At 63.9% G+C, this 54,220-nt stretch carries 62 protein-coding genes (1 of these 62 running past the window's edge); 22 read left to right on the forward strand and 40 right to left on the reverse strand.

Annotated features, from left to right (window positions below):
• Positions 1–39, reverse strand: the 5' end (the start) of a protein-coding gene (urtB, locus tag IT775_RS14775) for an urea ABC transporter permease subunit UrtB (RefSeq protein ID WP_212701887.1). Its footprint begins 1,917 nt before the window's first position; the window shows 39 of its 1,956 coding nt (coding positions 1–39); it begins with the start codon at positions 37–39; its stop codon lies off the left edge, out of view.
• Between the two features lie 66 nt (positions 40–105).
• Positions 106–1,383 carry an urea ABC transporter substrate-binding protein gene (gene urtA, locus IT775_RS14780; protein ID WP_212701888.1) on the reverse strand — a complete coding sequence of 426 codons (1,278 nt, stop codon included), beginning with the start codon at positions 1,381–1,383 and terminating at the stop codon, positions 106–108.
• Positions 1,384–1,887: 504 nt separating this feature from the next.
• On the opposite strand from urtA, the gene IT775_RS14785 reads away from it, so the two are divergent.
• The 4 genes from IT775_RS14785 to ureC are packed head-to-tail and all read left to right on the forward strand — an operon-like array spanning position 1,888 to position 4,957.
• Positions 1,888–2,628, forward strand: a complete 741-nt coding sequence (locus tag IT775_RS14785; protein WP_246525614.1) for an urease accessory protein UreD — start codon at positions 1,888–1,890, stop codon at positions 2,626–2,628.
• Position 2,629: 1 nt separating this feature from the next.
• Positions 2,630–2,932, forward strand: a complete 303-nt coding sequence (locus IT775_RS14790) for an urease subunit gamma (RefSeq protein WP_212701890.1) — start codon at positions 2,630–2,632, stop codon at positions 2,930–2,932.
• A gap of 10 nt (positions 2,933–2,942) precedes the next feature.
• A complete protein-coding gene (locus tag IT775_RS14795; RefSeq protein ID WP_212701891.1) occupies positions 2,943–3,248 on the forward strand; it encodes an urease subunit beta in 306 nt (101 codons plus the stop codon).
• On the forward strand, positions 3,248–4,957 hold the full coding sequence (ureC, locus tag IT775_RS14800) for an urease subunit alpha (protein ID WP_212701892.1): 1,710 nt from the start codon (positions 3,248–3,250) through the stop codon (positions 4,955–4,957). Before IT775_RS14795 ends, ureC begins: the two co-directional genes overlap by 1 nt.
• A 154-nt stretch (positions 4,958–5,111) precedes the next feature.
• Here ureC and IT775_RS14805 read toward each other — a convergent pair whose 3' ends face one another.
• Entirely contained in the window at positions 5,112–5,435 is a 324-nt protein-coding gene (locus tag IT775_RS14805) for a hypothetical protein (protein WP_212701893.1), read from the reverse strand.
• 109 nt (positions 5,436–5,544) lie between these two features.
• On the opposite strand from IT775_RS14805, the gene ureE reads away from it, so the two are divergent.
• Genes ureE through ureG form a run of 3 tightly spaced genes read left to right on the forward strand, consistent with a single transcriptional unit; the run spans position 5,545 to position 7,320 of the window.
• Positions 5,545–6,069, forward strand: coding sequence for an urease accessory protein UreE (gene ureE, locus IT775_RS14810; RefSeq protein ID WP_212701894.1), 525 nt, complete (start codon positions 5,545–5,547; stop codon positions 6,067–6,069).
• Positions 6,059–6,703 carry an urease accessory protein UreF gene (locus tag IT775_RS14815; protein WP_212701895.1) on the forward strand — a complete coding sequence of 215 codons (645 nt, stop codon included), beginning with the start codon at positions 6,059–6,061 and terminating at the stop codon, positions 6,701–6,703. The genes ureE and IT775_RS14815 overlap by 11 nt, the downstream gene beginning before the upstream one ends.
• On the forward strand, positions 6,700–7,320 hold the full coding sequence (ureG, locus tag IT775_RS14820; protein ID WP_212701896.1) for an urease accessory protein UreG: 621 nt from the start codon (positions 6,700–6,702) through the stop codon (positions 7,318–7,320). Before IT775_RS14815 ends, ureG begins: the two co-directional genes overlap by 4 nt.
• Before the next feature lie 12 nt (positions 7,321–7,332).
• Here ureG and IT775_RS14825 read toward each other — a convergent pair whose 3' ends face one another.
• Positions 7,333–8,469, reverse strand: a complete 1,137-nt coding sequence (locus IT775_RS14825) for an acyl-CoA dehydrogenase family protein (RefSeq protein ID WP_212701897.1) — start codon at positions 8,467–8,469, stop codon at positions 7,333–7,335.
• Positions 8,470–8,709: 240 nt separating this feature from the next.
• Here IT775_RS14825 and IT775_RS14830 point away from each other — a divergent pair, with 240 nt between their 5' ends.
• On the forward strand, positions 8,710–9,123 hold the full coding sequence (locus IT775_RS14830; protein ID WP_246525616.1) for a c-type cytochrome: 414 nt from the start codon (positions 8,710–8,712) through the stop codon (positions 9,121–9,123).
• A gap of 170 nt (positions 9,124–9,293) precedes the next feature.
• On the opposite strand, the gene IT775_RS14835 is transcribed toward IT775_RS14830, so the two are convergent.
• The 4 genes from IT775_RS14835 to IT775_RS14850 all read right to left on the reverse strand — a co-directional run bounded on the left by IT775_RS14835 (position 9,294) and on the right by IT775_RS14850 (position 13,058).
• Positions 9,294–10,103: a class I SAM-dependent methyltransferase gene (locus tag IT775_RS14835; protein ID WP_212701899.1), complete on the reverse strand. Its 810-nt coding sequence runs from the start codon at positions 10,101–10,103 to the stop codon at positions 9,294–9,296.
• Positions 10,104–10,303: 200 nt separating this feature from the next.
• Entirely contained in the window at positions 10,304–11,209 is a 906-nt protein-coding gene (locus tag IT775_RS14840) for a LysR family transcriptional regulator (protein WP_212701900.1), read from the reverse strand.
• Positions 11,210–11,386: 177 nt separating this feature from the next.
• On the reverse strand, positions 11,387–12,295 hold the full coding sequence (locus tag IT775_RS14845) for an AEC family transporter (RefSeq protein WP_212701901.1): 909 nt from the start codon (positions 12,293–12,295) through the stop codon (positions 11,387–11,389).
• A 67-nt stretch (positions 12,296–12,362) separates the two neighbouring features.
• Positions 12,363–13,058 carry an ArsR/SmtB family transcription factor gene (locus IT775_RS14850; RefSeq protein WP_212701902.1) on the reverse strand — a complete coding sequence of 232 codons (696 nt, stop codon included), beginning with the start codon at positions 13,056–13,058 and terminating at the stop codon, positions 12,363–12,365.
• 74 nt (positions 13,059–13,132) lie between these two features.
• On the opposite strand from IT775_RS14850, the gene IT775_RS14855 reads away from it, so the two are divergent.
• Together IT775_RS14855 and IT775_RS14860 are read left to right on the forward strand one after the other, a co-directional pair.
• On the forward strand, positions 13,133–13,456 hold the full coding sequence (locus tag IT775_RS14855; RefSeq protein WP_212701903.1) for an NIPSNAP family protein: 324 nt from the start codon (positions 13,133–13,135) through the stop codon (positions 13,454–13,456).
• Positions 13,453–13,800 (forward strand): antibiotic biosynthesis monooxygenase family protein, encoded by a 348-nt coding sequence (locus IT775_RS14860; RefSeq protein WP_212701904.1) that lies wholly within the window; start codon positions 13,453–13,455, stop codon positions 13,798–13,800. Before IT775_RS14855 ends, IT775_RS14860 begins: the two co-directional genes overlap by 4 nt.
• Positions 13,801–13,904: 104 nt before the next feature.
• Here IT775_RS14860 and IT775_RS14865 read toward each other — a convergent pair whose 3' ends face one another.
• From IT775_RS14865 to IT775_RS14895, 7 genes are all read right to left on the reverse strand, one after another.
• Positions 13,905–15,929, reverse strand: a complete 2,025-nt coding sequence (locus IT775_RS14865) for an NADPH-dependent 2,4-dienoyl-CoA reductase (RefSeq protein ID WP_212701905.1) — start codon at positions 15,927–15,929, stop codon at positions 13,905–13,907.
• A 292-nt stretch (positions 15,930–16,221) separates the two neighbouring features.
• Entirely contained in the window at positions 16,222–16,524 is a 303-nt protein-coding gene (locus tag IT775_RS14870) for a monooxygenase (RefSeq protein ID WP_212701906.1), read from the reverse strand.
• Between the two features lie 26 nt (positions 16,525–16,550).
• Positions 16,551–17,285, reverse strand: coding sequence for an arsenical resistance protein ArsH (gene arsH, locus IT775_RS14875; protein WP_444814658.1), 735 nt, complete (start codon positions 17,283–17,285; stop codon positions 16,551–16,553).
• Entirely contained in the window at positions 17,260–17,682 is a 423-nt protein-coding gene (arsC, locus tag IT775_RS14880; protein ID WP_212701907.1) for an arsenate reductase (glutaredoxin), read from the reverse strand. The genes arsH and arsC overlap by 26 nt, the downstream gene beginning before the upstream one ends.
• Positions 17,679–18,368: an aquaporin gene (locus IT775_RS14885; RefSeq protein WP_212701908.1), complete on the reverse strand. Its 690-nt coding sequence runs from the start codon at positions 18,366–18,368 to the stop codon at positions 17,679–17,681. Before IT775_RS14885 ends, arsC begins: the two co-directional genes overlap by 4 nt.
• A complete protein-coding gene (locus IT775_RS14890) occupies positions 18,365–18,871 on the reverse strand; it encodes an arsenate reductase ArsC (protein ID WP_212701909.1) in 507 nt (168 codons plus the stop codon). Before IT775_RS14890 ends, IT775_RS14885 begins: the two co-directional genes overlap by 4 nt.
• Positions 18,872–18,880: 9 nt before the next feature.
• Positions 18,881–19,213: an ArsR/SmtB family transcription factor gene (locus IT775_RS14895; RefSeq protein WP_212701910.1), complete on the reverse strand. Its 333-nt coding sequence runs from the start codon at positions 19,211–19,213 to the stop codon at positions 18,881–18,883.
• A 139-nt stretch (positions 19,214–19,352) separates the two neighbouring features.
• On the opposite strand from IT775_RS14895, the gene IT775_RS14900 reads away from it, so the two are divergent.
• Positions 19,353–20,348: a hypothetical protein gene (locus IT775_RS14900; protein ID WP_212701911.1), complete on the forward strand. Its 996-nt coding sequence runs from the start codon at positions 19,353–19,355 to the stop codon at positions 20,346–20,348.
• A 45-nt stretch (positions 20,349–20,393) separates the two neighbouring features.
• Here the strand turns inward: IT775_RS14900 and IT775_RS14905 are convergent, their stop codons facing one another.
• Genes IT775_RS14905 through IT775_RS14915 form a run of 3 tightly spaced genes read right to left on the reverse strand, consistent with a single transcriptional unit; the run spans position 20,394 to position 22,460 of the window.
• Positions 20,394–20,771, reverse strand: coding sequence for a hypothetical protein (locus IT775_RS14905; RefSeq protein WP_212701912.1), 378 nt, complete (start codon positions 20,769–20,771; stop codon positions 20,394–20,396).
• A gap of 11 nt (positions 20,772–20,782) precedes the next feature.
• Positions 20,783–21,550, reverse strand: coding sequence for a DUF6478 family protein (locus IT775_RS14910; protein ID WP_425519555.1), 768 nt, complete (start codon positions 21,548–21,550; stop codon positions 20,783–20,785).
• A gap of 58 nt (positions 21,551–21,608) precedes the next feature.
• Positions 21,609–22,460, reverse strand: coding sequence for a hypothetical protein (locus tag IT775_RS14915; protein WP_212701914.1), 852 nt, complete (start codon positions 22,458–22,460; stop codon positions 21,609–21,611).
• 198 nt (positions 22,461–22,658) lie between these two features.
• Between IT775_RS14915 and IT775_RS14920 the strand changes: the two genes are divergently transcribed.
• The 5 genes from IT775_RS14920 to IT775_RS14940 all read left to right on the forward strand — a co-directional run bounded on the left by IT775_RS14920 (position 22,659) and on the right by IT775_RS14940 (position 27,473).
• Positions 22,659–23,552, forward strand: a complete 894-nt coding sequence (locus IT775_RS14920) for a CPBP family intramembrane glutamic endopeptidase (RefSeq protein WP_212701915.1) — start codon at positions 22,659–22,661, stop codon at positions 23,550–23,552.
• An 8-nt stretch (positions 23,553–23,560) separates the two neighbouring features.
• The gene (locus tag IT775_RS14925; protein ID WP_212701916.1) at positions 23,561–24,460 is read left to right on the forward strand and encodes a CPBP family intramembrane glutamic endopeptidase; all 900 of its coding nucleotides are present in this window, start codon (positions 23,561–23,563) and stop codon (positions 24,458–24,460) included.
• A gap of 65 nt (positions 24,461–24,525) precedes the next feature.
• Positions 24,526–25,461 carry an acetyl-CoA carboxylase, carboxyltransferase subunit beta gene (gene accD, locus IT775_RS14930; protein ID WP_212701917.1) on the forward strand — a complete coding sequence of 312 codons (936 nt, stop codon included), beginning with the start codon at positions 24,526–24,528 and terminating at the stop codon, positions 25,459–25,461.
• A complete protein-coding gene (locus IT775_RS14935; protein ID WP_212701918.1) occupies positions 25,458–26,729 on the forward strand; it encodes a bifunctional folylpolyglutamate synthase/dihydrofolate synthase in 1,272 nt (423 codons plus the stop codon). The genes accD and IT775_RS14935 overlap by 4 nt, the downstream gene beginning before the upstream one ends.
• A 357-nt stretch (positions 26,730–27,086) precedes the next feature.
• Positions 27,087–27,473, forward strand: coding sequence for a DUF302 domain-containing protein (locus tag IT775_RS14940; RefSeq protein WP_212701919.1), 387 nt, complete (start codon positions 27,087–27,089; stop codon positions 27,471–27,473).
• Positions 27,474–27,504: 31 nt separating this feature from the next.
• Here IT775_RS14940 and zapE read toward each other — a convergent pair whose 3' ends face one another.
• Positions 27,505–28,560: a cell division protein ZapE gene (zapE, locus tag IT775_RS14945; RefSeq protein ID WP_212701920.1), complete on the reverse strand. Its 1,056-nt coding sequence runs from the start codon at positions 28,558–28,560 to the stop codon at positions 27,505–27,507.
• A 148-nt stretch (positions 28,561–28,708) separates the two neighbouring features.
• Here zapE and IT775_RS14950 point away from each other — a divergent pair, with 148 nt between their 5' ends.
• Positions 28,709–29,947, forward strand: coding sequence for an MFS transporter (locus IT775_RS14950; RefSeq protein ID WP_212701921.1), 1,239 nt, complete (start codon positions 28,709–28,711; stop codon positions 29,945–29,947).
• Positions 29,948–30,147: 200 nt separating this feature from the next.
• On the opposite strand, the gene IT775_RS14955 is transcribed toward IT775_RS14950, so the two are convergent.
• The 7 genes from IT775_RS14955 to mbfA all read right to left on the reverse strand — a co-directional run bounded on the left by IT775_RS14955 (position 30,148) and on the right by mbfA (position 36,151).
• On the reverse strand, positions 30,148–31,068 hold the full coding sequence (locus tag IT775_RS14955; protein WP_343231149.1) for an alpha/beta fold hydrolase: 921 nt from the start codon (positions 31,066–31,068) through the stop codon (positions 30,148–30,150).
• Positions 31,065–31,982 (reverse strand): ornithine cyclodeaminase family protein, encoded by a 918-nt coding sequence (locus IT775_RS14960; protein ID WP_212701922.1) that lies wholly within the window; start codon positions 31,980–31,982, stop codon positions 31,065–31,067. Before IT775_RS14960 ends, IT775_RS14955 begins: the two co-directional genes overlap by 4 nt.
• Positions 31,979–32,596 (reverse strand): HAD family hydrolase, encoded by a 618-nt coding sequence (locus IT775_RS14965; RefSeq protein WP_212701923.1) that lies wholly within the window; start codon positions 32,594–32,596, stop codon positions 31,979–31,981. Before IT775_RS14965 ends, IT775_RS14960 begins: the two co-directional genes overlap by 4 nt.
• Positions 32,596–33,051, reverse strand: a complete 456-nt coding sequence (locus IT775_RS14970; RefSeq protein WP_212701924.1) for a YaiI/YqxD family protein — start codon at positions 33,049–33,051, stop codon at positions 32,596–32,598. Before IT775_RS14970 ends, IT775_RS14965 begins: the two co-directional genes overlap by 1 nt.
• The gene (gene fghA / locus IT775_RS14975) at positions 33,048–33,878 is read right to left on the reverse strand and encodes an S-formylglutathione hydrolase (RefSeq protein ID WP_212701925.1); all 831 of its coding nucleotides are present in this window, start codon (positions 33,876–33,878) and stop codon (positions 33,048–33,050) included. The genes IT775_RS14970 and fghA overlap by 4 nt, the downstream gene beginning before the upstream one ends.
• A gap of 64 nt (positions 33,879–33,942) precedes the next feature.
• The gene (locus tag IT775_RS14980) at positions 33,943–34,866 is read right to left on the reverse strand and encodes an AEC family transporter (RefSeq protein ID WP_212701926.1); all 924 of its coding nucleotides are present in this window, start codon (positions 34,864–34,866) and stop codon (positions 33,943–33,945) included.
• Positions 34,867–35,176: 310 nt separating this feature from the next.
• The gene (gene mbfA, locus IT775_RS14985; protein WP_212701927.1) at positions 35,177–36,151 is read right to left on the reverse strand and encodes an iron exporter MbfA; all 975 of its coding nucleotides are present in this window, start codon (positions 36,149–36,151) and stop codon (positions 35,177–35,179) included.
• A 115-nt stretch (positions 36,152–36,266) separates the two neighbouring features.
• Here mbfA and IT775_RS14990 point away from each other — a divergent pair, with 115 nt between their 5' ends.
• Positions 36,267–36,887 carry a TetR/AcrR family transcriptional regulator gene (locus tag IT775_RS14990; protein WP_212701928.1) on the forward strand — a complete coding sequence of 207 codons (621 nt, stop codon included), beginning with the start codon at positions 36,267–36,269 and terminating at the stop codon, positions 36,885–36,887.
• Positions 36,888–36,893: 6 nt separating this feature from the next.
• Here the strand turns inward: IT775_RS14990 and IT775_RS14995 are convergent, their stop codons facing one another.
• From IT775_RS14995 to paaI, 6 genes are all read right to left on the reverse strand, one after another.
• The gene (locus tag IT775_RS14995) at positions 36,894–37,640 is read right to left on the reverse strand and encodes an NYN domain-containing protein (RefSeq protein ID WP_212701929.1); all 747 of its coding nucleotides are present in this window, start codon (positions 37,638–37,640) and stop codon (positions 36,894–36,896) included.
• 91 nt (positions 37,641–37,731) lie between these two features.
• Complete coding sequence (locus IT775_RS15000; protein WP_212701930.1) at positions 37,732–38,844, reverse strand: S-(hydroxymethyl)glutathione dehydrogenase/class III alcohol dehydrogenase; 1,113 nt, start codon at positions 38,842–38,844, stop codon at positions 37,732–37,734.
• A 117-nt stretch (positions 38,845–38,961) separates the two neighbouring features.
• A complete protein-coding gene (locus IT775_RS15005; protein ID WP_212701931.1) occupies positions 38,962–39,396 on the reverse strand; it encodes a c-type cytochrome in 435 nt (144 codons plus the stop codon).
• 100 nt (positions 39,397–39,496) lie between these two features.
• A complete protein-coding gene (locus IT775_RS15010) occupies positions 39,497–40,072 on the reverse strand; it encodes a TetR/AcrR family transcriptional regulator (RefSeq protein ID WP_212701932.1) in 576 nt (191 codons plus the stop codon).
• Positions 40,073–41,383, reverse strand: coding sequence for a phenylacetate--CoA ligase PaaK (gene paaK / locus IT775_RS15015; protein ID WP_212701933.1), 1,311 nt, complete (start codon positions 41,381–41,383; stop codon positions 40,073–40,075).
• 48 nt (positions 41,384–41,431) lie between these two features.
• Complete coding sequence (gene paaI / locus IT775_RS15020; protein ID WP_212701934.1) at positions 41,432–41,860, reverse strand: hydroxyphenylacetyl-CoA thioesterase PaaI; 429 nt, start codon at positions 41,858–41,860, stop codon at positions 41,432–41,434.
• A gap of 110 nt (positions 41,861–41,970) precedes the next feature.
• On the opposite strand from paaI, the gene paaZ reads away from it, so the two are divergent.
• Positions 41,971–43,992: a phenylacetic acid degradation bifunctional protein PaaZ gene (gene paaZ, locus IT775_RS15025; RefSeq protein WP_212701935.1), complete on the forward strand. Its 2,022-nt coding sequence runs from the start codon at positions 41,971–41,973 to the stop codon at positions 43,990–43,992.
• 91 nt (positions 43,993–44,083) lie between these two features.
• Entirely contained in the window at positions 44,084–44,428 is a 345-nt protein-coding gene (locus IT775_RS15030) for a DUF2794 domain-containing protein (RefSeq protein ID WP_212701936.1), read from the forward strand.
• A gap of 46 nt (positions 44,429–44,474) precedes the next feature.
• On the opposite strand, the gene IT775_RS15035 is transcribed toward IT775_RS15030, so the two are convergent.
• The 3 genes from IT775_RS15035 to IT775_RS15045 all read right to left on the reverse strand — a co-directional run bounded on the left by IT775_RS15035 (position 44,475) and on the right by IT775_RS15045 (position 47,179).
• Positions 44,475–45,326: a C40 family peptidase gene (locus tag IT775_RS15035; protein ID WP_212701937.1), complete on the reverse strand. Its 852-nt coding sequence runs from the start codon at positions 45,324–45,326 to the stop codon at positions 44,475–44,477.
• A 3-nt stretch (positions 45,327–45,329) separates the two neighbouring features.
• Positions 45,330–46,715 (reverse strand): leucyl aminopeptidase family protein, encoded by a 1,386-nt coding sequence (locus IT775_RS15040; protein WP_212701938.1) that lies wholly within the window; start codon positions 46,713–46,715, stop codon positions 45,330–45,332.
• Positions 46,716–46,780: 65 nt separating this feature from the next.
• Positions 46,781–47,179 (reverse strand): hypothetical protein, encoded by a 399-nt coding sequence (locus tag IT775_RS15045; protein WP_246525619.1) that lies wholly within the window; start codon positions 47,177–47,179, stop codon positions 46,781–46,783.
• 135 nt (positions 47,180–47,314) lie between these two features.
• Between IT775_RS15045 and IT775_RS15050 the strand changes: the two genes are divergently transcribed.
• Positions 47,315–47,965 carry a carbonic anhydrase gene (locus IT775_RS15050; RefSeq protein ID WP_212701939.1) on the forward strand — a complete coding sequence of 217 codons (651 nt, stop codon included), beginning with the start codon at positions 47,315–47,317 and terminating at the stop codon, positions 47,963–47,965.
• A gap of 73 nt (positions 47,966–48,038) precedes the next feature.
• Here the strand turns inward: IT775_RS15050 and IT775_RS15055 are convergent, their stop codons facing one another.
• The 4 genes from IT775_RS15055 to IT775_RS15070 all read right to left on the reverse strand — a co-directional run bounded on the left by IT775_RS15055 (position 48,039) and on the right by IT775_RS15070 (position 52,877).
• On the reverse strand, positions 48,039–49,670 hold the full coding sequence (locus tag IT775_RS15055) for a DUF4139 domain-containing protein (protein WP_212701940.1): 1,632 nt from the start codon (positions 49,668–49,670) through the stop codon (positions 48,039–48,041).
• A 106-nt stretch (positions 49,671–49,776) separates the two neighbouring features.
• Complete coding sequence (locus IT775_RS15060; protein WP_212701941.1) at positions 49,777–50,799, reverse strand: aspartate-semialdehyde dehydrogenase; 1,023 nt, start codon at positions 50,797–50,799, stop codon at positions 49,777–49,779.
• Between the two features lie 72 nt (positions 50,800–50,871).
• Positions 50,872–52,050, reverse strand: a complete 1,179-nt coding sequence (locus IT775_RS15065) for an MFS transporter (protein WP_212701942.1) — start codon at positions 52,048–52,050, stop codon at positions 50,872–50,874.
• An 86-nt stretch (positions 52,051–52,136) separates the two neighbouring features.
• Positions 52,137–52,877: an SDR family oxidoreductase gene (locus IT775_RS15070; RefSeq protein ID WP_212701944.1), complete on the reverse strand. Its 741-nt coding sequence runs from the start codon at positions 52,875–52,877 to the stop codon at positions 52,137–52,139.
• A gap of 330 nt (positions 52,878–53,207) precedes the next feature.
• On the opposite strand from IT775_RS15070, the gene IT775_RS15075 reads away from it, so the two are divergent.
• A complete protein-coding gene (locus IT775_RS15075; RefSeq protein WP_212701946.1) occupies positions 53,208–53,765 on the forward strand; it encodes a PAS and helix-turn-helix domain-containing protein in 558 nt (185 codons plus the stop codon).
• A gap of 107 nt (positions 53,766–53,872) precedes the next feature.
• On the opposite strand, the gene IT775_RS15080 is transcribed toward IT775_RS15075, so the two are convergent.
• Positions 53,873–54,220: ribulose-phosphate 3-epimerase (locus tag IT775_RS15080; RefSeq protein ID WP_425519558.1), on the reverse strand; the 348-nt coding region annotated here is incomplete at its 5' end.

Genomic DNA, 54,220 nt, shown 5'->3' on the forward strand with positions numbered 1-54,220 from the left:
CAGGATCACTGCGCCGAGAAGGATCAGAAATGGCCGCATGAAGGAAAACCCGGGAAAGTCTGGAATTGGGGTGAGCGGGCGCAAAGCGCCCGCTCCGCACATCGATCAGTAGTTCGACTTGATCTGCACGCAGCTTTCGGTCTCGGTATTGTACATACCGCAGCCCAGGTCCTTCCAATCCGATTTCAGCACCGCCGATTCCGGCAGGAAGTCGGTCCAGGCGTCGCCCGGCACTTCCTCGGTCTGGCTGATGATGTCGAACTGGCCGTCGGCCTGGATTTCGCCGATCAGCACCGGCTTGGCCAAATGGTGGTTGGGCAGCATGACCGAGGTGCCGCCGGTCAGGTTCGGGTATTCCTGGCCGATCATCGCGCTGGAAACGGCGTCAACATCGGTGGTGCCAGCCGCTTCGACCGCGTTCACCCACATATTGAAGCCGATGAAATGCGCCTCCATCGGGTCATTGGTGACGCGTTCGTCGCCCATCTTGGCCTTCCAGGCGGCGACGAATTCGTCGTTCAGGTCGGATTCTGCCGACTGGAAGTAATTCCACGCCGCCAGGTGGCCGACCAGGTTGGTGGTATCCAGACCTGACAGTTCCTCTTCACCGACGGAAAAGGCCACGACCGGGATGTCATCGGCCGAAATACCGGCCGCCGCCAGTTCCTTGTAGAAGCCGATATTGGCGTCGCCGTTAATGGTGGAAATCACGCCGACCTTCTTGCCGTCGGCACCCAAAGCCACCACGTCAGCCACGATTTTCGACCAATCCGAATGTCCGAACGGGGTGTAGTTGACGAAGATGTCTTCCTCGGCGATGCCCTTCCCCTTCAGGTAGCTTTCGAGGATGTTGTTCGTGGTGCGCGGATAGACATAGTCGGTGCCCAACAGCGCGAATTTCTCGACCCCCAGTTCGTCCAGGAAATAGTCGGTGGCCGGGATCGCCTGCTGGTTCGGCGCGGCGCCGGTGTAGAACACGTTCTTGGAGCTTTCTTCGCCCTCGTACTGCACAGGGTAGAACAGCAGCCCGTTCAGTTCCTCGACCACCGGCAGCACCGATTTACGGCTGACGGATGTCCAGCAACCGAACATCACGTCGACGTCCTGCACGGTCAGCAACTCGCGCGCCTTTTCGGCGAACAGCGGCCAGTCCGAGGCCGGGTCGACGACGACCGCTTCGAGCTGCTTGCCCAGAACGCCGCCCTTCGCGTTCTGTTCGTCGATCAGCATCAGCATCGTGTCTTTCAGCGTGGTTTCGGAAATCGCCATTGTGCCGGACAGCGAATGCAGCACACCGACCTTGATCGTGTCTTCGGCGGCATAGGCCGGCAGCGACATGGTCAGCGCCATCGCTCCCGCGAGTGTGGATTTCAGAATGGTCATGGTAATCCTCCAGGCGGGGCATTCGTCATTGGCAGGCCTTGAACGGCATCGCCGCACGTCCTACGTCGTCCCCCGCAACATCTGTTTTGTTGCATCCAGTGTGGCGGCCGTTCGATTTCCACATCCATTCGGTCGCCACACGCCCTTCGCGGCATTGTCCCCGAGGGCAGTATCAGGAGAGGTCGGAAGCGCGTCGTCGCGCAATTGCTGCAGCGCAGCTAATCCCGACACCCGTATCGACTGACCAATTACTAGGCGACAACAGGCGCAAACGCTCGCAAATTGGGCGACACCTCCGCCAAAGACCGCTCTCAGCCCGATTACTATGCGATCCGCTTCCCCGCTGCTTCGCATTGTGCAACCGAATCCCTCGACCAGGCGCAAATGCCGGAGGGGATCATCACTATCGCGGGCAAAATATCATCAGACCTGCATGTTTCGCAGCAGCCTCGCGCTAAAGGCGAGGCGCTAATCATTGCCAAGCCGCGCGGTGACCGGTCCACATTGGCCGATTTCCGCACCTCGGGCTGCATGAAGATGCTGTTTCCCCGCAGCCCCACGCCGGACCTAACCGCGATCATGCTGAACACAGCCGGCGGGATCACCGGCGGCGATCGCATCGCCCTGACTGCCAGGGCCCGGGAAGGCAGCCACCTGCGGCTGTCCACCCAGGCCGCCGAACGGATTTACCGAGCCCAGCCCGGCGAGACCGGAAAGGTCGTCACGCGGCTGAGCGTGCAAGATGGCGCGCGGATCGACTGGTTGCCGCAGGAAACCATCCTGTTCGACCGCGCCGCGCTGGACCGGCAATTGCGGGTCGACCTGACCGGATCGGCGCGCTTCCTGATGGTGGAACCGCTGATCCTGGGCCGCGCCGCGATGGGCGAAACAGTTCGCAACGCCCGGCTGACCGACCGGGTCCGGGTGGTCCGCGACGACATCCCCGTCTTCGCCGACACGATGCGCCTGTCGGGCGACCTGTTGGAGCACATGGCCCGCGCCGCCACCGGCGGCGGTGCAGGCGCGATGGCCTCGGTCCTGCTGGCGACGTCGGAATCCGAGGCCGAAACCCTGCTGGCCCCGGTCCGCGCGCTGCTGCCCGATACCGCCGGGGCTTCGGTGATCCGTCCCGGCCTTCTTTACCTGCGCCTGCTCGCGCCCGATGGGTTCGAACTGCGCAAGACCCTGATCCCCGTTCTGCAGCGGCTGAACGGGGCCAACCTTCCCCGAACCTGGATGATCTGACATGAACCTCACGCCCAGAGAAAAAGACAAACTGCTGGTCGCGATGGCGGCCGAAGTGGCGCGCAAGCGGCTGGCGCGCGGCGTCAAGCTGAACCACCCCGAAGCGATCGCGCTGATCACCGACGCGGTGGTCGAAGGCGCCCGCGACGGCCGCTCGGTGGCCGACCTGATGCAGGCGGGTGCGCAGGTGATCACCCGCGACCAATGCATGGACGGCATCGCCGAAATGATCCCCGAAGTGCAGGTCGAAGCGACCTTCCCGGACGGCACCAAGCTGGTGACCGTGCACGACCCGATCCGCTGAGGAGACTGACATGATCCCCGGAGAGCTTTTCCCCGCCGAAGGCGAACTGACCCTGAACTCGGGCCGCGAAAGCGTCACCCTGATGGTGGCCAATACCGGCGACCGCCCGGTACAGGTCGGGTCGCATTACCATTTCTTCGAAACCAATCCGGCGCTCGACTTCGACCGCGAAGCGGCGCGCGGCATGCGGCTGGACATCGCGGCGGGAACCGCGGTGCGGTTCGAACCGGGCCAGCGCCGCGAAGTGACGCTCATCCCGATCTCGGGGGCGCGCAAAGTTTACGGTTTCAATCAGAAAATCATGGGAGACCTCTGATGCCCGCTAAAATCTCCCGCTCCGACTATGCCGCCATGTATGGCCCCACCACCGGCGACCGGCTGCGCCTGGCCGATACCGACCTGATCATCGAGGTGGAAAAAGATTACACCGCCTATGGCGAAGAGGTGAAATTCGGCGGCGGCAAGGTGATCCGCGACGGCATGGGCCAATCCCAGGTCACCCGCGCCTGCGGTGCGGTGGATACCGTGATCACCAACGCGCTGATCGTCGATCACAACGGCATCTACAAGGCCGATGTCGGGTTGAAGGGCGGCCGCATCCACAAGATCGGCAAAGCCGGCAACCCCGACACCCAGCCCGGCGTCGACATCATCGTCGGTCCCGGCACCGAGGTGATAGCGGGCGAAGGCAAGATCCTGACCGCCGGCGGCTTCGACAGCCATATCCATTTCATCTGCCCGCAGCAGATCGACGACGCGCTGCATTCTGGGCTTACCACCATGCTCGGCGGCGGCACCGGTCCGGCGCATGGTACGCTGGCCACCACCTGCACCTCGGGGCCGTGGCATATCGGCCGCATGCTGCAGGCCGCCGATGCCTTCCCGATGAACCTGGCCTTTGCCGGCAAGGGCAACGCGTCGCTTCCGGCGGCACTTGAGGAACAGGTCAAGGGCGGCGCCTGCGCGCTGAAACTGCACGAAGACTGGGGCACCACCCCTGCGGCGATCGATTGCTGCCTGTCGGTAGCCGACGCGATGGACGTGCAGGTGATGATCCATACCGATACGCTGAACGAATCCGGTTTCGTGGAACACACCGTGGCGGCGATGAAGGGCCGCACCATCCACGCCTTCCACACCGAAGGCGCGGGCGGCGGCCATGCCCCCGACATCATCAAGATATGCGGCGAAGACCATGTGCTGCCCTCGTCCACCAATCCGACCCGGCCGTTCACCGTCAACACGATCGACGAACATCTCGATATGCTGATGGTCTGCCACCACCTGGACAAATCGATCCCCGAAGACGTGGCCTTCGCCGAAAGCCGCATCCGGCGTGAAACCATCGCGGCCGAGGACATCCTGCATGACATGGGCGCCTTTTCGATCATCGCGTCGGACAGCCAGGCGATGGGCCGGGTGGGCGAGGTTCTGATCCGCACCTGGCAGACCGCCGACAAGATGAAGAAACAGCGCGGGCGGCTGCCCGAGGAGGTCGGCGACAACGACAATTTCCGCGTCCGCCGCTATATCGCCAAATACACCATCAACCCGGCCATCGCGCATGGCATTGCCCACGAAATTGGATCGATCGAGGAAGGCAAGCGCGCCGATCTGGTGCTGTGGAACCCGGCCTTTTTCGGGGTGAAACCGGAAATGGTGCTGATGTCGGGCACCATCGTGATGGCACAGATGGGCGATCCCAACGCATCGATCCCGACGCCGCAACCGGTCTATTCCCGCCCGATGTTCGGCGCCTTTGGCCGGTCAGTGGAAAATTCCGCCGTCACCTTCGTGTCGGCCGCGGCCCAGGCCGAAGATATCGGCAACACGCTGGGGCTGGCGAAGCAGACCGTGGCGGTGAACAACACCCGCTGCATCGGCAAGAAGGACCTGAAGCTGAATGACGCCACCCCGCATATCGAGGTCAATCCCGAAACCTACGAAGTACGCGCCGATGGCGAATTGCTGACCTGCCAGCCGGCCGAAAAGCTGCCGATGGCACAGCGCTATTTCATGTTCTGAGGCGGAAGCGGTGACGAACTTGCACAGCCAGCGCGAAGTTTCCTGCGGCGCTCCGCCGCGATGGCGGACCCGCCCCGGTCGGGCGGCACACGATTGCCGGAACCGGCGGTCCGGGACCGGACGGCAAGTGATCCGGCGCGGCAGGCAGATTCCGTCAGCAGGTCAGCAAATCGGTGTCAACACGCCGGATCGGCCATCCGGGGCGGTCGGTCTGCGAACGGATCGGTTCGCAGCGCAGGCTTTGGGTGACCTTTTCGGTCCAGTAACATGGATTGTCCCGGATTTCCTCGGGCAACCGGTCCTTGTCGAACACCATTTCGCGGTTTTCCACCAGTTCGACACGATGACTGCGCCCGTCCGGAATGGCACCTTCGATGCTCAGGATCGAGGCTTGAATCGCGGCCTCCCTTTCCCGCAGACGCGCGATTTCTTCGCGAATTTCGGCAAGATCGTCGGCAAGGCCGGTCCTCATCATCATAAGTCTGTCCCCAGTTACCGCTCCGATATGGCTTATCCCTTTCTTAATACGGCACGAGGGTTCCGCAATTTACCGCCCCCTACCAAATACAACCACAGGATATGACGCCATGACTCTGCCAAACATCTATATGTTGAGAAAACGGGGCGATTGGGCTGACGCCTGCGACAGTGTGACCCTAACCTACGAGGAACGGTTTCTGCGCCGCAAGGTGCTCCACACGCGCAACGGGGAAAAGGTTCTGGTCGATCTGGAACAGACCACCTCGGTGGACGATGGCGACGCGTTCGAACTGGAAGACGGACGTTTCATCGCCGTCACCGCCGCCGCCGAAGCACTACTGCAGGTCACCGGTGACAACCTGCCCCGGCTGGCCTGGCATATCGGCAATCGCCACACCCCTTGCCAGATCGAAGCCGACCGGCTGCTGATTCAGCGCGATCACGTGATCCAGGCGATGCTGGCGCATCTCGGCGCGACGGTGGAAGAGGTCAGCGAACCCTTCATCCCCGAAGGCGGCGCCTATGGCCATGGCCGCACCCACAGCCATGAACACGGGGCGACGTTACACACGCATGAGCATAGTCACGGGCACGATCACGCCCACAGCCACGCGCACGGCCATGATCACTGACACCGCCCTTCTGACCCTGGCACAATGGCTGTCGCCCGCCTATCCGGTGGGCGCGTTCAGCTACAGCCATGGTCTGGAATGGGCCGTGGAGGCCGGACAGGTGCACAATGCAGATACGTTCCGCGACTGGCTGGAAGACATCCTGCGCTTTGGTACGGGGCGCAACGACGCGATCCTGCTGGCTTGCGCCTATCGCTTCGATCCCGGCGCTCTGCGCGAACTCGACGATCTGGCCCGCGCCTATGCGCCCTCAAAAGAACGGCTGCTGGAAACCGAAGCACAAGGCGCCGCTTTCTGTCGGACCACGGCGGCGATCTGGGGCAATGACATGCTCGACCTAACCTATCCGGTGGCGGTGGGATACGCGGCCAGGGCGCATAGTTTCCCGCTGCGCCAGACCAGTGCGATGTATCTGCACGCCTTCACCGGCAACCTGACCTCGGCCGCGATCCGTCTGGTGCCGCTGGGCCAGACCGAGGGCCAGACGGTTCTGACCACGCTCACGCCACTGTGCGAAACCCTCGCCGCAGAAACCGAAACCCTGACCACCGACGATCTGGGCGGATCGGTCTTCATGGCCGATATCGCCGCGATGAAACATGAAACCCAATACACGAGGCTTTTCCGCTCATGACTTCCCCTCACGGACCTCTGCGCATCGGCATCGGTGGCCCCGTCGGCGCGGGCAAAACCACGCTGACCGCCGCTTTGTGCAAGGCGCTGTCGGATAAATATTCCATCGGCGCGATCACCAATGACATCTACACTCAGGAAGACGCCGAGGCTTTGATGCGGCTGCAGGTACTGCCGCAGGACCGCATCATCGGTGTGGAAACCGGCGGTTGCCCGCATACCGCGATCCGCGAAGACGCCTCGATCAACCTCGCCGCCGTCGACGAGATGCGCAAGCGCCACCCCGAGGTGGACATCGTGCTGATCGAATCCGGCGGCGACAACCTGTCGGCCACGTTCAGCCCGGAACTGGCCGACCTGACGCTTTACGTGATCGACGTGGCCGCGGGCGAGGAAATCCCGCGCAAGGGCGGCCCGGCAATCACCAAGTCCGACATCCTGATCATCAACAAGACCGACCTGGCCCCGTATGTCGGCGCCTCGCTTGAGGTGATGGACCGCGACGCCACCCGGATGCGCGCCGGGCGGCCGTTCGTCTTCACCGCCCTGCGCAAGGGCGAGGGCGTGGATCAGGTGGTCGAGCTGATCGCGGAAATCGGCGGGCTGGTGCCCGCCTGATTTCAGCCCGTCTCACCCCGCCAGGGCACGGGTGATGATCAGTTTCTGGATGTCGCTGGTGCCTTCGTAGATCTGGCAGACCCGCGCGTCGCGGTAGATCCGTTCCACCGCGAAATCCTGCATGTAACCGTAGCCACCGAAGGTCTGGATCGCATCGGAAATGATCCTTTCGGCCGCTTCGGAGGCAAAGAGCTTCGCCATCGCCGCCTCGGTCAGGCAGGGAATACCCGCATCCTTCATCCGCGCCGCGTTGAGCACCAGTTGCCGCGCTGCTTCCAGCTGGGTGCGCGCATCGGCCAGACGGAACCCGACCGCCTGATGCGCAATCAGCGGCTGGCCGAACGACTGCCGGTCCTTGGCGTATTCGATCGCCATGTCCAGCGCCGCCTGCGCCATGCCGACAGATTGCGACGCGATGCCGATGCGGCCCGTTTCAAGGCTGGACAGCGCGATCCGGTACCCGTCGCCTTCCTCCCCGATCCGCATCGCGGCGGGCACGCGCATGTCCTCGAACCGCAGCGCACAGGTGTCGGAACAACGCTGGCCCAGCTTTTCCTCGACCGAGGCGACGTGGTAGCCGGGGTTGTCCGTGCGCACCAGAAACGCGGTGATACCGCGCTTGCCCTCGCTGCCCTCCATCCGGGCGAACACCACCACCCATTCGCCGATCTTGCCCGACGTGATGAAGGCCTTTTCGCCGTTGATCACGTAATCGTCGCCGTCGCGCCGCGCCCGGGTGCGGATGGCCGACGCATCGGACCCCGCATGCGGTTCGGTCAGGGCGAAGGCGCCGATGAACTTGCCTTCGGTCGCCGGGCGCAGCACCCGGTCCTTCTGTGCGTCGCTGCCATAGCGTTGCAGGATCGCGTTGAAGGGGGCGTTGTGCACGCTCATCACGGTGGAAATCGCACCGTCCCCGGCGGCGATTTCGATCAGCGCCAGCGCATAGGACACGTAATCGGCCCCCACCCCGCCAAGGTCTTCGGGCACCGTCATGCCCAGGAAGCCCAGTTCGCCCATCTGCGCCAGAACCTCCGGCTCGATGGTCTTCGATTTGTCGCGGGCCGCCGCCCCCGACGCCAGCACGTCGCGCGCGAAACTGCGCGCCATATCCTGAATCATCTGCTGATCTTCGGTGATGACGGTCATGACAAAACCTCTCCCTCTGGTGCTGCCCATTTGGCCGGCAAGATGTCAGAGACCCGGCCCGGCGCAAAGGGGTATCGGCGCAAAACCTTGCAGGAGTTTTGCAAAGGTCCGGCCGCTCTGGTGGCAGCCCCACCGGCCCGCGCGATGTTGATGCAAGTCAATGCGCCCCCACTTACCCCAGGTAAACTTTGCCTTACGGTTTCATTTCGAACCGGTGACCGTTTCATGGGAGGAATTACTATGATCAAGTCGATACTAGCCGCAGGCACGGTATTCAGCCTGCTAGCAACCGCGGGACTTGCCGAAGAACGAACCGGCCGGGAAGAATACATGATCGCCTGCGCCGGGTGTCATGGCGAAACCGGCAAGGGCGACGGGCCTGCGTCGGGGCTGATGACGAACAAACCCTATGACCTGACCAAGCTGACGACTGACAAGGGGGACGGAAAGTTTCCGTTTGAATACGTGCTCTGGGTGGTGGATGGCCGCGACATGATCAAGTTCCACGGCGGCGACATGCCGGTTTGGGGGGATCGCTACATGGTTTCGGCGCGCGCGTCGGAGGCCGAAAGCGAACTGCCCGAGTCACGCGAACTCGTGGTGCGGGGCCGCATCCTGTCGCTGACCTACTACCTGGGATCTATCCAGGAGTGATCCTCTCCTGAACCGCTGTCGGGATTTACAAACCTTACCTTCGCAGCCGTGAGGCCTGCGAAAGGGGCGCCCGGGCGGGCGCCCTGTTCCTGTCGGCATCGGCCCGCCGAAACGCCGGGAATCCATCCTGCATTGGACCGGCGCGCCACGGCGATCAGGCGCCGGGCGCTTCAGGCCGTTGCCAGCACGACATTCGAAACATGTGGAAAGCGCATGGCTGTGCCATCATAGCAGTCGCCAAGCCCTGTCAGGAATTCCTCGATGGCGGCGTCGATGCGATCCCCGTCAAGCCCCGACAGCTTGTCGCCCGTATGCATGCCACCCATCGCACCGGCGGCAAAGGCCCTGGCGTCGGGGTGATGCAGGCTCAGGGTCACGCTTTCAACCTCGATATCGGTGAAACCGGCATCTTCGAAAAGGCTGCGCAATTCGTCCCCGTCCGGCAATCCGCAAATCGCGCGAACCGCGGAACCGGCGCCCTCCCCTACATGTTTGTCCAAGGCGCGGGCCTGCGCCCGCAGCATCGGATTGACCGCAAGGCCTTGTTGTACGCAGAACGCCACTCTGCCGCCTTTCTTCATCACCCGGTGCAGTTCGCCAAGTGCGGCCAACCGGTCAGGAAAAAACTGCAGGGCTTGCTGACAATAGGCCAGGTCGAACCTGCCATCTTCGAAAGGAAGCGCGCCCACAGCCGCTTGCAGCCATTCGATGTCATGCGCGTCCGGGCTGCCAAGCCGTCGCGCGACCTTCAGCATGTCGGCGCTGTGATCGACTGCAACCTGGCTGCCAAGGTTCAGGCCCAGTTTCGCAACCTCTCGCGTCACCACGCCTGTGCCGCATGCCAGATCGAGAACATGTTCACCGGCCTGCGGCGCGGATCGGCGTATCAGTTCTCTGGCCCAGTGTTCGAAAATGACGGGGACCAGAACGGATTGATAGCGGTCGGCAAAGGCAACCGGCTTTGCGGTTTTCGGACTCATCGGCTTGCCTCCTGATGCGCGCATTCGCGGATGTGGATTTTCCCGGATCGATCATCGTATGCGCTGATTTCAAGCATATCACGATTGGCCAATCGCGTCAGCCTTGAGCTCCGGACGCAACGGCTGGACTGCCATGCGCCCAAAGAAAACCCCGGCCGAAGCCGGGGTCAGGGGCGCTTGGAAAACGCGAGGGGAAAAACTTACCAGTCGGTCGGCCCGGTATCGGCGAACTGATGAGCCAGGAAATCGATGAAGGCGCGCACCTTGGGCTGGGTGAACCGGCCCGGCGGGTAAACCGCGTAGATGCCCTGGGTTTCCTGCGGCAGATCGGGGATCACGTCCTCGACCAGGCCCTTTTTCATCGCATCGGCATAAAGATAGCTGGGCAGATAGGCGATCCCCAGCCCGGCTACGGCGGCGTTCAGCAGCGACTGGCCGTCGTTCACGCTCAGCCAGCCGGCGGTGCGCACCTGCCGCTTTTCGCCAGAGGGCGCGGTCAACTTCCAGACATTGCCGTTCGACTGGTTGGAATAATGCAAGAGCTTGTGTTCGTTCAGATCGTCGATCTTCTGCGGCCGGCCGTGTTTTTCGAAATAGCCGGGTGACGCGATCATCCGCTTGGTGGTTTCGGTCAGCTTGCGGGCGCGCAGCGTGCTGTCTTCCAGTTCGCCGATGCGGATCGCCATGTCGAAGCCTTCGCTGATCAGTTCCACGTAGCGGTTGTTCAGCACCATGTTGACGGTGATGTCGGGGAAATCGGACAGGAAATCGCCGAGGATCGGGCTCAGGTGATTGACGCCGAAATCGGTGGCGACGCTGATCCGCAGCAGCCCCGAAGGCGCCGATTGCATCGAGGAAACAAGCGCGTCGGCTTCGCCTGCATCGGTCAGCACCCGGCGGGCGCGATCGTAATAAGCCAGGCCGATTTCGGTCGGGCTGACGCGGCGGGTCGTGCGGTTCAGCAAACGGGCACCAAGCCGCGCCTCCAAGCTGGACACATGTTTCGAAACGGCGGATTTCGAAATGCCCATCTTTTTCGCGGCGTCGGTAAAGCCACCTTGATCCACAACCGTGGCAAAAGCTTCCATTTCTGTCAGGCGGTCCATCTGCATACCCTTCGCGTGTTTGCGTCCTTGCAACCCTGTATCGGTTTGAAATCGGGCAGCACTGAGGCAGACGCAGGACAATATCGCGGTAATGTCAGGGATCGTTAATGACGCGGAAACGACGAAACAATGCGTTGACGGATCGGACAGACCGAGGGCGCGCCAAGACGCAATGCGTCAAAGCACCAAGGCGATTACCGTGATCCACAGCGGCAGGGTCGCCGCCGCCAGCAGCGTCGACTGTGCCACCAGCGTCGCCGCCAATTCCCGGTCCGCCCCGAACCCGGCCGCCAGAACATGCGCTGCGGATGCCGTCGGCAGGGCGGCGAACAGCACCAGGGTGCGCGCCACCGCTTCGCTTGGTTGCAGGATCAGGCAGGCCGCCAGTGCGGCGGCGGGCGCGGCGATCAGCTTGGTCGCCACGATGATGGCGCTGAACCGGTCGAGCCGCGCCAAGGCGCCCCAGTTCATCGTCGCCCCCACCGAAATCAGCGCCACCGGGATCGCCGCGCGCGACAGCATTTCCAGCGGTGCCATGACAGGAACCGGAATCGTGATTCCGCTGATCCCCACCAGCACGCCGGAAACCGAGGCGATCAGGAACGGGTTGGTCGCCACTTTCACCACGGTTTGCCGCCAATCACCGCTGCCGCGCGACAACGCGGTCACGGCCAGCAGGTTGGCCATCGGGATCGCCATGCCCACCGCCACCGCCAATTCGCCCACCGGTGCCGGCGACAGCGTTTCCACCGCAACGAAGCCAAGCGCGGTGTTGAACCGCCATGCGGTCTGCCAGGCGCCGGCGAAATCGCGGAACCTGTCGGGGCCGAAACGCCGCGCCAGATATCCCAGCGACAGCGCGAACAGCAGGATCGCCCAGACCGCCGGCCCGATGCTCAGCATGTCGGTCAGCGCGATCGGGCGGCTGGACGCCGCGACGAAGATCAGCGCCGGAAACAGGATTTCGAAATTCAGCCGGTCCAGCCCCTGCCAGGCGTTCGCCGACAACCGGTTACGGATCAGCCCGCCCAGACCCACCATCAGGAAACTGGGCAACAGCCCCAACAAGATAGAGATGAAAACCATGATGCCCCCCGCACGCCCCCGCATCTAAGGGCGCCGGCGCAGCAGGGACAAGCAGAAAGCACCGGGATCAATCCGGTTCAGCCCTTGCGCCGAACAGCTTGTCGAAGGCAGCAGTCCCCGCCGGGTTGAACCGGATCACCCGGCTGCCCTTGTCCCGCCGCGCCCAGCCTTGGGCGATGAAATGGCGCAGCATGGCCTGGCCCAGCCGCCCGGCCAGATGCGATTGACGCGCGCTCCAGTCCAGACATTCACGGCACATCGGCGCCTTGCTGCGGGGCAGCCCGGCCAGGTCGATGCCCAGAGAGCCGACAAACACCTCACCCTCAGAGGTAAGCAGAAGCGTCTCGCCCTGCTGCCGCAAGTACCCGCGTTCCAGCATCGCGGCATACATCCGCACGCCCATTTCGCCGGCAAGGTGGTTGTAGCAGACCCGCGCCCGCCGCATCGCGACATCGCGCGGCCCGGTCCTCGTGCGCAGCTGCCCGGCCCCGGCGGCCAGCCCCATCAGCGCCTCGAGCACCCCGGCGACCTCATCCCCGGCCAGCCGGAAATATTTGTGCCGTCCCGATTTGCGCATGGCAATCAGCCCGCCCTGTTCCAGCTTGGCAAGATGGGCCGAGCCGGTCTGCAGACTGATCCCGGCTTCCTGCGCCAATTCGCTGGCAGTCAGCGCCTTGCCGGTCATCAGCGCGGTTAGGATGTTTGCGCGGGCGGGGTCGCCGATCAGGGCGGCGATGCGGGCGATATCGGGGCCTTCTTTCATAGTTCGATCATGGCCGAAGCATTCCATCCGGGCAAGCCGGTATAGAAACGATGCCAACACAAAGGAAACCAGACATGCTGACCTGCATCATCCGCTATCAGATCGATCCGACCAAGAAGGCGCAGTTCGAAACCTATGCCCGCAACTGGGGTCAGGCGATTCCGCGCAACGGCGCCGAGCTGATCGGTTATTACGCCCCGCAAGAAGGGTCCACCACCCTCGCCTACGGCATCTACAACGTCGCCAGCCTTGCCGATTACGAAGCCTACCGCGCCCGGCTGGCCGCCGATCCGCTGGGACGGGAAAATTACGAATTCGCTCAACGCGAAGGCTTTCTGTTGCGTGAAGACCGCTGCTTTTTCAAACTGGCCTCGGCCCCGCACGGAGAACAGCCATGATCGCGATCGTTTTCGAAGTCCATATCGCCGAGGGGCGCAAGCCCGACTACCTCGATATCGCCGCCGACCTGAAACCGTTGCTGGAACAGGTCGACGGTTTCATTTCGGTCGAACGGTTCCAGAGTCTGACCAACCCCGACAAGATGCTGTCGCTGTCCTTCTTCCGCGACGAAGAGGCGGTGCAGCGATGGCGCAACCTGGCCGAACACAGGGTGGCGCAGGCCAGGGGCCGCGCGGGCATCTTTTCCGATTACCGTCTGAAAGTGGTACAGGTGCTGCGCGATTACGGCATGACCGACCGGGCCGACGCCCCGAAGGACAGCTTAGCGGCGCATGGGGGATGACCCCGCCTGCCTCCACGGCGCGCCAGCGTGCATAACCCGTCAGGAACCGCCCGGCGCGCGCCGGGCGGCAACCCGACCGCGCGGTCGGGTTGCCCTCATCCTCACTAAAGCGCCGCCGCCAGTCGCGTGCCCTGATTGATCGCCCGCTTGGCATCGAGCTCCGCCGCCACATCGGCGCCGCCGATCACGTGGCAGGCGATGCCCTCGGCTTCCAAGGCATCGGCCAGCGACCGCTCGCTGAGCTGCCCGGCGCACAGGACCACGGTGTCGCAGTCGATCACGCGCGGGTTTTCCCGCGCCTCGCCGAAGCTGATATGCAGGCCCGCATCGTCGATCTTTTCGTAATTCACGCCGCCGATCATCTCGACCTGTTTCATCTTCAGCTCGGCGCGGTGAATCCAGCCCGTCGTCTTGCCCAGCCCCTTGCCCAGGGCCTTGGCCTTGCGCTGCATCAGCGTCACCTGCCGGACCGGCGGTTCCGGCTGCGGCCCTTCCGGGGCCAGCCCGCCGCGCACCACCTCGGGGTCGGCAACGCCCCATTCCTTCATCCATTCCGGCAAATCCAGCGTGGAGCTGTCATCAGTGACCAGGTATTCGGCCACGTCGAAGCCGATGCCGCCGGCACCGATGATGGCGACCTTCTGGCCGACCTCGGCCTTGTCGCGCAGCACGTCGATATAGTTCAGCACGTTGTCACGGTCCTGCCCCGGGATACCGGGATCGCGCGGGATCACGCCGGTGGCGATGATCACCTCGTCGAAGCCTTTCAGGTCATCCACCCCGGCCTCGGTACCCAGCTTCACCGTGATCCCGGCCCCCGCCACCATCGTTTCGAACCAGTCGACCAGCCCGTTGAATTCTTCTTTCCCCGGCACCTGACGCGCCATATTCAGCTGCCCGCCGATCCGGCCGGCGCGGTCGAACAGGGTCACCGCATGGCCGCGTTCGGCGGCGGTCAGCGCCGCCGACAACCCGGCCGGTCCTGCGCCGACGATACCGATGCTTTTCGGCCGCTCGGCGGGCACGATGGCCAGTTCGGTTTCATGGCAGGCGCGCGGGTTGACCAGACAGGAGGTCAGCTTGCCGCCGAAGGTGTGATCCAGACAGGCCTGGTTGCAGCCGATACAGGGCGCGATGTGATCGGCCTGCCCGGCCTCGGCCTTGACCACGAAATCGGCATCCGCCAGCAGCGGGCGCGCCATCGACACCATGTCGGCGCAGCCTTCGGCCAGCACGCCCTCGGCCACGTCCGGCATGTTGATCCGGTTCGAGGTCACGACAGGGATACCGACCTTGCCCATCAGTTTCTTCGTCACCCAGGCAAAGGCGCGACGGGGAACGGAAGTGGCGATGGTCGGCACCCGTGCTTCGTGCCAGCCGATGCCGGTGTTGATGATCGTGGCGCCGGCTTTCTCGATCTCCTGCGCCAGTTGCACGACCTCTTCATGGGTCGATCCGTTGGGCACCAAATCGATCATCGACAGCCGGTAGATGATGATGAAATCGGTTCCAACGGCTTCACGCGTGCGGCGCACCACCTCGATCGGCAGCCGCATCCGGTTTTCATAGGACCCGCCCCAGCGGTCCTCCCGCTTGTTGGTGTGGGTGACGAGGAACTGGTTGAGGAAATAGCCCTCCGATCCCATGATCTCGACCCCGTCATACCCGGCCTTGCGGGCCAGCACGGCGGCGTTGACGATATCCCCGATCTGCTTCTCGATCCCGACCTCATCCAGTTCGGTCGGCGGGAAGGGCGAAATCGGCGATTTGATCGCCGAAGGCGCCACGCATTTCGGCCCATAGGCATAGCGGCCCGCATGCAGGATCTGCATCGCGATCTTGCCGCCCGCGTCATGCACCGCGCCGGTGATGACCTTGTGGTTCGCCACGTCCTCGTCGCTGACCATCATCGAGGCGCCGGGCAGAACCGATCCTTCGAGGTTCGGCCCGATACCGCCGGTGACCATCAAGCCGACCCCGCCACGGGCCCGCGCGGCGTAGAATTCGGCGACCCGGTTCCAGTCCTTGGTTTCTTCCAGTCCGGTATGCATCGATCCCATCAGCACGCGGTTCTTCAGCGTGGTGAAGCCCAGGTCGAGCGGGGCCAGTAGGTGCGGATATGTGGTCATGAGGTGCCTCCCTGCATTCGGACCGCATCTGGCCAGAGAGCGATGGACTTGTCATCCCAAACGCAGCGTAAAGGCCAGTATCCGGCAAAACTGGGACACGAGATCAGCTCCCCGGCTGGATCGCCCGCCCGGCTTCAGGCCGGGCAGCCCCCGACCGCCGCCATGGGCGGGGGCTTCACCCCCACCCGCGCCGGGATCTGCCCTCCGCGTGGATATGAAAGGTCACTCAAATTTTCCGGCGGCGCCATTGCGAAAGAACTCAACACCGGCGCGCCGGGCGCCGGGCGCCGCATCAGCTTTCGTCGACGTCGTTTTCCACGATCAGCGGCGTCTCGAAATAGTCGAAACGCGGCGCGCTGCCATAGGTTTCCTCGGCCATCCTGCACCAGTCGGCATCATGCGCGGCCTTCGCCGCCGCCACCGACGGCCAAAGGTAGATCCCGCCACCGCGATTACCGGCGGGATCATACAGATAGGTCTTGCGGATCAGGTCCGCGTTGGCGCGCCAGCGCGGGAGGGTGGCTTCGTATCTGGCCAGAACCTCTTCGCGGCTCATGCCCTCGGGCAGGTCGAATGTCACGATCTCTGTAATCATATAATAAGGTTAACAGAAATCCGCGCTCAGGTCGCGGATTTCATGTTCACCCGTTTCGACAACTCTTCAAGGCTTTCCACCCGTTCCGAATAACGGTCGGTCAGATACCCCGACTGGCTGCGGGTCAGAAGGGTGAATTTCACCAGCTCCTCCATCACGTCCACCACGCGGTTGTAGAACGGTCCGGGCAGCATCCGGCCCTCTTCGTCGAATTCGTGGAATGCCTTGGGCACCGAGGATTGGTTCGGAATGGTGATCAGCCGCATCCAGCGACCGAGGATACGCAGCTGGTTGACCACGTTGAAGCTCTGCGATCCGCCGCAGACCTGCATCACCGCCAGTGTCTTGCCCTGCGTCGGACGGATGCCGCCGATCGGGGCCAGTGGAAGCCAGTCGATCTGCGTTTTCATGATGCCGGTCATCGCGCCGTGACGTTCGGGCGAACACCACACCATGCCTTCGGACCACATCACCATGTCGCGCAATTCCTGCACCTTGGGGTGTTCCGCCGTCGCATCGTCGGTCAGCGGCAGGCCGGAGGGGTTGAAGATCTTCGTCTCGCAACCGAACCGTTCCAGGATTCGCGCCGCTTCCTCGACCATCAGGCGGGAATAGGACCGGTCGCGCAGCGATCCGTAAAGCAGCAGGATACGCGGCTTGTGCGTGGCGCGTTCGGCCGGGAACAGGCTCTCTTCGTCAATCGGGTGGAAGCTTTGCTCTTCGATATTCGGCGTATCAGTCAACGCGGTCTCCATTTTCATTCAGAATTATCTGGCCGTCTTCCTTGCAAAGCGGACCGCCGGGCCAGTTTTCCAGTAGGTCCAGCACCGTTTCGGACGGGCGGCACAGCTTGACGCCCTTGGGTGTGCAGACGATGGGCCGGTTCACCAGAACCGGATGTTCCAGCATCTTTTCCAGCAACACCTCGTCGGGCACCGACGGGTCCAGCAGGCCCAGTTCCTCGGCGGGCGACTTGGTGGTCCGCAGCGCCTTGCGCGGGGTCAGGTCGGCGGCGGCGAACAGCGCCAACAGTTGCGGTCGGGTCCAGCCGGTTTCCAGATACTCGATCACCGTCGGCTCATAGCCCGCCTTGCGGATGATATTGAGCACGTTGCGCGAGGTGCCACAGTCAGGGTTGTGATGAATGACGACGCTCATGCGGCTTTCCTTCCGGTAACGGGATCGCGGTCGGGTACGAACAGGACGGCACCGACGGCCAGCCCGATCAGCGCCCCGACGATCTGCGCCGCGATGAACCCGGGAACATGACCCGGATAGATCCCCGCGAAGGTATCGGTAAAAGCGCGTCCGATGGTGACGGCGGGGTTGGCGAAGGACGTCGAAGCGGTGAACCAATAGGCCGCGGTGATGTACAGCCCTACCAGCCACGCGACCGCTTCGACCTTGTAGCGCACACCGCCCAGGATGGTCAGCAGCAGCCCGAACGTAGCCACCCCTTCGGAAAACCATTGCGCCCCGCCGCTGCGCAGATGGGTGGAATATTGCAGCACCGACTGGTCGAACATGACATGGGCGATAATGCTGCCCAGGATCGCGCCGATCGATTGCAGCATCACGTAAGGCAGGAATTCCACCCATTTCAGAACGCCCTTCATCCCCATGACCAGAGATACGGCGGGATTGAAATGCGCTCCGGATACCGGTCCCAGAATGGTGATCAGCACGACAAGGATCGCACCGGTCGGGATGGTGTTGCCCAAGAGCGCAAGCGCCACGTCGTCGGTCAGGGTTTCGGCCATGATGCCGGACCCGACCACTGTGCAAACCAGAATACAGGTGCCAAGCGCCTCGGCCAGCAGGCGACGCGCCAGATCGTGTTTCACGCCGCGCCCTCCGATTCCGCCCCGATCTTGGCCAGCGCGACCTTCTGTTCGGCCAGGTTCATCCGGCCCAGCGGCAAGGCGAGGAAGGCCTCGACCCGCTGTCTCATCCGGCCATAGGCCACGCGGAACGCTTCGCGGTTTTCCGCCTCCGTCTCACCGGCGCCTGCCGGGTCGGGGATGCCCCAATGGGCGCCAACCGGCGCGCCGGGCCAGTAGGGGCAGGTTTCCCCGGCGGCACTGCTGCAGACGGTGATGACGTAATCCATCACCGGCGCATCGGCACCGGAAAATTCATCCCAGCTTTTCGACCTGACATAGCTGGTGTCATATCCCAGCCCATTCAGCAGATCGATGGCGAAGGGGTTGGGCGTGCCGGTGGGCTGAGACCCCGCCGAATAGGCCCTGAACCGGCCCTTTCCCAACTCGTTCACCAACACTTCGCCCAGAACCGAGCGGGCGGAATTCCCCGTGCACAGAAACAGCACGTCTTTGATATCTGTCATCGCTTTCCCTCAGCAATCGCAGGCAATGGCATCCAGAACCGGACGGCACAGATCGGGTTCGCCGCCGCAACAGTCCTCCATCAGGAACGTCAGCATCGCGCGCAGCCCGTCCATGTCGACGAAATATCGGATCGAGCGTCCTTCGCGGGCATTGCGCACCAATCCGGCCTGAAACAGCACCGACAGGTTGGCCGACATGGTGTTCTGCTTCACGCCCAGAGCGTCCGAGATTTCGCCTGCCGCCATGCCCTTGGTTCCGGCCTTGACCAGAAGGCGAAAGGCATCCAGCCGGCTGGCCTGCGACAGGGCGGCAAAGGCAGCGAGTGTTTTTGTCTTATCCATATTTCACGATATATCGATGCAACTGCCGCCAAGCAAGCGATCTGCCCCGAGCAACCCGTGAATTTTTTATGACAGTATACGGCGCACGCACTTGACCCAACGCAAGGCGCGGCGCCCGCCCGGCCCTGTTGAATGGGGCATGGATTTCGCTTCTCGCCTAATGGTGCTTTTGCGGATGCACCTCGCACGGTCCGGCCAGGGTGTTCCGCGGCGGTTCGCCCGCGGCCCCTTTGCCGCCCTGTTCCTACTGTCGGCGGGCCTGAGCCTGACGGCGACGGCGGCACGCGCCGACATCCCGATGTTCCTCGTCATCTCTATGCTGAAGTTCAATGCCTTTCCGATCCTTGTCATCGTCATCCTGATCGAGGCCATCGCGCTGCAACGGATTTATGCATTCGGCGCGAAGGTATCGGTGATGACCTCGATCCTCGCCAACGGTTTCAGCCTGATACTGGGCATCATCCTCTACCCGGTACTGGGCGGATTGCTTTATCCATTCGTGGCGCCTTTGGTGCTGGCAACGAACGGCGGCAGCGCCGCGATCGAACTGATCGTCACGCTGATCGGGGTTTCCATCGTGGACACGGTGATCGAACTGCCGTTCATCGCGCGTCTCCGCAAGGTCCGGATCACCTTGCGGGCGGCGGCGGTCTTCCTGGCCGCGAATGTGCTGGGCATGGTCGTGATGGCGGCGGCGATAATCGACTATGACGACCTGTTCGACCAACCGATCCCGTCACAGGACATCGCGCGGCTGGAAAGCCACTATGCCGCCGAGATCGCCTTCATGCAGCAGATATTCGACGAAGTCGCAACAGACTTTGCCGATGATCCCCAGCTTCGCGGCCCTGATTGGGAAACCTTGAAGGCACGGATCACGCAGGACGCCGCGCAATACCGCTTCCGGCGACTGGCCGTGATCAAGGTCTATTCCCATTCGATCGTCTTCGGCTATGGCGGCGAAGATGGCCTGCACAGCACCGCCGCAAGGCGAGGCGAAGGCCGCTACCGGCGCGACAATATCGAGGTCTGGAAAACCATGTCCCAGGACGGCGTCTGGTACTATGTCTATGACATCAGGGCGTCATGGCAGCCCCGCTCCCTTATGGTCAGGGCGTGGTTCGATCCCGTTTGACGCCACCATACCCGACTGTTCCGGACGGGATGCCCGACAAAAACGCTACATCGTTTCCAGGCAATGCCGCCGGAACGCGCGTTTCAGCATGTCCAGCTCTTCGCGCAGCAGCGTGATCTCGGCGCGGATATCGTCGGCCAGCGCTTCGCCCGCGAGGATCGAAAAGCTGTCCAGCGTTTCGCCGCTGTCGGCATCACGGATCAGAAAACTCTGCACCCCGTCCGACAACAGCGCGGCCGGGATCGGCACCCGCAGCAGCCAGCGCCCCGGCGCGTCGCCCTCGACCAGTTCCACCCCCTGCAGCTTCTTTTCCAGATGGGTCACTTCGATCTGCGGCGGGGTACGGGACTTGGCGCCGCTGCTCAGCACGCCTTCCCAAACCCCTTCGAACAAGCGCGTCTTGGTCAGTGTCAGTTCGCTCATCGCGTCGCTCCTTACAGCTCGGCCCGGGGGCGGCGGCTGAATGTCAGGTCCCGCAGGATGACCTGGTTCATCTCGGGACCTTCGAAAATGAGGTCGAGCCAGGCCCGTTCCACCCGCTTTTCGTTCATCTTGGTATAGGCAAGGTCGAATTCGACCATGATGTCCTCTTCGTGCAGCGGCAGTTCGCGCACGATCTGTTCGGTATTGGGGCCGTGGCGGATGTTCAGCCGCGCGAAGATCTCCAGCGGCTTTTCCATTTCCACGATCGTGTCCATCCTGAGAAGATGCCGCCGCTTCAATCCATGTACCGCTTCCGGCGGCAGGTCGATCACGACGGACAGGAATGATCCGTCGAACTTGAACACGTCCATCCGCAGCCCGAACGGCGCCAGGTCGGCTTCGCGCGTGTTGCGCAGCTGGCGCAGGGTCAGTTCGGAAAAGGCGCAGTCATGAAACAGCGTCACCTCGTCGCCGAGCCGGCTTTTGCTCTGCACCGTGGACATGCCCGATACCGGAAGCGGCCCGCGCCACAGCTGCGGCCGCCACGCCCAGTCCGCCCCCTGCGGTTTTCGGAAACTGGTCGATCCGATCACCGGCAACGCCAGTCGGCTGTCGGCCACGTGGATCAGTTCGTTGAGGTGAAATCGCAGGTCCCGCGCCACGCTCCGCTGTCGCCGCAGGACCGGCAGGTCGGTGTCCTTCGCGTCACGCGCGGCCTTCGCCCAGCGGCGCAGAACACGCTTGGCGACAAGTTCCCTGAGGAATCTGAGGCTGCTCAAGCCTGCCATGTTTCCGGCCTCATTCTGACTGCTCTCGCTCTGTTCTACCGATTAGGGATCAACTAAACAAATCCGCAAAGATTTTTTTCATGCCCCGGCGCTTGCGCCCTCCCGGGGCGGTGCCGGCTTCCGCGCCATTCCATGTGCCGGGCCGGGTCCCCGGCCGGATCGGCGCCAGCGTATCGGCTGCGATGTCCGGCCCTGAAATGACCGCCGCGCCGGTCTTGGCGGCAGCATCGCCGGCGGCGGCCGGGCCGGCCGCCAGCACCGGATCGGTCCCGGCCAGCGGCCCGTAGGCATGCGGCATTTGCGGGCTTTCCTCGCGCAGCCGCTCGGCCTGCCAGTTCAGCATGGTCAGCCCCTTTTCCGCGGTCACCGCGCTGCCTCTGGGGCCATACAGCGCCAGCCCCACCATCTTGCCGTTCAGCACCATCATCGCCCGCCAGTGGCGCGGGTCGTCCTGCGGGGTCAGCCCTTCGGACGCCATCACCTGCACGATGGTCAAACCGTCGCCATGCACCCGGCGCAGTACCGTGCGGTCGCCCAGCGCGGCGGCGATTTCCTCGGCGTCGGGTTCCGGCGCCTCCGACTGGCGCGGCACCGCCGTGACGGTCAGCACCAGGGGTTCAACATCATAGCCGCTGACATAGCCGGTGAGCGTTTCGCAGCTGGCCAGCAGGGCAAAACCACCGGTCGCCCGGATGCGCAGGGTTTCCTTCTCGATGCAATATCCCTGTGGCGGCACCACCACCACGTCCCCCCCGGCCAGTTCGGCACGGTGCAAACCCAGGTCCGGTTCTTCTTCCGCGTTATCCGGCAAACCGGCAATCGACAGACACCCCGACAGCGACAACAGCGAAACACCCAGAGCGATCACACGCAATGCGGATTTGGCCGTGCCATCGATCATGTATCCTGCCATCCCCCGATGCCATGACTGTCGCGGGCCGGTTCGCCGGACACCGCCGCATGGTTTTCCTTCGGGATAGCCAAGGCACCGCAACCGCACAAGTCCGTTTGTCGCATCGCGCCCCTGTTCCGGCGCGCCATTCCCCCCTATGATCGCGGCAAGAGCAATTCATTTGACGCCGCCGCCGGGACCACAGGCATGCACCCAGACTATTCCGCCCACGGGGCTTTCGTCAGCCCGGCCCGGCCCCGGGCCGAGCCATGGCGGCTCGTCGTCGGCCTCATCATGGCGGCCGTGATCTATATCGGTCTGGTTCTGGCCATCGATGCGATCGCCTTGGCGACACTGAGCGACGATGGCTATTTCCGGTTCAGAACCATGACCGAAGACGGCAACAGCCCGGCGGGAACGCTTTACCTGCTGGGCAGCTTCGCGTTCCTGTCCGTCGCGATCTCCGCCGTGGCGCACCGGTTGCACAAACGTTCGCCGCTGACATTGCTGGGGCCACCCGGGCTGGCGCTGCGGCAGGGATGGCTGGTATTGAGGATGCTGGCGCTGGTGTTGCTGGCGATCTGGATGCTGCCGCCCGCCGGATGGCCCACCGGGCTTGTCCCGCAACATACTCTTGGCACTTGGGTGCTGCTGCTGCCACTGGCCCTGCCCGTGCTGCTGCTTCAGACCAGCGCCGAAGAGCTGGTGTTCCGCGGCTATGTCCAGCAACAGCTCGCCGCGCGGTTCGGCTCACCGTGGATCTGGATGCTGGTCCCCGCATTGCTGTTCGGCCTGCTGCATTACCGGCCCGATGCCGGGCCCAATGCCTGGCTCTTCATCGGCTGGGCGGCGGCGTTTTCGCTGGCCGCCTCGGACCTGACCGCGCGGGCGGGCACGCTGGGCCCGGCTATCGCGCTGCATGTCTCTGTGAACGCATGGGCGATCCTGGTGTTTTCTCAGGATGACACCCTGTCGGGACTGTCGCTTTATCATCTGCCGATCGATCTGGCCGATCCGGAAACGGTGAAACCGCTGCTGCTGACCGATCTTGGCGTTCTCTTTGTCAGCTGGCTGGCCGCGCGGCTGGCGCTGCGGCGTTAGGGGACCGCATGCAATCCTATCGTCCCCATTCCGCCTATATCGCCACCGCGCGGCTGACGCCCGAACTCTATCGGCTGATCTTCGGCGTGATCGCGATCGAAATGCTCTATGGGCTGGGGCTGGATGTGGTGGGCGCGGTGCTCGCTTCGCTCCCGCCCGAATTCGCCGACTCCTATTATTACGGGACGACCGCCGCCGGTCTGCTGGCACAGCTGTTCAGCTTCGCGCTGCTTGGCGGGTCGGTGATGCTGGTCGCCCGGCGCCTGAATTTCCGGCCTCCGATGAGCCTGATCGGACCGGCCGGGCCCGCGCGTGAGGGCTTCGTGCTGGCGCTGTTCGCGGGGCTTGGCGTCTTTCTGCTGATCGAAATCCTGCCGCCATACTGGTCCACCCTCGGGGCTGAAACGCTCGGGATCGGGCGCTGGCTGCTACTTCTGCCGCTGGCCATCGCAGGACTGACGGTGCAGACAGCCGCCGAAGAACTGCTGTATCGCGGCTATATCCAGCAACAGCTGGCGGCGCGGTTCGCTTCGCCCTGGGTCTGGATGATCGTGCCCAATCTGCTGTTCGCCGCCGCCCATTGGGAAAGCGGCAGCGATCCGGTCGACGCGATGGAATACGTGATCTGGGCGTTCTTCTTCGGCGTGATCGCTTCCGACCTGACCGCGCGAAGCGGAACGCTTGGCGCGGCGATCGGGTTCCATCTGGCCAACAACATCTATGCCTTCCTGTTCTTCGCCGAACGCGGTGCACCGGATTCGGGGCTGGCGCTGCTCCTGTTCCCGCCCAGCCCCGACCTGTTGCCGCCCTCGGCCGGGGCCGAGCCATTCCCCTCGCTTGGCCTTGCCATCGAACTGGGAACATTGCTGGTGATGTGGCTTGCGGCGCGTCTGGCGTTAAGGCGCTGATTGCATTTCCGCCGCAGCAGGCTTATCTGACACCTCTAAACGAGGCCAACGGGGTCAAACCGCTCATGAACTGGATCACCAACTACGTCCGCCCGCGGATCAACTCGATCTTCTCGCGCCGCGAGGTGCCGGAAAACCTGTGGACCAAATGCGACGAATGCGGAACCATGCTGTTCCACCGCGAACTGAGCGAAAACCTGCATGTCTGCACCGGTTGCGGCCACCACATGGCGATCACCCCGCGCGACCGCTTCAAAGGCCTTTTCGACGGCGGCATCTTCACCGAGATCGAGGTTCCCGAACCGATCGCCGACCCGCTGCATTTCCGCGATCAGAAGAAATATCCCGACCGCATGAAGGCCGCGCAGAAGCAGACCGGCGAAAAGGAAGCGATGCTGGTCGCCATGGGCGAAATCGGCCGCACCCCGATCGTTGCCGCGGCGCAGGATTTTTCCTTCATGGCCGGATCGATGGGCATGTATGTCGGCAACGCAATCATCGCGGCGGCCGAAAAGGCGGTCGAACTGAAGCGCCCGCTGATTCTGTTTTCCGCCGCCGGCGGCGCCCGCATGCAGGAAGGCATCCTGTCGCTGATGCAGATGCCGCGCACCACCGTTGCCGTGCAGATGCTGAAGGAAGCGGGCCTGCCCTATATCGTGGTGCTGACCCATCCGACCACCGGCGGCGTCACCGCCTCCTACGCGATGCTGGGCGACGTTCAGATCGCCGAACCGAATGCGCTGATCTGTTTCGCTGGTCCCCGCGTGATCGAACAGACGATCCGCGAAAAGCTGCCCGAAGGTTTCCAGCGCGCCGAATACCTGCTGGATCACGGCATGCTGGACCGGGTCACCAAGCGGACCGAGATGCGTGACGAACTGATCACCATCACCCGGATGCTGATGGGCCTGCCGCCCGCGATCAAGGGCGACCTGCCCGCGCCCGACGGCGAAACGCCGGACACGGCGCAGGCCGCGGCCGGGGACGACGCCGGGAAATGAGCGGTGGATCCGACGCCATCCTCGACCGGATGATGGCGCTGCACCCCAAGATCATCGACCTGACGCTGGACCGGATGTGGCGGCTTCTGGATGCGCTCGGCAATCCGCAGGACCGTTTGCCGCCGGTCATCCATATCGCCGGTACCAACGGCAAGGGATCGACCCAGGCGATGATCCGCGCCGGGCTGGAAGCGGCGGGCAAACGCGTGCACGCCTATACCTCGCCGCACTTGGCGCGGTTCCACGAACGCATCCGGCTGGCCGGTGAGTTGATTTCCGAATCCGACCTGATGGCGGTGCTGGACGAATGCTATGCCGCCAATGACGGCGCCGACATCACGTATTTCGAAATCACCACCTGCGCGGCCCTGCTGGCCATGTCGCGGGTGGAGGCCGATTACACGCTGCTGGAAGTCGGCCTTGGCGGGCGTCTCGACGCCACCAACGTGATCGAAAATCCGGCGCTGACCATCATCACGCCCGTTTCCATCGATCACGAACAGTTCCTCGGCGACACGCTTGGAAAAATCGCGGGCGAAAAGGCCGGGATCATCAAGCGCGGCGTGCCCTGCGTCGTCGGCCCGCAACCAGACGAGGCGATGGATGTGATCGAGGCGCAGGCAAACCGGCTCGGCGCGCCGCTGATCGCGCACGGCCAGCACTGGCACGCCTATGAAGAACGCGGACGGCTGGTGTTCCAGGATGAAACCGGGCTTGTCGACCTGCCGCTGCCCAATCTGCCCGGCGCACACCAGATCCAGAACGCGGGCGCCGCCTTGGCCGCGCTGCGCCACCTGCAGATGGGCGAAGCCGCCTGCGAGGCCGCCGTCAGCAACGCCTTCTGGCCCGCGCGGATGCAGCGACTGAAGGAAGGCCCGCTGATCGAGGCCGCGCCCGAGGCCGAACTGTGGCTTGAGGGCGGCCACAACGCCGCCGCCGGCCAGGCGCTGGCGGCGCATCTGGCCACTTTGCCGGAACGGCCGACCCACCTTGTCTGCGGCATGCTGAACACCAAGGACATTTCCGGCTACCTCACCCCGATGGCGCCGCATGTGAAAAGCCTGACCGCCGTGTCGATCCCCGGCGAGGCCAACACCCTGCCCGCCGAGGAAACCGCCGGGCACGCAACCCGCGCCGGGATCCAGGCCGGGACCGCCGGATCGGTGGCCGAGGCCGTCGCCACCATCGCCGCAACCGCCCCGCATGCCCGCATCCTGATCTGCGGATCGCTCTACCTTGCGGGCGCAGTGTTGCGTGAAAACGGCTGAAAGTCGGCAGCCTATACTAAATATCATCGCCGAATCGGGGAAATCGAATCAGCGGCAGTTGACTGATTCGCACTGATTCGCCTAGATTCGAATCACGGAATTCGAGGGCGTGGGGCATCGCCTTTTCCGTTTCCGCCTATTTCGGAACGGAACATCGACAGGTTGACAGGCAGGACAAGGGAAGAGGGGCCGATCCAACGGCCCCCTTTCTTTTTGACAGCAGCTTTCTTGCGAAACCGAACCGGCGCATCACGACGAGTTTACGGACACCACGCTTTTCATCGCCCCCGCCTGCGATAAGATCGGCTGCAAAAGACGACCTTCCGACAAGACAAATGATAGCTCAGGAGATTTCACATGGCCTACACATATGACCGCCTGCTTGAAGGCACCACGATCGACGATGCCGACAAACGTGTTCGCGCGGCTCTGATGGAGAAGGGTTTTGGCGTTCTGACCGAAATCGATGTCCAGGCCACGATGAAGAAGAAGATCGACCGCGACATGGACGGCTACCGCATTCTCGGCGCCTGCAATCCAAACATGGCGTGGGAAGCCATCGGGCTCGAAGCCCGGATCGGCGCGATGCTGCCCTGCAATGTCATCCTGCGCGAAGTCGAGGGCGGAACCGAGGTCAGCGCGGTCGATCCCGTCGCGTCGATGGCGGCGGTGGACAACGCGGAGCTTCACAAAGTCGCTGGTCAGGTGCAGGAGATGCTGAAAAGCGCGGTCGACGCGGCCTGATCCGCTTAGGACGAAACAGGCGCGCGGCGGATCAGCCGGCCCAGTCCTCGGACTGCATTTCGCGCAGCCGGCTGGCGGTGCGCTCGAACTCGAACACGCCCTCGCCCTCGATATAGAGGCTTTCGGGTTCGTCCGCGGCCGAACAGATCAGCCGCACCTTCGCTTCGTAAAGCGCATCGATCAGGGTGACGAAGCGCTTGGCTTCGTTGAAATTGCTGCGCCCGAGGCGCGGGATGTCTTCGAGGATCAGGACCTTGACCGCTTCGGCCAGCGCCAGGTAATCGCCCGCGCCCAGCATCCGGCCGCAGAGGTCATAGAAATTTGCCCGCGCCACGCCGTTGCGGAACTGGGGTACTTCCACCTCGCGGCCCTTGACCTTGAGCACCAGCTTTTCGGCCTCGCCGCCGCTGAGATGTTCCCAGACTTCGCGAATCTTCTGCCGGCTGTCGGCATTGATCGGGGTGAAGTAGACCGGCGCGCCGCTGAGCCGGTTCTGCCGGTAATCGTTCGGGCTGATCAGTTCCCACACCACCATCTTTTGCTTCAGCATGTCGATGAAGGGCAGGAAAAGCTGACGGTTCAGCCCATCCTTATAGAGGTCGTCGGGCACCCGGTTCGAGGTGGTCACCACCACGACGCCGGCCTTGAACAGAATCTCGAACAACCGGCCGACGATCATCGCGTCGGTGATATCGGTGATCTGCATCTCGTCGAAGGCCAGCACCTTGACCTCTTTCGCGACCTTTTCCGCCACCGGGGCCAGCGAATCCTCGACCCCGCCTTGCCGCGCCTCGTGAATCCCGTCCTGGATTTCCTGCATGAAGGCGTGGAAATGCACCCGGCGCACCGGCACGCTCAGGCTTTCGACGAACAGGTCCATCAGCATCGACTTGCCGCGCCCGACCCCACCCCAGAGATAGAGCCCCTTTGGCGGTTCCGGCGCCTTGCGGAACAGCCCCTTCTTCACCGGCTTGGCCAGCGCCTCGCGGATGCGGTCAAGCTCGGGCAGCACCGCTTCCTGCGCCGGGTCGTGGTGAAGCTCGCCCAAGGCGGTGCGGGCCGCGTATGTGTCCTGAATCCGGGTCATGGGATCGACATAGCTAAAGCATGGGCCAAGCGAAAGGGGCGATGTTCACAACGGCATACTGTCACGGGTCGTGAAGTGTATCGACACAAAGTCTGAATTGACCACCTGTTCATTTCCACCCATTTTGCACCGCGAACAGGAGGCCCCGATGCAACAGCGCACACCCCTTATGAACCCGGTCCTGATCGTGGGCTGCATCATCATCCTGACCGGATTCGCCATCCGCGCCAGTTTCGGCGTATTCCAGATCCCGATCGCCGAGGAATTCGGCTGGCTGCGTTCGAAATTCAGCCTGGCCATCGCGATCCAGAACCTCGCCTGGGGCATCGGCCAGCCGATCTTCGGCGCCATCGCCGAGAAACTGGGCGACAAGCGGGCGATCGTGCTCGGGGCGCTGACCTATGCCCTGGGTCTGGTCCTGTCGTCCTGGTCGACCACGCCCTTGGCGCATCAGGTCTACGAGGTCTTCGTCGGCTTCGGCATCGCCGGCACCGGGTTCGGGGTAATCCTGGCCGTGGTGGGCCGCGCGTCCTCGGACGAAAACCGGTCGATGTCGCTGGCCATCGCCACCGCCGCCGGGTCCGCCGGTCAGGTGTTCGGCGCGCCGCTGGCGGAATACCTGCTGCGCTTCATGTCCTGGCAAAGTGTGTTCCTCACCTTCGCCGCCTCGATCCTGCTGGTGCTGGTCTTCCTGCCGCTGATGCGAGCGCCAACCCCGGTCGCCAGCAAAGTCGAATTGCAGGAAAGCATGGGAGCGATCCTGCTGAAAGCGTTCAGGGATCCGTCCTATGCGATGATCTTCCTCGGGTTCTTTTCCTGCGGCTATCAGCTGGCCTTCGTCACCGCCCATTTCCCGGCCTTCGTGACCGAAATGTGCGGCCCGATCCTGCCCGGAGGTGTGCTGCATTCGGTCGGCATCACCACGACTTCGGCGCTTGGCGCGGTGGCGATTTCGCTGATCGGGCTGGCCAATATCGGCGGCACGCTGTTCGCCGGCTGGCTGGGCAACCGCTTTTCCAAGAAATACCTTCTGGCGGGGATCTACACCCTGCGCACCTTCGTCGCCGCCGCCTTCATCCTGGTGCCGATGACGCCCGCGACGGTGATCCTGTTCTCGGTCTCGATGGGGGCGCTGTGGCTGGCCACGGTGCCGCTGACATCCGGGTTGATCGCGCATCTTTACGGGCTGCGCTACATGGGGACGCTTTACGGCATCGTGTTCTTCAGCCACCAGTTGGGCAGCTTCATGGGCGTTTGGCTGGGCGGGCGGATGTATGACCTTTACGGATCCTATGAGGCGGTCTGGTGGATCGGTGTCGGAGTGGGGGCGTTTTCTGCGCTGATCCACCTGCCGGTGCGGGAAAAGCGGGTGGAAATCCTGACCTGATCGCGGGCCTGATGGAGCGCATTAAAGGACCGCACCCTCCCTCGGGTGGGCGCACCCAAGCTTCTTTGTTGGCAGTTTATCTTGAAGCCCCGCATGAACCCTGAACGGTATGCGACATCGCAAGTGCGCCCTCCCAAGGGGGGGGAGGGCGCGTCCCGGCGGCGCAGAGCGCCGCTGTTCGGGCCAATCGCAGGGCCAGCCTAGCTTTCCGACAGAAACGCCCGCATCGCCGCTATCACCTCGCCGGTATGGGTGTAGGTCACGCCATGCCCCGCCCCCGCGACCACCACATGTTGCGCCCCCGGGTTCCAGCGCTCCAGCGCCGACTTGGCGCGGATCGGGATCACCGTGTCCCCGGCGCCCCAGATCGCCAGCACCGGCAGGCCCGCCGCCGCGACGGCGCGGTGGTCATCCTCCTGCACCTGTCCCAGCATATGGCGGAGCGACGACAGCACCGCCGGGATGAAGCCGCGCCAGCGCAGTTCGGCCTGCTGCAGATCGACGATACCGGGCACCGATGTCGGCAGGTCGCGTTCCGCCTCAGTTCCCTTGCGATGGGCGCGCGGGAAACTGACCTGCATCAGCCAGTCGCCCAGCACGGGCACTGCCCGCACCAGCCGCGCCATACGCCCCAGCAACGGTTCGGTCCCCGCCGGGGCCAGCAGGATCAACCGCCTAACCCGGCCGGGATTAGCGGCGGCAAAGGCCGCAGAAATCGCACCCCCCATCGAATAGCCGACCAAGGTGAATCCGTCCGCGACGCCCTGATCTTTCAGCAGGTCCTCAAGCTGACGCAGGAAAAACGCCCGGTCCTGCGCGCCCCCGGGCCGGTCGGAAAACCCGCGCCCGTAAAGATCATAGCTCAGCACCCGGTATCCCTGCTGCACCAGCCCCTCGGCGACGCCCTGCCAGACGAAAGACGGCGTGGTCAGGCCATGCACCAGAACCACGACCGACCCGTTCTCGGGCCCCTGCCAGCGGTAGTGGGTAACGCCCTGCGACAGCGCAGCGAAATCGCCCGGCGCCGACTGCCGCGCCGCCGCGCCCATGCGCAGGCGCAGCGCCTCACGCAGGAAGGGCGCCACCAGGACGCCCGCGGCAAGCGTGAGACCCCAGTTCACTGCGCCGCCTGCCAGCGATCGAAGATATAGCGTCCGGTCATCAGGTCCAGATGCGCGCCGCCGCCGTTCTTGAACAGGGTGATGTCGTCATCGGACCGCCGCGCGAAGGCACCCAGATCGTAATAGTCGGCCACGAGGTGATCCCGGGTGATCGCGCCGGTTCGCAGCGGAATCTCGATTTCGCCGATATGGCCGATCGTGGTGCCAAAATTGTCGACGAAGACCCGCGCCCGCTGCAACGCTTCGTCATCGGCTTCGCGCATGTCGGGGCGGTAGGCGCCGATCAGGTCGACATGTTGCCCCGGCTGCAGCCATGCGCCCTTCAACACCGGTTCCGTGCTCATCGTGGCGCTGGTGACGATGTCGGCGCCGCGCACCGCCGTTTCGAGGTCATAAGCAACCCGCATGCCGGGGAATTCCGCCGCCATCTTCTCAGCATTCTCGATCGTACGGTTCCAGACGGTGAATTCGGCCTCGGGAAAGGCCGCGCCATAGGCCTGCCGCAGCGACCGGCTCACCGTGCCCGCGCCGACGATCAGGATCTTGCGGCTGTCGGGCCGCGCCAGCCGGGTCGCCGCCAGCAGGCTGTCGCCGGCGGTTTTCCACTTGGTCACCAAATGGAAATCGACCATCGCTTCCAGCATCCCGTCGCGGTCGCCGTAAAGCGCCATGCCGCCATTGACCACCGGTTTGTCCTGCTTCGGATTACCGGGGAAGATCGTCGCCGATTTCACCGCCAATCCCAACCCGTCGATCCAGGCCGCCCGGTTCAGCAGCGTGTCATCGCCGCGATACAGGAAACTGTCCGCGACCTCAGCCTTGGGCAATTTATGCCCCTCCGCCAGCGCCTCGATGAATCCGATCCAGTCGAGCAGATTTTCGCCTTCTTCGAATGGGATAATGGGAATGCTCATGCCGCTTCCTCCTCGTTCAGAATTCCATGTTCGACCAGGCAGTCGGCCCAGCCCTGCGGGTGTTCGAACAGATGCACGCGCCAACCGCGTTGCCGCGCCGCTTCGATATTTTCCGCCTTGTCGTCGGTGAAAAGCAATTCCCCGGGCGCAAAGCCGCTGCCCTGTTCCAGCGCGGCGTAGATGCCCGGACCGGGCTTGATTGCCTTCAGATGCGCCGACACGTAACGCTGATCGAACAGGTCGAGGAACGGGTAATGCGCCCGCGCGATCTCGAACGTCTCCGCGCCGAAATTGCTGAGCGCCAGAACCAGCACGCCCTTGGCCTTCAATGCCATGAGCAGCCGCACCGAGTGCGGAATCTCGGGACTGGCCATTTCGATCCAGCGATCGGCCCAGAGTGCGATCTCGTTGCCGAATTCGGGGTGCCTGCACGCCGCTTCCGCAAAGGTTTCATGCAGTCGCTCACCCGCGTCGACCCGCAGGTTCAGCCCGTGCAGATCGACCGCATCGAACAACGCCTTGCGCCGCTCCGGCCCGATCACGCCGTCATAAAATCCTTCGGGGTCGTATTCGATCAACACCCGGCCGATATCGAACACCACCGCCTTGGGCATCACCGCGTTCCCTTCGCCTTGCGCAACACCCGTTCCAAGGCATCGAGGAACCGCGACCGGTCCGCCTTGGAAAAGGCCCTGCCGCCGCCCTGCCGGAACGGATCCGACGCTCGCAGATCGGTCATCAGGTCACGGGTGGCCAAAGCGTTGCTGACATTGGCCTCGGTCAACGCTTCGCCGTTCGGTTTCAGCACCTGCGCCCCTGCCGCCACGCATTTCGCCGCCAAGGGAATGTCCCCCGTCACCACAACGTCGCCCGGCCCGGCGCGTTCGGCGATCCACATGTCGGCCACGTCCGGACCTTCGGGAACGATCACCGTTTCGACCAGAGGATTGACCGACGGGCGCAGCCCGCCATTGCTGACCAGATACATCGACACCCGATGCCGGGTCGCCACCCGTTCGGCCTCGGCCTTCACCGGGCAGGCGTCGGCGTCGATGTAAAGCGCGGTCATTCGTACAGCGCCTCGGCGTGGAACGAAACGTGGTCCTCGATGAAGCTGGAGACGAAGAAATAGCTGTGATCGTATCCTTTCTGCAGCCGCAGCGTCGCCGGAACGCGGCGCGTGTTCACCGCCTCGGCAAAGGCTTCGGGCATCAGAAGATCGACGAACTGGTCGGTGCTGCCGGTATCGACCAGCAGCGGGATATCCAGCCCCTTCTCGCGCATCAGCAGCGTTGCGTCATGCACCGCCCAGGTGCTTTCGTCATCGCCCAGGTAAGCCCCCAGCTGCTTGCGGCCCCAGTCGCTCGCCGTCGGGTGGCAGATCGGCGAAAAGGCCGAAACGGAGCGGAACCGGCCCGGCAGCGACATCGCCAGCGTCAGCGCGCCATGCCCGCCCATCGAATGGCCGGTGATCGACTGGCGATCCTCGTCGATGTTGAAATCGCCGGTGATCAGCCGCGGCAATTCATCGGCGACGTAATCCCACATTCGGAAATGCGGCGCCCAGGGATCCTGCGTGGCGTTGACGTAGAACCCCGCGCCCTGGCCCAGGTCGTAAGCCTCGTCGTCGGCCACGCCTTCGCCGCGCGGCGACGTATCGGGAAAGACCAAAGCGATCCCCTGCTCGGCCGCCCAGGCCTGCGCACCGGCCTTGACCATGGCGTTTTCATGGGTGCAGGTCAGCCCCGACAGGTACCACAGCACCGGCACCGGATGATCCTCGGCCTCCTCGGGCAGGAACAGCCCGAAGGTCATGTCGCAGCCGGTGGCCTTCGAGGGATGTCTGTAAACCCCCTGCACGCCGCCGAAACACCTGTTTTCAGAAATGGTTTCCATCACGCTCTCCCATCCGGTTTGCCTCATGGCTAACCCAGCACCGGGAGCACGGCAAGCACCGGTGTCAGCCGACCCAGGCGATCACCGCCGAAACGGTGAAAATGCTCAACGCGGTGGAAATCAGGATCGTCGCCGACACCCGGTGCGGCGCGACGCCGTAATGCTGCGCCAGGATATAGACGTTCCCGGCCACCGGCAGCGCCGCGGCGGCGATCATCACGCCCGCCGCGTAACGCTCCACCCCGAACAGGAGCAACGCCGCCCCGGCCACCGCCAGCGGGTGCAGCACCAGCTTGCAGAAGGACAGCCAACCCGCCGTGGTCAGCCGCTCGGCCGATTTCGAGGCCAGCGAGGCGCCGATGGCGAACAGCGCCCCGGGTGTCGCCGCCGCGCCCAGGATCGACACGAATTCGTTCAGCGGGTCCGGGATCGGGATTTCCAGCGCCGCCCAGCTCAGTCCGATGGCGATCGACACGATCATCGGGTTTTTCAGCAATCCCAGCCCGACGGTGCGCAGGACACCCAACGACACCCGCCCGTCGCGCGACCCGGTGATCAGGATCACGATCAGGCTGCCGAACACGATCAGGTCCACCGCCAGAACCAGCATGACCGGCCCGATCGCCTGTGGCCCCAACAGCAGCACCAGCATCGGCACACCGAGAAACCCCACATTGCCGATCACCGCGCATTGCGCCTCGACTGCCGCCTCCTCCACCCCGCGCCCGCGGATGAGCGTGACGGCGGTCGCCAGCAGGTAAATCGCCGCCGTTCCGCTGAGATAGGCCAGAATGAATTTCGCATCGTAAATTTCGGCCAAGGACAGGTTGGCCGAAAACCGGAACAGCATCGCGGACAGCGCGAAGTAGAACACGAACCGGGTCAGCCAGGCGGTGGCGTCCTCGGGGAAGAACCGCGTCCGCCCGGCGCCATAGCCCAGCCCGATGATCAGGAAGAAGGGCAACGTCTTGAGAAAGATTTCAACCATGCAGCCTGCCTAGCACGGCCGCGCGCCGGGTCAATCCTTTTGCGCCTGCGGCGGGCGGGGCAAGGGGGCTGTCCGCCCCCTCTTGGCCATACGGCCAATTCACCCCCGAGGATATTTTCGAAAAGAAGAAGAAACCAAGCGTTAACGTTAATGCGCTAGGCATATCTCGCGGTACAGGCGGGGACGCCGATGACCGTAAAAGGAGAAGCCCCCTGTGTCCCGTTTCCAGCGCAGGGGGTGATTCCGTGACTTCTTCTTTTTGCAAATATCCCGGGGGAGTCGCGGCTTGCCGCGACGGGGGCAGCGCCCCCTAACCCGATCCGATCAGGACGCCCGCCGCAAACACCAGCACCCCGCCCAGCACCACCTGCAAGGTGGCACGGAAAAACGGCGTATCCATGTATTTGTTCTGGATCCAGGCGATCGCCCAAAGTTCGATGAACACCACGATGAAGGCGGTCACGGTCGCGGTCCAGAAATCCGGGATCAGATAGGGCAGCGCGTGGCCCAAGCCCCCCACCATCGTCATGATGCCCGAGGCGAAGCCGCGCTTGATCGGCGACCCCCGACCCGACAATTCGCCGTCATCCGAGGCCGCCTCGGTGAAGCCCATGGAAATCCCCGCCCCGACCGAGGCCGCCAATCCGACCAGGAAGGTAGTCCAGGTGTCTTGGGTGGCAAAGGCGGTGGCGAAAATCGGCGCCAGCGTCGATACCGATCCGTCCATCAGCCCAGCCAGGCCCGGCTGCACCCAGGTCAGAACGAATTGACGATGCGCCGCTCGGTCTTCCTCTCCGCGGGTATCTTCGTCGAGCAAATCCTCTGCCAAGCCCTCGGCGTGATGCGCATGGCCCGCCTCGGCCGCCGCCAGGTCGCCCAGCAATTTGCGCGTCGCGGCATCGGTGCTGCGCTTGGCCGCCGCCAGGTAGAAATGTTCGGCATCGCGTTCCATCGCCTCGGCCTCTTCCCGGATCCGGTCGAGGCCCAGGTTTTCGACCAGCCACACCGGGCGGCGCGCGTAATAACCCGCCACGTGTTCGCGGCGGATCAGCGGGATGACCGAACCGAAGCGGTTCTCATGCATCGAGATCAGTCGCTGGCGATGGTCGTCTTCTTCAGCCGCCATTTCTTCGAACAGTTTCGCGGAATCGGGAAAGTCGGAGCGCAACCGTTCGGCATAGCTGCGGTAGATGCGGGCGTCGTCCTCTTCCGAAGATATCGCCAGGGCCAAAACTTCCTGTTCGCTCAGATCCTTGAAATGTCTCCGCTGAATGGAAAAGCGCATGGTTACCCCTCTTTAGAATAATTCTAAGTTATCCGGTTGCGCCACGGGCTGCAAGACGCGCCTTGATGAAACTGAACCGATCAGTTTATAGTCGCCCTCCAAGCAAAGGACGCCCATGAGCACCGCCACCAAAGCCGTCATTCGCACCGGACGCAAGTTCGAACAGGTCCTGCAGGGGGCGCGGCAGGTATTCATGACCGACGGATACGAAGGCGCCAGCGTCGATGACATCGCCAAGGCGGCAGGCGTGTCGAAGGCGACGCTTTACAGCTATTTCCCCGACAAGCGCCTGCTGTTCATGGAAGTGGCGCGCAGCGAATGCGACCGGCAGGCGTACGAGACCGCGGAACCGACCGATTTCAATGCCCCGCCGCGTGACATCCTGCGCCTGCTCGGGCGCAAGACGCTGGAAATCATCACCTCGGAATTTTCGCAGCGGATTTTCCGGATCTGTGTCGGCGAATCCGAACGCTTCCCCGAGCTTGGCCGCGAATTCTACCAGACCGGCCCGCTGGAGGGGCGGCGGCGGCTGAGCGAATACCTGCGTCGCAGCTGCGCCCGCGGCGAGTTGCAAATCGAGGATTTCGACCTCGCCGCAGACCAGTTCATCGAATTGTGCAGGGTCGATATATTCCCGCGCGTGATCCTCGGCGTCGACACCGAGTTCTCGCAGGCGGAAATCGACCGGGTCGTGGACGGCGCGGTCGACATGTTCATGGCCCGCTACGGCACCTGAGCCCGGTCAGTCGATCCGGCGCACAAGGTACTGGTTGGTGTCGTCGCGTTTCATTTCGAACCGTTTCAGCCCCGCCAGAAGGTCACTCAGCTTCTTCTTGCCGTAGCTTCGGGTATCGAATTCGGGATTGGCCTGGGTGATGAACTGACCGATCAGGCCCAGCGAATACCATTCGTCGTCTTGGTTGATCGCGTCCATCGCCCGGATCACCAGCCGGGCGGGATCCTCCGCACGCACCTCGTCGCCGGAGGCTGTTTCTCCGGCGGCTTTTTCCCCTTTCGAACCCGCGTTGGATTTCGCCGGCGCCGATTGTTCGACAAGGTTCTCGACATAGATGAAGCGCTTGCACGCCTTGACGAAGGCGGCAGGCGTCTTGCGCATGCCCATGCCGAACACGTCCAGTCCCTGTTCGCGGATCCGGCTGGCCAGGCGGGTGAAATCGCTGTCCGAGGAAATCAGCACGAAACCGTCGAAACGGCCCGAATGCAGGATGTCCATCGCGTCGATCACCAGCGCGATGTCGCTGGCGTTCTTGCCGGTGGTGTTGGCGAATTGCTGATGCGGGACGATTGCCAGCGCCGCCAGCTTGTCCTTGGACCATCCCTGCGGCGCACCACCCGAAAAATCACCATAGATGCGGCGAATGCTCGCCTCGCCCAGCGAAGCGATCTCTTCGAAGATCGGCTCGGCATATTTGGCAGAGACGTTGTCGGCGTCGATCAGGACGGCGAGAAGGGGCGTACGGTTCGGCATGAATGCTCTTTCTTTCTTGGGGCGCGCCCGCTTTGGGCGCACCCGGGGAGGCTTTCGCTTAGATACCTCAAAGATGGGGGCGCGGAGGGGATTAGTAAACCACCACCGAGCGGATCGATTCACCCGCATGCATCAGATCGAAGCCCTTGTTAATATCTTCCAGGCTCAACGTGTGGGTGATCATCGGATCGATTTCGATCTTGCCGTCCATGTACCAGTCGACGATCTTGGGCACGTCGGTGCGCCCGCGCGCGCCGCCAAAGGCGGTGCCGCGCCAGCTGCGCCCGGTGACCAGCTGGAATGGGCGGGTGCTGATTTCCGCACCGGCCGGCGCCACGCCGATGATGATCGATTCGCCCCAACCCTTGTGCGCCGCTTCCAGCGCGGTGCGCATCACGCCGACATTGCCGGTGGCGTCAAAGGTGTAATCGGCCCCGCCGCCGGTCAGTTCGACCAGATGCGCCACCAGGTCGCCCTCGACGTCGTTGGGGTTGACGAAATCGGTCATGCCGAAGCGCTTCGCCATTTCCACCTTGGCCGGGTTCAGGTCGACGCCGACGATCTGGTCAGCCCCTGACAACCGCAGGCCCTGGATGACGTTCAACCCGATACCGCCCAGGCCGAACACGATCGACCGGTTGCCGATCTCTGCCTTGGCGGTGTTGATCACTGCGCCGATGCCGGTGGTCACGCCGCAGCCGATATAGCAGATCTTGTCGAACGGTGCGTCGGGGCGCACCTTGGCCAGCGCGATTTCCGGCAGCACGGTGTGGTTCGAAAAGGTCGAACAGCCCATGTAGTGCAGGATCGGCGTGCCATCGAGCATCGAGAAACGCGATGTCCCGTCCGGCATCAGCCCCTGGCCCTGCGTGGTGCGGATCGACTGGCACAGGTTGGTTTTCGGGTTCAGGCAGTATTCGCATTCACGGCATTCCGGGGTGTAGAGCGGAATCACGTGATCGCCCGGTTTCAGGCTGGTGACGCCGGGGCCCACTTCCAGAACGACACCGGCGCCTTCATGCCCCAAGATCGCCGGGAACAATCCTTCGGGATCGGCGCCCGACAGGGTGAATTCATCGGTATGGCAGATGCCGGTAGCCTTGATTTCGACCAGAACCTCGCCCGCTTTCGGACCTTCGAGGTTCACTTCCATCACTTCAAGGGGCTTGCCGGCTTGCAAAGCCACGGCTGCTGTGGTGCGCATCTCGCGTCCTCCAATGTTTGCTGACGGGACACTGCCCCAGATGGGACAGGCGATCAATAAATGCGTCTTCGATGGGAACCATCGAAATTTTCGATGGTTCTATGGGGCACGTTCGGATTAGTCCATCCGGTAGCTCTTGTGGCAACCGCCACAGGTTGCGCCCAACGCGCCAAGGCCGGCCTGCACACCTTCCAGTGACCCGGTTTCCATGCCCGAGGCGGCCCGCACCAGGTCATCGGCCTTGGCAGAAAAGTCATCCCAGTTTTCCCAGATCTCCGGCAATGCTTCGCTCTTGGGGTCGTTTGCGGGGGCTTCGAATGCGTCGGCAATCTGCGCCGCCGATGCCTGCAACGCCGCCGTGGCGGCCGCGGCCCGGTCGGGATCGAACGCCATCTTGCCCTTGGCCATGCCGCCGATGACGCCGGTTGCGTTCTTGATCTCCTCCATCAACGCCATCCGGGCCTTCACGGTGGGGTTGCTGACACCACCATGGGCCAGCGCGGTGCCGGCCAGCGCCAGGGTCATCGTCAGTGTAACGGCTGCGTATTTCATCCTGCTCTCCTATCTGTTCGCGCACAGGGTAGAGCTTTCGCCCGGCAAGAAAAGGCCCGATCCCGGCACCCGGCGAAACTTTTCCGACCAGTCCCCGCGCCTACAGCGCCTTCAGCCCGCCGATGGCGAAATCCGCCGCCAGTTCGGCGTATTCTTCCCGGCTCAGCCCCTTGCCGGGACGGTGCCACATGTAGAACCAGTTCAGCACCGCGAAAACGCTCATCGTAGCGGCGCGCAGCCGGTCGGGGTTGTCCGCCAGTCGCGGCGCCTGGTCCAGCACAGCCTCGGACATGATGTCGACCAAGCGCCTTTGCGCCGCGATAAGCGGCCGTTGCTTGTCCTCGGGGAGCACGCCCAGAGCGTCGAGCTGCAGCTTATGCTCTGCATCGGCGTCGGCATAGGCTTCGAGAATGACCCGGATCAGCCCGCGCATCCCCTCGCTCCGCGCCGCTTCGACAACGTCTGCCAGTTCGGTCAGATGCTCGTCGAGGATATCGTAAAGCAGGTCTTCCTTCGACGCCCAGTAATGATAGATCAGCGCCTTCGACACGCCGCAGGATTTCGCCGCCCCGGTCATAGAGGCGCGGTCGAACCCATGCGTGGCGAAATAGGCGGCGGCGCCTTTGCGCAGCGCCGCCCGTTTTTCATCGTGATCGCGTGCCAGTCCGCGCGCCATTCAGCTCTCCTTGGGGCGGTTGTCGATGATCCGCACAGCCTTGCCTTCGCTGCGCGCCACGTTGCCCGGCTCGGCCACGTTGACCTTGATCGAAATGCCCACGTTGGACTTCACCTTGCCCTTCAGGTCCTTGGCCGCGGTTTCGATGATATCGACCGAGGCACCATCGGACAGTTCCACATGGACGGTCATTTCGTCCATCCGGTCGGGGCGTGCAAGTTCGATCTGGAAATGCGGCGCCAGGCCTTCGACGGTCATCAGCTGCTCCTCGATCTGGGTCGGGAACACGTTAACGCCGCGCAGGATGATCATGTCGTCGCTGCGGCCGGTGACCTTTTCCATCCGCCGCATGCTGCGCGCGGTGCCGGGCAGAAGCCGGGTCAGGTCGCGGGTGCGGTAGCGGATGATCGGGAAGGCTTCCTTGGTCAGCGAGGTAAAAACCAATTCGCCCAGTTCGCCATCGGGCAGGACCTCGCCGGTTTCGGGATCGATCACTTCGGGATAGAAGTGGTCTTCCCAGATATGCAGCCCGTCCTTGGTTTCGACGCATTCGTTGGCGACGCCGGGCCCGATCACTTCCGACAGGCCATAGATGTCGACCGCGTGCATGTCGAAGGCTTCCTCGATCTCCAGACGCATCGCATTGGTCCACGGCTCGGCGCCGAAAATGCCCACCTTCAGCGGGCTTTTGCGCGGGTCGAGCCCCTGCTTGGCGTATTCATCAAGGATCGACAGCGCGTAGGACGGCGTCACGGTGATGCCGTCGGCGCCGAAATCCTCGATCACCCGCACCTGCCGCTGGGTCATGCCGCCCGACACCGGAACCACGGTCAGGCCCATCTTTTCGGCGCCGCCATGAATGCCCAAGCCCCCGGTGAACAGACCGTAGCCATACGCGTTGTGCAAAACGTCGCCCGGACGCAGGCCCGCGGCGCGCAACGACCGCGCCACCACGCCGCCCCACATGTCCAGGTCGTTCTTGGTATACCCCACGACGGTCGGCTGACCGGTCGTACCCGATGATGCATGAAGCCGCGAAATCTGCTGACGCGGCACCGCGAACATGCCGAAGGGATAGTTGTCGCGCAGGTCCTGCTTCACCGTGAAGGGGAATTTCGACAGGTCAGACAGTGATTTCAGATCGTCGGGATGCACCCCGGCCTTGTCGAAGCTTTCCTTGTAGAACGGTACGTTGTCATAGGCGTGCTTGAGCGACCACTTCATCCGCTGCAGCTGCAGCGACGCGATCTCGTCCCGCGACGCGGTTTCGATATGTTCCAGATCCCCCGGCTTGGGTGACAGGTCTTCCATGTGAATTCCTCCCGAAATGCCCCGGTTGTGCGTGCGGGGCGGGCGTTGTCAGTCTTCCTCGAAATGCTGGCCGGAGATCTGCCGCGACAGCCCCCGGAACAGCGCAACCTTGCGGCCGTCCTCGCCCGTGACCACCACGTCATAGACACCCGACCGGCCCTGCAGCGACACCTCGGTCGCTGTGGCGGTCAGCAATTCGCCGGCCTTGCCGGGGCTGATGAAGGTGATGGTGTTTTCCTGCGCCACCACGATCTTGTTGTAGCTGTTGCAGGCAAAGGCAAAGGCACTGTCGGCCAGAGTGAAGATATAGCCGCCGTGGCAAATGTGATGGCCGTTCAGGTGCTCGTCGCGCACCCGCATGGTCATCACCGCTTCCCCCGGGGCGATCCGGGTGATTTCCATCCCCAGGGCCTGGGTCGCCTGATCGGTCGACCACATCTGTTCGGCACTGCGTTCGGCGCGGCGTTGCGGCGTCATGATGTCCTCCTCGATACCCGGTAATCCTGACATATAACCGACCGGTCGGTCAATAGTGTTGAAATCCTCTTCGCTTTGACGCAGGATGCACGCCAATCGGAGGAACGAACATGCTGAAACCAGAAAGCTACGCCGCCGGACGCTGGATCGCGCCGGGCGAAACCGCCACCACCGTCATCGGCCCGGTCAGCGGCGAACCGATCGCCGTCGCGGGCGGGGCCGCGATCGACATGCAGGAAATGCTGGATTACGCCCGCGATACCGGCGGCCCGGCCCTGCGCGCGATGACCTTTCATGAACGCGCCAAGATGCTCAAGGCGCTGGCGGCCTATCTCGACGGCCGCAAGGAAGAACTCTACGCCCTCAACCCGCTGACCGGCGCGACCCGCCGCGACGGCGCCATCGATATCGACGGCGGCATCGGCACGATGTTCGTCTTTGCCTCCAAGGGGCGGCGCGAAATGCCCGACGGCCATGTCTATATCGACGGCGACGTCGAACAGCTGTCGCGCAAGGGCACCTTCCTCGGGCAGCATATCGCGGTGCCGCTGCAGGGCGTCGCGGTGCATATCAACGCCTTCAACTTCCCGGTCTGGGGTATGCTGGAAAAGCTCGCCCCGACGCTGCTGGCGGGGGTTCCCGCCATCGTCAAACCGGCGACCCAGACCTCCTACCTGACCGAGGCCTGCTTCCGCATGATGATCGAATCGGGCCTGCTGCCCGACGGCGCGGCACAGCTGATCGTGGGGCGCACCGGCGACCTTCTGGACCGGCTGGGCGCGCAGGACGTGGTCAGCTTCACCGGCTCGGCCGACACCGCGAACATGCTGCGCTCGAACCCGAATCTGCTGCGCAATTCGACCCGGTTCCTGGCCGAACAGGACAGCCTGAACGCGGCGATTCTCGGCCCCGACGCCGCCCCGGACAGCCCCGAATTCGCCCGCTTCATCAAGGAAGCGACCACCGAAGTCACCGCCAAGGCGGGCCAGAAATGTACCGCCATGCGCCGCCTGATCGTTCCGGCGGAACAGCTGGACAACGTGGCCAAGGCGTTGTCGGAAAAGCTCGGCAACACCGTGCTGGGTGATCCCGCGGCCAAGGAAACCCGCATGGGCGCGCTGGCCTCTCTGGATCAGAAGGCCGACGTACTGAACCGGCTTGAAACGCTCGCGGCGGAAACCCGGCTGATTTGCGGCGGCCCCGATGCGCTGTCCGACAATCTGAGCACCGGCGCCTATCTGCCGCCGACCCTGCTGGCCTGCGACGATCCCGACAGCGCCACCGCGGTGCACGAAGTCGAAGCCTTCGGCCCGGTGACGACGCTGATGCCCTATCGCGACCTGCCCCATGCCGCCCAGCTTGCCAATCGCGGCGGCGGTTCTCTGGTCAGCTCGCTGTTCACCAACGATCCCGGCGTCGCGCGCGACGTGACGCTCGCCAGCGCCGCGTGGCATGGCCGGATCTACATCGTGGGCCGCGCCTCGGCGGATGAGGCGACCGGCCACGGATCACCCCTGCCGCACATGGTGCATGGCGGCCCCGGCCGCGCCGGTGGCGGCGAGGAACTGGGCGGTGTGCGCGGCGTTCTGCACTACATGCAGCGCACCGCGATCCAGGGCAGCCCCGACATGATCAGCGCGATCACCGGGACGTGGATCAAGGGATCGGCGGAAACCACCGGCCCGCAGCATCCGTTCCAGCGCGCCTTCAACGAAATCGCGATCGGCGAAACCATCCATACCGATCCGCGTACGGTGACGCTCGACGATATCGAACATTTCGCCCATTTCACTGGCGACACCTTCTATGCCCACATGGACGAAGAGGCGGCCAAGGCGAACCCGTTCTTCCCCGGCCGGGTGGCGCATGGCTACCTGCTGCTCAGCTTCGCCGCCGGTCTGTTCGTGCAGCCCGATCCGGGTCCGGTTCTGGCCAATACCGGCCTGAACGGTCTGAGCTTCCAGAAACCGGTCAGCCCCGGCGACGCCATCAAGGTGCGGCTGACCTGCAAGCGCAAGACCAAGCGCACCGACACCTATGGCGAGGTCGCCTGGAACGTCACCCTGACCAATCAGGACGACGAACAGGTCGCCGAATACGAACTGCTGACCATGGTCAGCTACGACCGCTGAGGCCCGCAAGCGGGCCGCGGGCCGGGCCGTTCAGGCCCGGCCCGCCTTCAAGACACTTGATTTGCGCCCGCTTTGGCGCGATTCTGTTTGTATGACCATGCAAACCCCCACGCCCTTCCCCCGGCAGGGCATTCCCGAACAGGTCGCCTTCGACCGCAAGGAACTGGGCGTGATCCTCGGCCTTTACGGCCGCATGGTCGCCGCCGGCGAATGGCGCGATTACGGCATTTCCTACCTGCGCGACATGGCCGTGTTCTCGATCTTCCGCCGCACCGCCGAAAACCCGCTTTACCGCATCGAAAAACGCCCCAAGCTGCGCAACAGGCAGGGCCAGTATTCGGTCGTCGGCATGGACGGGCAGGTGCTGAAACGCGGTCAGGACCTGAAAGCGGTTCTCAGGGTGCTGGAACGCAAGCTGATCCGCGCGGTGGAATAATCCCGGCAGGATACCGGCGAAACCGGAACGGCGCCGGGCTGGACCTTCAGCCCTCGCCCTGTTTGCCCTTCGCCCGTGGCAACCGCCGATGCGCCGTCACCGGGCCGTCGCCCTGCGCCGCGATCCGCTTGATCGCCGCTTCCATGTCTTCGTGGGTCACCGTCATCGTGAAGGCATTGGCGTGCAGGATCCGCCCGCGCCCGGCGACCAGCGCCACGTGCCCCTTCCAGAACAGAAGATCGCCGCGCCGAGGCTTGGTCCCTTCGGGCAGCAGCCGGCCCAGCCCGGCTTCCTGCTGATCGCTATCACCGGGACAATCCAGCCCGCAGGCCTGGCAGGCCGCCTGTACCAGCCCGGAACAATCGATGCCCCAGATGCTGTTACCGCCCCACAGGTAGGGCGCGCCAAGATAGCGCTCGGCTTCCGCCACCACGTCACTGGCAAAACTGTCGACCGGCCGGACATGCTGCAACGGCATGTACCCCTCGGCCAGCACCAGGAACCCGTCCTCTTCGCCGGTGGCGCGCAACCTCGACCCCAGGCTCAGCGCCATCCGTTCGGGCGATTTGAAATTGGGCGCGGAATAGACATGGGTCGAGCGCGCGGTGACCTTGTGGGTGGTCGGGCGCCGATCCTCCAGATCCTGCGCCCGTAGATACCCGACATAGCCGTCGCGTTCGCATTGCACGAAGGCCCAGCCGTCGCGCGATTCGAACCTCTGCACCGCCTCGCCCATCACCAGTTGCCGCTCGCGCCGGCCCAGCGGCGCGTTCAGCAGATCGACAACGGGCCGCGCCACCAGGCGCCTTTCGCCCTCGGTATAAAACGGCGCGTCGACCTTCCCCCGCAGCGATACTGCGGCAACCCGTGCATTCGCCGGGATCAGACGTCGGTCCATCGGTTACAGCCCCAATACGCCCGGCAAGGCTTCCAGCAGCGCCCGCGCGCCCATGCCGACCCCGCCCTTGGGCCGTGCCGGAGCGGCCTTCGGCTGCCAGCCATAGATGTCGAAATGGGTGTAGCGGGTATCGTCACCGGCAAACCGGCGCAGGAACAGCGCCGCGGTGATCGCGCCGCCGAACCCGCCCTTGGGCGCGTTGTCCAGATCGGCAATTCCCGGCTCGATATCGTCCTCGTAGGGGTCCCAGAACGGCAAACGCCAAACCGGATCGGCCACCTTGGCCCCGGCACCGTCCAGCGCCGCGGCGATGGCATCGTCATCGGTGAAATAGGGCGCGATGTCCGGGCCTATCGCCACCCGCGCCGCGCCGGTCAGCGTCGCCATCGACAGCATCAGGTCGGGATCGCCCTCGGCGCCATAAGCCAGCGCATCGGCCAGCACCAGCCGCCCCTCGGCGTCGGTATTGTTGATTTCCACCGTCAGCCCCTTGCGCGAGGTCAGGATATCCTGCGGCCGGAAGGAATTGCCCGACACGGCGTTTTCCACCGCCGGGATCAGCGCCTGCAGCCGGATCGGCAGGCCCAGTGCCATGATCATGTGCGCCAGCCCCAGAACCGTGGCCGCGCCGCCCATGTCCTTCTTCATCAATCCCATGCTGGCGCCCGGTTTCAGGTTCAGGCCACCGGTGTCGAAACATACGCCCTTGCCCACCAGCGTCAGCTTCGGACCGCTGTCGCCCCAGTTCATCTCGATCAGCCGCGGGGCCTTGTCGCTGGCCCGGCCCACCGCGTGGATCATCGGGAAATTCCGCTCCAGCAGGTCATCGCCAAGGATCACCGCGAATGTCGCCCCGTGTTCCGCCGCCAGCTGCGCCGCTGCCGCTTCCAGCGCTTCCGGCCCCATGTCGCAGGCGGGCGTGTTGATCAGGTCGCGGGTCAGGCACTCGCCCGCGGCGATGATTTCCAGCCGCGCCGCATCGACGCCGGCGGGCGGCAGCAGATGCACCTCCGCCCCGCCATTGCCAGCGTAGCGGTTGAACACATAGGACGACAGCAGCCATCCCAGAGCTTCCTCCTCGACCCTGTCCTCGGGCAGGCCGGAAACGATTTCATAGGCCCCGTCCGGCAGCGACGGCACCGCGGCGGCAAGGTGGAAGCGGCCGCGCTTGCGCTGCACTTCGGTGCCATAGCCGATCAGCACCGCCTCAGGCATGCCCTCGGCGCCGGGGATCAGCAGGGCCTTGCCGATCGCGGGCTTGAAACCGCTGCCATGAACCCAGGTCTGGATCCGGGCCGGTTGCCGGTCGAGCCAGTCTTGCAACGCATGTTTGTCGACGACATGAACTGGAATCGCGGCTTCGCTGGATTGGGCAAATCGGGGCGTCATCGGATCGGGCCTTTCTGTCTGATTTCCAGCCCAGCCTACGCCAACCACCGCAGCCTGCAAGGGGATCAGACCGAAAGATCCTGCAAATCCCACAGCGCCGACATCGACTGTTCCCCGATACGCAGGAGACGCGCCAGCGTCGCCGCCAGCGCCACCGTGTCATCACGGTCAAGACAATCGACGACATTGCGCGCCGCATCGGCCAGCGACATCATCCCGATCTGTTCTGAAATGACGATCTGCGACCGCAGGTTCCGGCGCATTTCCCGCCGCTGCCCGACCTGGTACAGCCGCTGACACGCGCTCATCCGCAACGCCAATGCCTCGACCGCGCGTGAAATGATATCTTCCGCCGAGGTATCGCCGAACTGACCGTATAGATGGGACAGTCGGTCGCGGCTCATCCGCACGCCTTCTTCCGGGGTAAGGGGAATGATCTGCTTTGCGCTGGTATTGTCGGACATGGAACCCTCCTGCCCGCCCAGATTAGGCGGCGATAGGTTCTCAAAAGGTTGAGGCCGGCAATGTTTTCCCTCGAAAACTGCTCAAATCCGCGCTAATGACCGCTGTCGAAGCGACATAAACGCAAGGACGATGACATGCAGAATGCCAAACCCCTGCCCAGCTATCTGGTCCAGCGCTATCAGGGCTGGAAGGCCACCTCCTACAAGGAAAACCAAAGCTGGTACCGCCGTCTGGCGGACGAAGGGCAACGGCCGCGCGCGATGGTCATTTCCTGCTGCGATTCGCGGGTCCACGTGACCTCGATCTTCGGCGCCGACCAGGGCGAGTTCTTCATCCACCGCAACATCGCGAACCTGGTACCGCCCTACGAACCCGACGGCGATCACCACGGCACGTCGGCAGCGGTCGAATACGCGGTCACCGCGCTGAAGGTCGCCCATATCGTGGTGATGGGCCATTCCAGCTGCGGTGGCGTGCAGGGCTGCCATGACATGTGTTCCGGCAAGGCGCCCGAGCTGGAGGAAAAATCGTCCTTCGTGGGCCGCTGGATGGACATCCTGCGCCCCGGCTACGAGAAGGTGAAGGACATCGCCGACGAAGGCGAACGCAAACGCGCGCTGGAAAAACAGGCGATCCTGACCTCGCTGGAAAACCTGATGAGCTTCCCCTTCGTGAAGGACGCGGTCGAAAACGGCCAGTTGTCGCTGCACGGGGTATGGAACGATATCGGCGAAGGCAGCCTGGAACATTACCTGCCCGAAGAGGGCGTGTTCAAAGCCGTCTGAAGCGCCCCGTCTTTCCGGCGCAACGCCGGCCGCGTCACCGGCCCTGTCACGGGCCGGGACGAAGCCCGCGATCCTAGCGCAGAACCTTGTCCTGCGGCCACTGTATCCTGTGGCTCAACTCGATCTGCCGCGTCGCGCCCGGCGCGATGTCGAAATCCCAGGCCAGCACGCCCTTCTTGTCATCGACATCGGTGACGCTCGGCGTCGGCCGCGCCTGCCAGGTGATCGTCAGGTCGTCCTGTTCGGAATAGGGCACCCGGTCCAGCACCTGCAGCGGCCATGCCCGCCCGGTCAGGTTTTCCACCTCGATCCGCGCGACCTCGGTTTCCTCGTTGGATTTGCTCAGGATGCCGGTATCGCCCTCATTGCGGGTCACCGCGCGGCTGACCTGCAGCCCGTCGATCGCGCCGAAGGGCAGCACCGTTTCGGCTCCCGCCGCCACCTGCCCGGTCGCCAGGGACCCGACATATTCGCCTTCCAGGAACAGTTGCGTCGCCTGTGTCGGCAACAGCAATTCGCCCGATCCGTTGGTGAATTCCGCCGTCAGGAAGGCGGTCCGGTCCCACAGCGGCGCGGCGACCGCCTTGATCGTCGGATCGAATGTCAGCTCGCCCAGCGCGATCCGCACCGCGTCGGCTTCGGACGCGACCGAAACCGGCTTGGGATAGGCATAGTTGAAAATCAGCCCGTGGTAGGATTGCACCCGCGCCTCCTCGACCATCACCGAGGGCGCCGCCATCGGCGCCTCGGCCCCGGCCATGTCCATCGAGCGCTTCAGCAGCGGTTGAAACTCGTCCTCGATCCGGCGCCGCCAGGGGTGAACCTCGCTCGGCTCGAACTGGCCGCTCGGTTCGCTTGTCGACAGGGTCAGCGCCACGCCCTGCCAGTTTTCGCCCGACCCCTGCCAGACCATCGCGCCGCGATCCAGCCGCAGACCGGGCTTGTCACCCAGAGTCAGGAAGGCGTCATTGACCGCCGACCAACCCGCGACAGGGGTGAAATAGGTCACCGTCAGCACCCCGTCGGCAGCCGCCTCGGCACTGACCGACACTTCGACGAGGTTGTATTCGCCGCCGCCCGTTTGCAGCGCCGCCAGCGCCTGCCGCGCGCGTTCCAGCGCCTTTTTCAGATCGGCGATGTCGCGGTCGACATCCCGCGCCTTGGCCTCGGCCTCCAGCACCGCCTGCCGCGCGGCCAGCGTTTCCTCGCCCACCATCCGCGCAATGTCGCGCAACGTGTCCGCCGACACGCCATCCAGCGCATCGCCCTGCCCCAGCTGTTTCAGGAACCCGATCCGCGTATCCGCCGCTTCCCTTGCCAGCCGCAGCGCCGCCGCCTCGTCCTGCTTGGTGCGCAGCGCATCCTCGGCCCGCTCGACCTCGGCCCGCGCGGCCTTGATCGCGTCGCTGTCCTGTTCGCCGCGCGGCGGCACGAAATCTTCGCGTACCGTCACGCTGCCCATCCGAGCGCCCTCGACCTTGGCCCGGACCATATCCAGCATCGCGGTTTCCGGCAGGTCCAGAACCCGCAACTGATGATCGCCCGCGGGCAGGGAATACTCGGCCACCCGGGTGATCTTGGCCCCCTCGGGATAGACGGTGACATCCGTGATCCGGCTGTCCAGCCGTATCACGTCGGCCAATCCGGCCACCGGGGTCAGGGCGACTGCGGGGAAGAAACAAATTGCGGCAAAATGACGGTGCATGAATTCACTCCGTTGGAAGGTCTTTGGCCAACATTTCGCCGAATGGCTGCAAAAGACAAGAAGGCGCCCGATGGGCGCCCTCCGTGAAGTCAGCTATGGGCGGAAATCAGCCCTTCTTCAGGACCTCGCGGCCCAGCAGTTCTGCGATCTGCACCGCGTTCAGCGCCGCGCCCTTGCGCAGGTTGTCGCTCACGCACCACAGGTTCAGACCGTTGTCGATGGTCGAATCCTGACGGATCCGGCTGATGAAGGTGGCGAAATCGCCGACGCATTCGACCGGCGTCACGTAGCCGCCGTCTTCGCGCTTGTCGATCACCATGATGCCGGGCGCCTCGCGCAGGATGTCGCGCGCCTCGTCTTCATCGAGAAAGTCCTCGAACTCGATATTGATCGCTTCCGAATGGCCGACGAAGACCGGAACCCGCACGCAGGTCGCGGTCAGCTTGATCGCCGGATCGACGATCTTCTTGGTCTCGGCCACCATCTTCCATTCTTCCTTGGTCGAACCATCGTCCAAGAAGACGTCGATATGCGGAATCACGTTGAAGGCGATCTGCTTGGGATACACCGACGGCTCGACTTCCTGACCCGGCACATACATGCCCTTGGTCTGGTTCCACAGCTCGTCGATCGCGTCCTTGCCGGAACCGGAAACCGACTGGTAGGTCGACACCACGACCCGCTTGATCTTGGCGCGGTCGTGCAGCGGCTTCAGCGCCACCACCATCTGCGCGGTCGAACAGTTCGGGTTGGCGATGATATTCTTCTTCGAATATCCGTGAATCGCCTGCGGGTTCACTTCCGGCACGATCAGCGGCACGTCGGCATCATAGCGATACAGCGACGAGTTATCGATCACCACGCAACCGGCAGCAGCCGCCTTCGGCGCATACTGCTTGGTCGCGGTGGACCCCACGGCGAACAGCGCCATGTCCCAACCGGTGAAATCGAAAGTGTCGAGATCCTTGGTAGTGAGTGTCGTGTCGCCAAAGCTAACTTCTGTGCCAAGAGATTTGCGGCTTGCCAGCGCGACAATCTCATCGACGGGGAACTGGCGCTCGGCCAGGATGTTCAGCATTTCGCGGCCCACGTTGCCCGTGGCACCGACTACAGCGACTTTATAGCCCATTTGGGGTCGTCTCCTTTCGTTAAGACGCCGTGCACATACAGGACCCCCCCAAGGAAATAAAGGGGATTCGCGTCAATCGGTGCGATCGCGGCAAAACAGGTAGGGTAACAAACCCGCGATCAGGAGAACCGCGAAGAACCCGAACAGCATCCGATACGGGTCCGCCGCCGCGCCGCCGCCCGCCACCGTCGCCGCATGCAGCCGCCCGGTGATCACCTGGAATATCCCGACGCCGCCGATCGCGAACAGGTTCAGCAGCGTCACCCCGCGCCCGACAAGGTGGTCGGGAACGAAGCTGCGGCCATGCGCGATGATCATCGGGAAGCTGGCGCCGAAAAACCCGACAGCGGCGCAGAAGGCCACCGACAGCCACGGATGCGCCGCCGGCAACGCCCAAAGCGCCACCAGGGCAACCGCCACCGCGGCATTGCCGCCGAAGATCACCCATTTGCGTGTCCCCAGCAGCCGGTCCATCGGCCCATAGGCGAAGGTGCCCAGGATCATCGCCACCCCCATCACCAGCGTGACGTTGCCGATCGCCGTTGTGTCGAAGGCGAAAACATCGGCCATGTAGGGCCCGATCCACAGCCCGCGCAGACCTGCCGCCGGGGCATACTGCACCAATGCCAGAGGGAAGATCAGCCACAGCGCCGGCATCTTCAGCAGGTCCAGAACCGACCCGCGCGTTTCATGCACCACCTTTTCGGGATCCTTCACCGTGACCAGCAGCCCGAAAGCCACCAGCGCGCTGACCGCCGCCAGCCCGAACAGGGTTTCGCGCCATCCGAACGTCTCGGCCGCCATCGCCATCGGCAACGCGCCCATCAGGTTGCCAAGACTGCCGACGCCCAGCAACACCGCTGCCAGCGTCGCGAAGATCGCCGCCGGGTAAACCCGCGCGAAGATATAGTAGCTGGCCATCAGCACCGGCGAACAGCCGATGCCGATCAGTACCATCGCCACCGAGATGTGCAGCGGCGTCGTGGCTAGGCCGAACAAAGCCGCCCCGCCGGCGCCGCCCAGCAGCAGCAACACGCCCGCGGTGCGGCGCGGCCCGATCCGGTCCAACGCCTCGCCCACCGGGATCTGCATCAGCGCGAAGGCCAGGAACCACAGGCCCGACGCGTTGGCCAGGTCTTCGGCGCTGGCGCCGACATCCGTTTTCAATGCCTCGGTCAGAACCGCCAGGAACGACCTGTAAAACTGGCTCAACACGTAAGCCGCGCACAGCAGCGCCAATCCGATCCGCATTTCAGCTCCCTCCCTTGACCGGGCCACCTACGGCGAAAACGCCCCTCCCGGCAAGCCGGAAAACCATCCGTTTCCGCATGGTGGAATCAGATGCAGCGCCCGCCATCGACCTCCATCGCGACGCCGGTCACCATCGCGGCCTCGTCGGAACACAGGAAACAGGCGGCGTTGCCCATGTCCTCGGGGGTGGAAAACCGGCCCAGCGGAATGGTGGACAGGAATTTCGCCCGCATTTCCGGCGTATCCTCCCCCATGAAGCTGGCCAGCAGCGGCGTTTCCCCCGCCACCGGGCAGATCGCGTTGACCCGAATGCCCTCGGGCGCCAGTTCCACCGCCATCGTCTTGGTCGCGGTGATCATCCACCCCTTCGACGCGTTGTACCAGTTCAGCTTGGGCCGCGGACTGATTCCGGCGGTCGAGGCGACGTTCAGGATCGCGCCCTTGCCGGCCTGCTTCATCGCCGGCACCAGATGGCGCGCGGTCAGATAGACGGATTTGCAGTTCACCGCCCAAACCCGGTCGAAATCCTCTTCGCTCACCTCCTCCATCGCGGCGGGCAGATGCGTGATCCCGGCATTGTTGACGAGGATATCGGGGACGCCGAAGTCTTCAGGCACCGACCCCGCCATGGCGGCGACGCTGGCATCGTTGGAAACGTCCACGTGGCAGGCGATGCCGCCGATTTCTTCGGCCACCCCGCGGGCCAGCGCGATATTCAGGTCCGCAACCATCACCCGCGCGCCCTCGGCGGCGAATTTCCGCGCGATCCCAGCACCGAAGCCCGACGCGCCCCCGGTGACGATGGCGGTTTTGCCTTCAAGTCTCATCCGTTTTCCTCCCTGTATGTCCCAGCCGCCCAGTCGGCCATCAATTCCTGCACGATACTCTGCCGTTTGAAAACGAATTCCGGCGCCGCCGTGGCCTTGCCCCGTCGATGGAAGGCGCCGTGATCACCCGCACCAGCTCGTGCAGGCCGCGATCGACCTTGACCGGCACCCCCCTTTCGCTTCTGCCATGCATTGCGCGTGCCTCGCCTGTTTCACAACACCAATGCGCCGCCACCCGACGGCCTTGCCCCGGGGTCGCGGCTTGCAAATCGCGCGAAAACCATGTTCCAGTCCCGTTACTGTTCCAATACCGTAGGATCACGGTGAAACATGAACGACCTTGACCAGATAGCTTTCGAAAACGCGCCGATGGGACTGGCGCTGACCGAACACCGGGTGATCCGGTCGTGCAACGACACGTTTGCACAGATGTTCGGCTATGAAAAATCGCAGCTTCTGGGGCAAAGTTTCCGGGTACTGTACGGCACCGAACAGGAATTCCACCAGATCCGCGATATCGGGCTGGAACCGCTGAAAAAGGACCTGCCCTACAGCGATGAAAGGCTGATCGAAACGGCGACCGGCGATCATGTCTGGTGCCGCTTCCGCGCCCGCACCCTGACCCCCGAGGACCCGCTGGCGCGCATCGTGCTCAGCTTCACGCTGATCGACAACACCCCCGCCGGGCCCAGCCTGACCCCGCGCGAACGCGAGGTGCTGACCTGGCTGTCGCGCGGCCGCACCAGCAAGGAAATCGCGCAGGTTCTGAACCTGTCGCCGCGCACCATCGAGGATGTGCGCGCCCGGCTGTTGCGCAAGTTCAAGGTCAAGAACGTGGCGGTGCTTCTGGCCCGCCTGTCGGGCTTCAGCGCGGGCGGACCGACCTAGGCCGGCGCGCGCCTTCGCATCCCCGGAACCCGCATGACAAAAGCGCCAGCCCGGCAGTGCGGACTGGCGCTTGGATTACAGCGTCACGCATGTGCGCTTGAAGCGGGTCAGCCCTTCACCGCATCGCGGATCGCCCGCATGTTTTCGCCATAGGGCGCGGGATTGTCCACCGAACCACCCTTGAACACCGCCGATCCGGCGACCAGGACGTCGGCCCCGGCTTCCACCACCAAGGGCGCGGTTTCCGGCGTCACGCCGCCGTCGATCTCGATATGAATCGGCCGGTCGCCGATCATGGCGCGCAGCTTCTTCACCTTCTCGACCTGGCTGTGGATGAACTTCTGCCCGCCGAAGCCGGGATTCACCGTCATCACGCAAACCAGGTCGACCATGTCGAGCAGGTAATCGATATCCTCGACCCCGGTGCCCGGGTTCAGCGCCAGACCCGCCTTGCA

It is taken from the genome of Thalassovita aquimarina (assembly GCF_018219815.1).
Taxonomy (GTDB): Bacteria; Pseudomonadota; Alphaproteobacteria; order Rhodobacterales; family Rhodobacteraceae; genus Thalassobius; species Thalassobius aquimarinus.

Coding starts and splice junctions, on each gene's coding strand:
- urtA (WP_212701888.1), bottom strand. CDS start 1,383: ATGACCATTCTGAAATCCACACTCGCGGGAGCGATGGCGCTGACCATG.
- IT775_RS14790 (WP_212701890.1), top strand. CDS start 2,630: ATGAACCTCACGCCCAGAGAAAAAGACAAACTGCTGGTCGCGATGGCG.
- IT775_RS14795 (WP_212701891.1), top strand. CDS start 2,943: ATGATCCCCGGAGAGCTTTTCCCCGCCGAAGGCGAACTGACCCTGAAC.
- ureC (WP_212701892.1), top strand. CDS start 3,248: ATGCCCGCTAAAATCTCCCGCTCCGACTATGCCGCCATGTATGGCCCC.
- IT775_RS14805 (WP_212701893.1), bottom strand. CDS start 5,435: ATGATGATGAGGACCGGCCTTGCCGACGATCTTGCCGAAATTCGCGAA.
- ureE (WP_212701894.1), top strand. CDS start 5,545: ATGACTCTGCCAAACATCTATATGTTGAGAAAACGGGGCGATTGGGCT.
- IT775_RS14815 (WP_212701895.1), top strand. CDS start 6,059: ATGATCACTGACACCGCCCTTCTGACCCTGGCACAATGGCTGTCGCCC.
- ureG (WP_212701896.1), top strand. CDS start 6,700: ATGACTTCCCCTCACGGACCTCTGCGCATCGGCATCGGTGGCCCCGTC.
- IT775_RS14825 (WP_212701897.1), bottom strand. CDS start 8,469: ATGACCGTCATCACCGAAGATCAGCAGATGATTCAGGATATGGCGCGC.
- IT775_RS14830 (WP_246525616.1), top strand. CDS start 8,710: ATGATCAAGTCGATACTAGCCGCAGGCACGGTATTCAGCCTGCTAGCA.
- IT775_RS14835 (WP_212701899.1), bottom strand. CDS start 10,103: ATGAGTCCGAAAACCGCAAAGCCGGTTGCCTTTGCCGACCGCTATCAA.
- IT775_RS14840 (WP_212701900.1), bottom strand. CDS start 11,209: ATGGACCGCCTGACAGAAATGGAAGCTTTTGCCACGGTTGTGGATCAA.
- IT775_RS14845 (WP_212701901.1), bottom strand. CDS start 12,295: ATGGTTTTCATCTCTATCTTGTTGGGGCTGTTGCCCAGTTTCCTGATG.
- IT775_RS14850 (WP_212701902.1), bottom strand. CDS start 13,058: ATGAAAGAAGGCCCCGATATCGCCCGCATCGCCGCCCTGATCGGCGAC.
- IT775_RS14855 (WP_212701903.1), top strand. CDS start 13,133: ATGCTGACCTGCATCATCCGCTATCAGATCGATCCGACCAAGAAGGCG.
- IT775_RS14860 (WP_212701904.1), top strand. CDS start 13,453: ATGATCGCGATCGTTTTCGAAGTCCATATCGCCGAGGGGCGCAAGCCC.
- IT775_RS14865 (WP_212701905.1), bottom strand. CDS start 15,929: ATGACCACATATCCGCACCTACTGGCCCCGCTCGACCTGGGCTTCACC.
- IT775_RS14870 (WP_212701906.1), bottom strand. CDS start 16,524: ATGATTACAGAGATCGTGACATTCGACCTGCCCGAGGGCATGAGCCGC.
- arsH (WP_444814658.1), bottom strand. CDS start 17,285: ATGAAAATGGAGACCGCGTTGACTGATACGCCGAATATCGAAGAGCAA.
- arsC (WP_212701907.1), bottom strand. CDS start 17,682: ATGAGCGTCGTCATTCATCACAACCCTGACTGTGGCACCTCGCGCAAC.
- IT775_RS14890 (WP_212701909.1), bottom strand. CDS start 18,871: ATGACAGATATCAAAGACGTGCTGTTTCTGTGCACGGGGAATTCCGCC.
- IT775_RS14895 (WP_212701910.1), bottom strand. CDS start 19,213: ATGGATAAGACAAAAACACTCGCTGCCTTTGCCGCCCTGTCGCAGGCC.
- IT775_RS14900 (WP_212701911.1), top strand. CDS start 19,353: ATGGATTTCGCTTCTCGCCTAATGGTGCTTTTGCGGATGCACCTCGCA.
- IT775_RS14905 (WP_212701912.1), bottom strand. CDS start 20,771: ATGAGCGAACTGACACTGACCAAGACGCGCTTGTTCGAAGGGGTTTGG.
- IT775_RS14915 (WP_212701914.1), bottom strand. CDS start 22,460: ATGATCGATGGCACGGCCAAATCCGCATTGCGTGTGATCGCTCTGGGT.
- IT775_RS14920 (WP_212701915.1), top strand. CDS start 22,659: ATGCACCCAGACTATTCCGCCCACGGGGCTTTCGTCAGCCCGGCCCGG.
- IT775_RS14925 (WP_212701916.1), top strand. CDS start 23,561: ATGCAATCCTATCGTCCCCATTCCGCCTATATCGCCACCGCGCGGCTG.
- accD (WP_212701917.1), top strand. CDS start 24,526: ATGAACTGGATCACCAACTACGTCCGCCCGCGGATCAACTCGATCTTC.
- IT775_RS14935 (WP_212701918.1), top strand. CDS start 25,458: ATGAGCGGTGGATCCGACGCCATCCTCGACCGGATGATGGCGCTGCAC.
- IT775_RS14940 (WP_212701919.1), top strand. CDS start 27,087: ATGGCCTACACATATGACCGCCTGCTTGAAGGCACCACGATCGACGAT.
- zapE (WP_212701920.1), bottom strand. CDS start 28,560: ATGACCCGGATTCAGGACACATACGCGGCCCGCACCGCCTTGGGCGAG.
- IT775_RS14950 (WP_212701921.1), top strand. CDS start 28,709: ATGCAACAGCGCACACCCCTTATGAACCCGGTCCTGATCGTGGGCTGC.
- IT775_RS14960 (WP_212701922.1), bottom strand. CDS start 31,982: ATGAGCATTCCCATTATCCCATTCGAAGAAGGCGAAAATCTGCTCGAC.
- IT775_RS14965 (WP_212701923.1), bottom strand. CDS start 32,596: ATGCCCAAGGCGGTGGTGTTCGATATCGGCCGGGTGTTGATCGAATAC.
- IT775_RS14970 (WP_212701924.1), bottom strand. CDS start 33,051: ATGACCGCGCTTTACATCGACGCCGACGCCTGCCCGGTGAAGGCCGAG.
- fghA (WP_212701925.1), bottom strand. CDS start 33,878: ATGGAAACCATTTCTGAAAACAGGTGTTTCGGCGGCGTGCAGGGGGTT.
- IT775_RS14980 (WP_212701926.1), bottom strand. CDS start 34,866: ATGGTTGAAATCTTTCTCAAGACGTTGCCCTTCTTCCTGATCATCGGG.
- mbfA (WP_212701927.1), bottom strand. CDS start 36,151: ATGCGCTTTTCCATTCAGCGGAGACATTTCAAGGATCTGAGCGAACAG.
- IT775_RS14990 (WP_212701928.1), top strand. CDS start 36,267: ATGAGCACCGCCACCAAAGCCGTCATTCGCACCGGACGCAAGTTCGAA.
- IT775_RS14995 (WP_212701929.1), bottom strand. CDS start 37,640: ATGCCGAACCGTACGCCCCTTCTCGCCGTCCTGATCGACGCCGACAAC.
- IT775_RS15000 (WP_212701930.1), bottom strand. CDS start 38,844: ATGCGCACCACAGCAGCCGTGGCTTTGCAAGCCGGCAAGCCCCTTGAA.
- IT775_RS15005 (WP_212701931.1), bottom strand. CDS start 39,396: ATGAAATACGCAGCCGTTACACTGACGATGACCCTGGCGCTGGCCGGC.
- IT775_RS15010 (WP_212701932.1), bottom strand. CDS start 40,072: ATGGCGCGCGGACTGGCACGCGATCACGATGAAAAACGGGCGGCGCTG.
- paaK (WP_212701933.1), bottom strand. CDS start 41,383: ATGGAAGACCTGTCACCCAAGCCGGGGGATCTGGAACATATCGAAACC.
- paaI (WP_212701934.1), bottom strand. CDS start 41,860: ATGACGCCGCAACGCCGCGCCGAACGCAGTGCCGAACAGATGTGGTCG.
- paaZ (WP_212701935.1), top strand. CDS start 41,971: ATGCTGAAACCAGAAAGCTACGCCGCCGGACGCTGGATCGCGCCGGGC.
- IT775_RS15030 (WP_212701936.1), top strand. CDS start 44,084: ATGACCATGCAAACCCCCACGCCCTTCCCCCGGCAGGGCATTCCCGAA.
- IT775_RS15035 (WP_212701937.1), bottom strand. CDS start 45,326: ATGGACCGACGTCTGATCCCGGCGAATGCACGGGTTGCCGCAGTATCG.
- IT775_RS15040 (WP_212701938.1), bottom strand. CDS start 46,715: ATGACGCCCCGATTTGCCCAATCCAGCGAAGCCGCGATTCCAGTTCAT.
- IT775_RS15045 (WP_246525619.1), bottom strand. CDS start 47,179: ATGTCCGACAATACCAGCGCAAAGCAGATCATTCCCCTTACCCCGGAA.
- IT775_RS15050 (WP_212701939.1), top strand. CDS start 47,315: ATGCAGAATGCCAAACCCCTGCCCAGCTATCTGGTCCAGCGCTATCAG.
- IT775_RS15055 (WP_212701940.1), bottom strand. CDS start 49,670: ATGCACCGTCATTTTGCCGCAATTTGTTTCTTCCCCGCAGTCGCCCTG.
- IT775_RS15060 (WP_212701941.1), bottom strand. CDS start 50,799: ATGGGCTATAAAGTCGCTGTAGTCGGTGCCACGGGCAACGTGGGCCGC.
- IT775_RS15065 (WP_212701942.1), bottom strand. CDS start 52,050: ATGCGGATCGGATTGGCGCTGCTGTGCGCGGCTTACGTGTTGAGCCAG.
- IT775_RS15070 (WP_212701944.1), bottom strand. CDS start 52,877: ATGAGACTTGAAGGCAAAACCGCCATCGTCACCGGGGGCGCGTCGGGC.
- IT775_RS15075 (WP_212701946.1), top strand. CDS start 53,208: ATGAACGACCTTGACCAGATAGCTTTCGAAAACGCGCCGATGGGACTG.